The organism is Bartonella sp. AU18XJBT, from assembly GCF_028618595.1.
GTDB lineage: Bacteria > Pseudomonadota > Alphaproteobacteria > Rhizobiales > Rhizobiaceae > Bartonella.
Map to the genome: position 1 here is coordinate 57,672 of NZ_JAQITE010000004.1, position 57,671 is coordinate 115,342.

General features: G+C 38.9%; 46 protein-coding genes and 1 other RNA gene (1 of these 47 only partly in view). 31 read left to right on the top strand and 16 right to left on the bottom strand.

Features of this window, described 5'->3' with window-relative positions; translation table 11 throughout:
- The 19 genes from rsmH to ligA all read left to right on the top strand — a co-directional run.
- Nucleotides 1-994: the 3' portion of a 16S rRNA (cytosine(1402)-N(4))-methyltransferase RsmH gene (rsmH, locus tag PVV60_RS02440; protein WP_273722875.1), read on the top strand. The gene continues 5 nt to the left of window position 1, outside the view; only the last 994 of its 999 coding nucleotides appear in the window; the start codon falls outside the window, past its left edge; it ends in the stop codon at nt 992-994.
- A complete protein-coding gene (locus tag PVV60_RS02445) occupies nt 991-1,395 on the top strand; it encodes a hypothetical protein (RefSeq protein ID WP_273722876.1) in 405 nt (134 codons plus the stop codon). Before rsmH ends, PVV60_RS02445 begins: the two co-directional genes overlap by 4 nt.
- Nucleotides 1,395-3,137 carry a penicillin-binding protein 2 gene (locus PVV60_RS02450; RefSeq protein ID WP_273722878.1) on the top strand — a complete coding sequence of 581 codons (1,743 nt, stop codon included), beginning with the start codon at nt 1,395-1,397 and terminating at the stop codon, nt 3,135-3,137. Before PVV60_RS02445 ends, PVV60_RS02450 begins: the two co-directional genes overlap by 1 nt.
- Before the next feature lie 23 nt (nt 3,138-3,160).
- Nucleotides 3,161-4,612, top strand: coding sequence for a UDP-N-acetylmuramoyl-L-alanyl-D-glutamate--2,6-diaminopimelate ligase (locus tag PVV60_RS02455; RefSeq protein WP_273722880.1), 1,452 nt, complete (start codon nt 3,161-3,163; stop codon nt 4,610-4,612).
- Complete coding sequence (murF, locus tag PVV60_RS02460; RefSeq protein ID WP_273722882.1) at nt 4,609-6,030, top strand: UDP-N-acetylmuramoyl-tripeptide--D-alanyl-D-alanine ligase; 1,422 nt, start codon at nt 4,609-4,611, stop codon at nt 6,028-6,030. Before PVV60_RS02455 ends, murF begins: the two co-directional genes overlap by 4 nt.
- Nucleotides 6,031-6,051: 21 nt before the next feature.
- The gene (gene mraY / locus PVV60_RS02465) at nt 6,052-7,122 is read left to right on the top strand and encodes a phospho-N-acetylmuramoyl-pentapeptide-transferase (protein ID WP_273722883.1); all 1,071 of its coding nucleotides are present in this window, start codon (nt 6,052-6,054) and stop codon (nt 7,120-7,122) included.
- A gap of 4 nt (nt 7,123-7,126) precedes the next feature.
- A complete protein-coding gene (gene murD / locus PVV60_RS02470; RefSeq protein ID WP_273722885.1) occupies nt 7,127-8,521 on the top strand; it encodes a UDP-N-acetylmuramoyl-L-alanine--D-glutamate ligase in 1,395 nt (464 codons plus the stop codon).
- 143 nt (nt 8,522-8,664) lie between these two features.
- Entirely contained in the window at nt 8,665-9,819 is a 1,155-nt protein-coding gene (locus PVV60_RS02475; protein ID WP_273722887.1) for an FtsW/RodA/SpoVE family cell cycle protein, read from the top strand.
- Entirely contained in the window at nt 9,812-10,948 is a 1,137-nt protein-coding gene (locus PVV60_RS02480; protein ID WP_273722889.1) for a UDP-N-acetylglucosamine--N-acetylmuramyl-(pentapeptide) pyrophosphoryl-undecaprenol N-acetylglucosamine transferase, read from the top strand. The genes PVV60_RS02475 and PVV60_RS02480 overlap by 8 nt, the downstream gene beginning before the upstream one ends.
- Nucleotides 10,932-12,359 (top strand): UDP-N-acetylmuramate--L-alanine ligase, encoded by a 1,428-nt coding sequence (murC, locus tag PVV60_RS02485; RefSeq protein ID WP_273722891.1) that lies wholly within the window; start codon nt 10,932-10,934, stop codon nt 12,357-12,359. The genes PVV60_RS02480 and murC overlap by 17 nt, the downstream gene beginning before the upstream one ends.
- Nucleotides 12,337-13,314 carry a UDP-N-acetylmuramate dehydrogenase gene (murB, locus tag PVV60_RS02490; protein ID WP_273722892.1) on the top strand — a complete coding sequence of 326 codons (978 nt, stop codon included), beginning with the start codon at nt 12,337-12,339 and terminating at the stop codon, nt 13,312-13,314. Before murC ends, murB begins: the two co-directional genes overlap by 23 nt.
- Before the next feature lie 239 nt (nt 13,315-13,553).
- A complete protein-coding gene (locus PVV60_RS02495) occupies nt 13,554-14,474 on the top strand; it encodes a D-alanine--D-alanine ligase (RefSeq protein WP_273722894.1) in 921 nt (306 codons plus the stop codon).
- Nucleotides 14,462-15,373, top strand: a complete 912-nt coding sequence (locus PVV60_RS02500) for a cell division protein FtsQ/DivIB (protein ID WP_273722896.1) — start codon at nt 14,462-14,464, stop codon at nt 15,371-15,373. Before PVV60_RS02495 ends, PVV60_RS02500 begins: the two co-directional genes overlap by 13 nt.
- Nucleotides 15,370-16,671 carry a cell division protein FtsA gene (ftsA, locus tag PVV60_RS02505; protein ID WP_273722898.1) on the top strand — a complete coding sequence of 434 codons (1,302 nt, stop codon included), beginning with the start codon at nt 15,370-15,372 and terminating at the stop codon, nt 16,669-16,671. The genes PVV60_RS02500 and ftsA overlap by 4 nt, the downstream gene beginning before the upstream one ends.
- A 63-nt stretch (nt 16,672-16,734) precedes the next feature.
- Complete coding sequence (gene ftsZ / locus PVV60_RS02510; RefSeq protein WP_273722900.1) at nt 16,735-18,507, top strand: cell division protein FtsZ; 1,773 nt, start codon at nt 16,735-16,737, stop codon at nt 18,505-18,507.
- Nucleotides 18,508-18,720: 213 nt separating this feature from the next.
- The gene (gene lpxC, locus PVV60_RS02515; protein WP_273722901.1) at nt 18,721-19,605 is read left to right on the top strand and encodes a UDP-3-O-acyl-N-acetylglucosamine deacetylase; all 885 of its coding nucleotides are present in this window, start codon (nt 18,721-18,723) and stop codon (nt 19,603-19,605) included.
- A 158-nt stretch (nt 19,606-19,763) separates the two neighbouring features.
- Nucleotides 19,764-20,657 carry an outer membrane protein assembly factor BamD gene (locus PVV60_RS02520; protein WP_273722902.1) on the top strand — a complete coding sequence of 298 codons (894 nt, stop codon included), beginning with the start codon at nt 19,764-19,766 and terminating at the stop codon, nt 20,655-20,657.
- Between the two features lie 6 nt (nt 20,658-20,663).
- A complete protein-coding gene (gene recN, locus PVV60_RS02525) occupies nt 20,664-22,325 on the top strand; it encodes a DNA repair protein RecN (RefSeq protein WP_273722904.1) in 1,662 nt (553 codons plus the stop codon).
- 110 nt (nt 22,326-22,435) lie between these two features.
- Nucleotides 22,436-24,595, top strand: coding sequence for an NAD-dependent DNA ligase LigA (ligA, locus tag PVV60_RS02530; RefSeq protein ID WP_273722906.1), 2,160 nt, complete (start codon nt 22,436-22,438; stop codon nt 24,593-24,595).
- Between the two features lie 606 nt (nt 24,596-25,201).
- Here the strand turns inward: ligA and PVV60_RS02535 are convergent.
- Genes PVV60_RS02535 through PVV60_RS02545 form a run of 3 tightly spaced genes read right to left on the bottom strand, consistent with a single transcriptional unit; the run spans nt 25,202 to nt 28,534 of the window.
- On the bottom strand, nt 25,202-27,028 hold the full coding sequence (locus tag PVV60_RS02535) for an aminopeptidase P family protein (RefSeq protein WP_273722909.1): 1,827 nt from the start codon (nt 27,026-27,028) through the stop codon (nt 25,202-25,204).
- A gap of 27 nt (nt 27,029-27,055) precedes the next feature.
- Nucleotides 27,056-27,925, bottom strand: a complete 870-nt coding sequence (locus PVV60_RS02540) for a 50S ribosomal protein L11 methyltransferase (RefSeq protein ID WP_273722910.1) — start codon at nt 27,923-27,925, stop codon at nt 27,056-27,058.
- Between the two features lie 27 nt (nt 27,926-27,952).
- Entirely contained in the window at nt 27,953-28,534 is a 582-nt protein-coding gene (locus PVV60_RS02545; protein ID WP_273722911.1) for an SCO family protein, read from the bottom strand.
- A 136-nt stretch (nt 28,535-28,670) separates the two neighbouring features.
- Here PVV60_RS02545 and PVV60_RS02550 point away from each other — a divergent pair, with 136 nt between their 5' ends.
- The gene (locus PVV60_RS02550) at nt 28,671-29,300 is read left to right on the top strand and encodes a DapH/DapD/GlmU-related protein (protein WP_273722912.1); all 630 of its coding nucleotides are present in this window, start codon (nt 28,671-28,673) and stop codon (nt 29,298-29,300) included.
- A 56-nt stretch (nt 29,301-29,356) separates the two neighbouring features.
- Here PVV60_RS02550 and PVV60_RS02555 read toward each other — a convergent pair whose 3' ends face one another.
- The 5 genes from PVV60_RS02555 to ssrA all read right to left on the bottom strand — a co-directional run bounded on the left by PVV60_RS02555 (nt 29,357) and on the right by ssrA (nt 33,356).
- On the bottom strand, nt 29,357-31,696 hold the full coding sequence (locus PVV60_RS02555; RefSeq protein ID WP_273722913.1) for an ATP-dependent helicase: 2,340 nt from the start codon (nt 31,694-31,696) through the stop codon (nt 29,357-29,359).
- Between the two features lie 122 nt (nt 31,697-31,818).
- Nucleotides 31,819-32,070 carry a ribbon-helix-helix domain-containing protein gene (locus PVV60_RS02560; protein ID WP_273722914.1) on the bottom strand — a complete coding sequence of 84 codons (252 nt, stop codon included), beginning with the start codon at nt 32,068-32,070 and terminating at the stop codon, nt 31,819-31,821.
- 10 nt (nt 32,071-32,080) lie between these two features.
- The gene (locus PVV60_RS02565) at nt 32,081-32,263 is read right to left on the bottom strand and encodes a DUF4169 family protein (RefSeq protein WP_273722915.1); all 183 of its coding nucleotides are present in this window, start codon (nt 32,261-32,263) and stop codon (nt 32,081-32,083) included.
- Between the two features lie 8 nt (nt 32,264-32,271).
- Complete coding sequence (locus PVV60_RS02570) at nt 32,272-32,817, bottom strand: SspB family protein (protein ID WP_273722917.1); 546 nt, start codon at nt 32,815-32,817, stop codon at nt 32,272-32,274.
- 182 nt (nt 32,818-32,999) lie between these two features.
- Nucleotides 33,000-33,356: a transfer-messenger RNA gene (gene ssrA, locus PVV60_RS02575) on the bottom strand.
- A gap of 97 nt (nt 33,357-33,453) precedes the next feature.
- Here ssrA and PVV60_RS02580 point away from each other — a divergent pair.
- Nucleotides 33,454-33,759 (top strand): DUF2853 family protein, encoded by a 306-nt coding sequence (locus PVV60_RS02580; protein WP_273722918.1) that lies wholly within the window; start codon nt 33,454-33,456, stop codon nt 33,757-33,759.
- Nucleotides 33,760-33,828: 69 nt separating this feature from the next.
- On the opposite strand, the gene PVV60_RS02585 is transcribed toward PVV60_RS02580, so the two are convergent.
- The gene (locus tag PVV60_RS02585; protein WP_273722920.1) at nt 33,829-35,136 is read right to left on the bottom strand and encodes an MFS transporter; all 1,308 of its coding nucleotides are present in this window, start codon (nt 35,134-35,136) and stop codon (nt 33,829-33,831) included.
- A gap of 951 nt (nt 35,137-36,087) precedes the next feature.
- Complete coding sequence (locus PVV60_RS02590) at nt 36,088-37,395, bottom strand: MFS family transporter (RefSeq protein WP_273722922.1); 1,308 nt, start codon at nt 37,393-37,395, stop codon at nt 36,088-36,090.
- 213 nt (nt 37,396-37,608) lie between these two features.
- On the opposite strand from PVV60_RS02590, the gene PVV60_RS02595 reads away from it, so the two are divergent.
- The 7 genes from PVV60_RS02595 (at nt 37,609) to PVV60_RS02625 (ending at nt 46,526) form a co-directional block, all read left to right on the top strand.
- Nucleotides 37,609-38,403: a thymidylate synthase gene (locus tag PVV60_RS02595; protein WP_273722957.1), complete on the top strand. Its 795-nt coding sequence runs from the start codon at nt 37,609-37,611 to the stop codon at nt 38,401-38,403.
- Nucleotides 38,400-38,909, top strand: a complete 510-nt coding sequence (locus PVV60_RS02600) for a dihydrofolate reductase (protein WP_273722924.1) — start codon at nt 38,400-38,402, stop codon at nt 38,907-38,909. Before PVV60_RS02595 ends, PVV60_RS02600 begins: the two co-directional genes overlap by 4 nt.
- A gap of 119 nt (nt 38,910-39,028) precedes the next feature.
- Complete coding sequence (gene hflK / locus PVV60_RS02605; RefSeq protein WP_273722925.1) at nt 39,029-40,168, top strand: FtsH protease activity modulator HflK; 1,140 nt, start codon at nt 39,029-39,031, stop codon at nt 40,166-40,168.
- A gap of 2 nt (nt 40,169-40,170) precedes the next feature.
- Nucleotides 40,171-41,109, top strand: a complete 939-nt coding sequence (hflC, locus tag PVV60_RS02610) for a protease modulator HflC (protein WP_273722926.1) — start codon at nt 40,171-40,173, stop codon at nt 41,107-41,109.
- Nucleotides 41,110-41,260: 151 nt separating this feature from the next.
- Nucleotides 41,261-42,784, top strand: coding sequence for a Do family serine endopeptidase (locus PVV60_RS02615; RefSeq protein ID WP_273722927.1), 1,524 nt, complete (start codon nt 41,261-41,263; stop codon nt 42,782-42,784).
- A gap of 796 nt (nt 42,785-43,580) precedes the next feature.
- Nucleotides 43,581-44,453, top strand: coding sequence for a tRNA (adenosine(37)-N6)-dimethylallyltransferase MiaA (miaA, locus tag PVV60_RS02620; protein WP_273722928.1), 873 nt, complete (start codon nt 43,581-43,583; stop codon nt 44,451-44,453).
- Between the two features lie 270 nt (nt 44,454-44,723).
- On the top strand, nt 44,724-46,526 hold the full coding sequence (locus tag PVV60_RS02625; RefSeq protein ID WP_273722929.1) for an acetolactate synthase 3 large subunit: 1,803 nt from the start codon (nt 44,724-44,726) through the stop codon (nt 46,524-46,526).
- 684 nt (nt 46,527-47,210) lie between these two features.
- Here the strand turns inward: PVV60_RS02625 and PVV60_RS10825 are convergent.
- The 5 genes from PVV60_RS10825 to PVV60_RS02650 form a co-directional block, all read right to left on the bottom strand.
- On the bottom strand, nt 47,211-47,483 hold the full coding sequence (locus PVV60_RS10825) for a TauD/TfdA family dioxygenase (RefSeq protein WP_273722930.1): 273 nt from the start codon (nt 47,481-47,483) through the stop codon (nt 47,211-47,213).
- Nucleotides 47,431-48,144: a hypothetical protein gene (locus tag PVV60_RS02635; RefSeq protein WP_273722932.1), complete on the bottom strand. Its 714-nt coding sequence runs from the start codon at nt 48,142-48,144 to the stop codon at nt 47,431-47,433. Before PVV60_RS02635 ends, PVV60_RS10825 begins: the two co-directional genes overlap by 53 nt.
- Nucleotides 48,145-48,732: 588 nt before the next feature.
- Nucleotides 48,733-48,972 (bottom strand): hypothetical protein, encoded by a 240-nt coding sequence (locus tag PVV60_RS02640; RefSeq protein ID WP_273722933.1) that lies wholly within the window; start codon nt 48,970-48,972, stop codon nt 48,733-48,735.
- A gap of 104 nt (nt 48,973-49,076) precedes the next feature.
- Nucleotides 49,077-49,391, bottom strand: coding sequence for an MFS transporter (locus PVV60_RS02645; protein WP_273722935.1), 315 nt, complete (start codon nt 49,389-49,391; stop codon nt 49,077-49,079).
- Nucleotides 49,392-49,662: 271 nt separating this feature from the next.
- Nucleotides 49,663-50,589, bottom strand: coding sequence for a D-2-hydroxyacid dehydrogenase family protein (locus tag PVV60_RS02650; protein WP_273722937.1), 927 nt, complete (start codon nt 50,587-50,589; stop codon nt 49,663-49,665).
- Nucleotides 50,590-51,629: 1,040 nt separating this feature from the next.
- On the opposite strand from PVV60_RS02650, the gene PVV60_RS02655 reads away from it, so the two are divergent.
- The 3 genes from PVV60_RS02655 to ilvC all read left to right on the top strand — a co-directional run bounded on the left by PVV60_RS02655 (nt 51,630) and on the right by ilvC (nt 55,836).
- Entirely contained in the window at nt 51,630-52,751 is a 1,122-nt protein-coding gene (locus PVV60_RS02655; protein WP_273722939.1) for an ATP-dependent RecD-like DNA helicase, read from the top strand.
- An 83-nt stretch (nt 52,752-52,834) separates the two neighbouring features.
- Entirely contained in the window at nt 52,835-53,569 is a 735-nt protein-coding gene (locus PVV60_RS02660) for a pyridoxine 5'-phosphate synthase (RefSeq protein ID WP_273722940.1), read from the top strand.
- Between the two features lie 1,247 nt (nt 53,570-54,816).
- Nucleotides 54,817-55,836: a ketol-acid reductoisomerase gene (gene ilvC, locus PVV60_RS02665; protein WP_273722942.1), complete on the top strand. Its 1,020-nt coding sequence runs from the start codon at nt 54,817-54,819 to the stop codon at nt 55,834-55,836.
- A gap of 106 nt (nt 55,837-55,942) precedes the next feature.
- Here the strand turns inward: ilvC and PVV60_RS02670 are convergent, their stop codons facing one another.
- Nucleotides 55,943-57,334, bottom strand: coding sequence for an amino acid permease (locus tag PVV60_RS02670; RefSeq protein WP_273722943.1), 1,392 nt, complete (start codon nt 57,332-57,334; stop codon nt 55,943-55,945).
- Nucleotides 57,335-57,671 lie beyond the last annotated feature (337 nt).

Genomic DNA, 57,671 nt, shown 5'->3' on the forward strand with positions numbered 1-57,671 from the left:
AAAGCAGGATCAAAGAGCTGAACGCCATATTCCAGTGTTGTTGCAGCCAGTTTTGGCTGGGCTTATGCCATTGGTTGGAGCAAAAGTGATTGATGGCACCTTTGGTGCTGGTGGTTACACGTGCGCTTTGTTAAAGGCAGGGGCACAGGTGATCGCTCTTGATCGTGATCCTCATGCTATTAGTGCGGGACAATCGCTTGTTGAAGAATTTTTTCCACGACTTCGTTTGGTGCAAATGGAATTTTCACAGTTGGATCGCGTTGTTGAAGAGAAGGTAGACGCTGTTATTTTGGATATAGGCGTCTCTTCAATGCAGCTTGATGAAGCTGAAAGGGGATTTTCTTTTCAAAAAGATGGTCCATTGGACATGCGAATGGCTCAGACTGGTTTTACAGCCAGCGATGTTGTAAATCATTTAAAAGCAAGGGATTTAGCACGTATTTTTAAGATATTAGGAGAAGAGCGTTATGCGGGGCGAATTGCACGGATGATTGAAAAGCGTCGTGTTATTCAGCCTTTTTTGCGTACAGGTGATTTGGCGTATGCTATTGAAGCGTTGATAGGACGTAAGCCGGGAGATCGCATTCATCCTGCAACACGTGTATTTCAGGCTCTTCGCATTTATGTTAATGATGAAATTGGTGAATTGGCACGTGGCTTATTTGCTGCTGAACGCGTTTTAAAAGCTGGGGGGCGTTTGGGCGTTGTCAGTTTTCATTCTCTTGAAGATCGTATGGTCAAAAGATTTTTTTCGGCTCGTTCAGGAGAATGTATGAGATCACGCTATCTGCCTGAAATAAAGGCTGCTCCAGCAACATTTTTTCCTTTGTTTAAAGGGGGGATTACGGCAACTAAAGAGGAGTTACAGAAAAATCCTCGTTCACGTTCTGCAAGGTTGCGTATTGGTGTACGCACTGAAGCAGAGGCTCTTGCAGCGGATATGAAATTATTTGGTTTAGCAGAGATTGCCAGTTTTGAAGGCAGCAAGAAATGACAGTTTTTCGTACATTTGATATGATTTTAGTGTTGATTATGATTTGTATGGCAGGTCTTACTTATAAAGTAAAATATGATGTTCAAAAACGAATGAACCAAGTTCGTCATCTTGAGCATGAAATTGCTGCAGCAAAAAATACGGTAAGTTTGCTTCGTGCTGAGTGGGCTGTGATGATAAGGCCTTCACGCATGCAAAAACTTGCGAAACGTTATCAAAAAGAACTTGGGTTAGAAGTTATACAGCCGCGTCAAGTCGTGGAGTTTAAAGACATTCCGGTACGGGTACATGATCAAATTGAAGAAGTGATTAAACAAAATATCTTGGAAGATAATCAGGATATTTTGACAGATAATCGGGCTTCTCAGATCAATGGTGTTGTCCAAAAAGGCGCGCAGTAATGAAATCGACTTTTTTATTCTCACAGAAGAAAAAGCGCTTAAAGAATTCGTTGAATAATCAGAATGTTTCTGTTCGTCGTCCCTATTCTAGTCGTCCACGTTTGCTTTTTTCGTTGTTTTGCTTTTTAATTTTATATGGCATCATGGGAGCTTGCCTTATCTCTTATGGGTTGGAAGGTGGACAGATTGAAGAAGCAAAAGGTCCAGGAGTTCTTCAATTAATGGCACGGCCTGATATCGTTGATCGTAATGGTCGTTTATTGGCGACAGATATTAAAACTTATTCACTTTTTGCTGAGCCACGACGTATTATTGATGTGGATGAAACAATTGAATTGCTCTCAACAGTTTTGCCTGATCTTAATTGGCAGGAAACCTATAAGCGCTTAAAAAGGAAATCTGGTTTTTCTTGGATACAGCGTGGGTTAACACCAATGCAGAAGACGCAAATTATGGCTCTTGGTATACCAGGGATTGGTTTTCGGACTGAAATTCGTCGTTTTTATCCTGATGGATCTGTAACTTCCCATATTCTCGGTATGGTGAATGTTGATAATCAGGGCATTGCAGGTATGGAAAAATATATTGATGATGCGGGGTTGAGTGCTTTGCGTGCCGCTGGTCTTGCCATGGAAGAATCATTAAAACAAGTTCAGCTTTCGATTGATGTGCGTGTTCAGGCAATTGTTCATGATGAACTTATTCAGGCTATGAAGCGTTATAGGGCAATTGCTGCAGGAGCTGTTATTTTAAATATACATACGGGGGAAGTTTTGGCTTTGGCATCACTACCAGATTTTGATCCTGGAAATCCTATTGAAGCTTTAAAAAGTGATCGTCTCAATAGGATGACGGCAGGAGCTTTTGAAATGGGATCGATCATTAAAAGTTTTACAACCGCCATGGCTCTTGATTCCAATATTTTTCATTTAAACAGTATTATTGATGCTTCAAAGCCAATAAAAGCAAGTAGTGGGTATACCATTCATGATTTTCACGGAAAAAATCGACCCTTAACGTTATGGGAGGTTTTTATTTATTCTTCCAATATTGGTTCTGCTAAGGAAGCATTGGCCATAGGAATTGACGGACATCGTAATTTTTTGAAACGACTTGGTTTACTTGATCGAATGACAACGGAATTACCTGAAGTTGCACATCCTATTGTGCCACCTCATTGGAAAGATATTCATTCTATGACGATCTCTTTTGGGCATGGTATGGCAACAACGCCCTTGCAAACAGCTGTCGGGGCTGCTGCTTTAGTAAATGGTGGTTGGTTGATTGAACCTACGTTTTTAAAACGTACAAAAGAACAGGCTGTGCAACATGCAAAACAAGTTTTACAGGCCAAAACGAGTCAAAATATGCGTTATCTTTATAAGTTAAACAGTGATATTGGTTCGGGGCGTAATGCAAAAGTAGAAGGTTATCGCGTTGGTGGCAAAACAGGAACAGCCGAAAAAGTTGAAAATGGAAAATATTCTAAAACAAAAAATTTCAATAGTTTTCTTGCTGCTTTTCCTATTGAGAATCCTTCCTATGTTGTTTTAACAATTATTGATGAACCAAAGCCTGAAGAGGGACAGCGTTCAGCAACAGCCGCAATGAATGCTGGACCAATGCTTGCTAATATTGTTCGTCGCACAGCTAGTTTTCTTGGTGTAAAACCCGATTTTAAAAAAGAATATGAGCCTCTTTTAAGTAAAAAGAGCAATTCAAGTTTCGTTAAACAACAGTAAAATAAATACAAAGGTGCATCGTTATGTTGTTTGGAACAGTTTTTACAGAATGTCTTGAAGATCAGAATCTTTCTTCAATGGAAATAACAGGAATCAGTGCAGATTCTCGACAAGTCTTACCAGGCTATGTTTTTGTCGCTGTTCAAGGAAAAAAAAGTGATGGAAGAAACTATATAGATGATGCGATAAAGCGTGGCGCACGAGCAATTGTTACAGATTGTCATGCTGTTCTTGAGGATTTATCTGTTCCCATTTTACGTGTTTCTAATGTTCGTCATAGTTTAGCGTTGGCAGCTGCACGTTTTTACGGTTCTCAGCCTGACACGGTCGTTGCTGTTACTGGTACAAGTGGTAAAACATCTGTTGTCTCTTTTATTCGGCAAATTTGGACCCATGTTGGATTTTGTGCTGCGAGTATAGGAACGGTTGGTGTTGTTTCTCCTAAACGGAATATTTATGGTTCTCTCACAACACCTGATGCGGTCGTCTTGCATCGTCTTCTTTGTGAAATTTCTCATGAAGGTGTGACTCATGCAGCTCTTGAAGCTTCTTCGCATGGGCTTGATCAAGGGCGACTTGATGGAGTCCGTTTAACGGCTGGTGCCTTTACCAATTTAGGGCGAGATCACATGGATTATCATACGGGGGTAGAGGATTATTTGCAGGCTAAAATGAGGTTGTTTGATACACTTTTGCCTGTATCTGCTCCTGCGTTGATTTTTGCTGATGATGTCTATTCACAAAAGGTTATTGATATTGTTACACAAGCGCACCGCCGTGTCTTGACAATTGGTCGTAAGGGGCAATTTATCACGATTAATCGTGTCGAACATCAACGCTCAAAACAGTGTATTGAGTGTCGTGTGGAAAATAATATTTATACATTTAATTTGCCTTTAGCTGGAGATTTTCAGGTAGCCAATGCGCTTATGGCAGCGGGGTTAGCAATTGCAACGGGTGTTGCACCTCGTAAGGTTTTTTCTGCGGTTGAAACTTTGCAGGGGGCACCTGGGCGGTTGGAATTGGTTGGAAAGACAGAAAATAATGCGCCTGTTTATATTGATTATGCCCATAAACCAGAAGCTTTGGAGCAGGTTTTGCTTTCTGTTCGTCCCTTTACGCAAGGGCGTTTGATCGTTGTTTTTGGTTGTGGAGGTGATCGTGATCAAGGAAAAAGACCTTTGATGGGAAAAATTGCGGCGGATAAAGCGGATATTGTTATTGTAACGGATGATAATCCCCGCACAGAAGTGCCAGAAAAAATACGCAAGGATATTTTACAGGCAGTGCCAACAGCAATAGAGATAGCAGATCGTGGTGAGGCTATTTCTTACGCGGTGGAGCTTTTGAAAGCTGGTGATACACTCATCATTGCTGGAAAAGGTCATGAGGATGGCCAAATTATAGGGCAGACAACTTATCCTTTTTCAGATCGTCTGAAAGCGATAGAAGCTCTAGAGGACCGAAAGAAATGACAGCTTTATGGGGTAAGCAAGCACTTGTTGCTGCAATTAATGGTGTTGTAATGGGAAGCATGCCAGAAACTTTTTCTGGGGTTTCCATTGATAGCCGTACTCTTGTGGAAGGTGATATTTTTTTCTGCATTAAGGGGCATCATCTTGACGGTCATGATTTTGCTGCGCAAGCTTATGAACGAGGTGCAGGCGTTCTTATCGTTTCAGAACACCGTTTGAGGGATATGAAAAAGATATCGGCTCCACTTATTGTTGTTCCTGATGTTTTGCAAGCCCTAGAAAAACTTGCACAAGCGGCACGCAAACGTTCAAGAGCTAAGATTATCGCGATAACGGGATCGGTGGGAAAAACAACGACAAAAGAAGCTTTGAAACAAGTACTTGCAACGGCTGGGAACGTTCATGCGAATCTCGCTTCTTTAAACAATTGCTGGGGGGTTCCACTCACTTTAGCACGGATGCCTATGGAGAGTAATTATGGTATCTTTGAAATTGGCATGAATCATAGAGATGAAATTCGCCCTCTGGTCAAACTGGTTTGTCCGCATGTTGCTCTTATTACGCATATTTGTGCAGGACATATGGGTTTTTTCAAAAATCTTGAAGAAATAGCAACGGCAAAAGCTGAAATTTTTGAAGGATTAGATGAGAAAGGCATTGCCATTTTAAATGCGGATAGTGATTTTTTTTCTTATCTCGTTCAAAAAGCAAAGAAATGCGGTGTAAAGGAAATTCTAAGCTTTGGTGAGACTGAAAATGCTGATTATCAAGCGCGAGAGATACGTCTCCTAACAGATCGTTCTTCTATGATTGTACATATTAGAGGGCGGGATATGGAGGTTCAAATTGGTGCTCCCGGACGCCATATTGTGCAAAATTGTTTAGGGGTTATTGCTGCTTGTGATGCTATGGGGGTTGAGTTAGAGCCTGTTTTTCTTTCTTTTCGCCATTTTTCTTCTCAAAAGGGGAGAGGTGTTCGTTATCGACTGTCTTTATCAAATGGGGGTGAATTTTATCTCATTGATGAAAGCTATAATGCAAATCCTGCTTCTATGCTTGCTGCGCTTGAGCTTCTTGCTACAGGACCAGTTGGGAAAGAGGGGCGGCGAATTGCTATTTTAGGGGATATGCTAGAGTTAGGGGAGTATAGTGAAAAGCTTCATCGTGATTTAATAAAACCAATACGTCTTTCCGGTGCTAATCCGGTTTTTCTATTTGGTGAGGCGATGAAATCTTTAGTCAGTGATTTGTCTGCTGGTGTTAGGGTTTATTATGCTGAAAATATTGAGAAAATTTTGGCGCTTCTTTTAGCTGAAATTTCTTCTGGGGATCTGCTTATGGTTAAATCATCCAATAGCCTTTGTTCATCAAATATTGTGACTGCTTTGCTTGATCACTATAAAGCGGTTTCTTCATAGTTTTAAGAGGTTTTTTGTACCATGATGCTGTTTTTTTCTTCGTTTAGTGATTGGCTTCCAGGTGTGAATGTATTTCGTTATATTACTTTTCGCACGATAGCGGCTATGCTTACTTCGGGGCTTATCGTCTTTTTATTTGGACCTAGCATCATTGCTTCTCTTAAATTGCGGCAGGGTAAGGGGCAACCGATTCGTGCTGATGGTCCTCAAACACATTTTAAAAAGGCTGGAACACCTACAATGGGTGGATTGATGATTTTAACTGGCATTGTAGTATCGGCATTTTTGTGGTGTAATTTATTGAATATTTATTTTTGGGTATCGCTATTGGTTATGCTTTCTTTTGGGGCAATTGGATTTTATGACGATTATCTTAAGGTCACAAAACAAACAGACAAAGGATTTTCTGGGAAAGCACGGTTAAGCTTGGAGTTTTGTGTTGCCGCAATTGCTGCTTTTGTCATCCTGAAAATTGGCTCATCTGGATTTGCTTTGCCTTTTTTGAAAGATTATCTTATCAATTTAGGCTGGTTTTTTATTCCTTTTTCTGCTTTTGTCATTGTCGCGACTGGTAATGCGGTTAATTTAACGGATGGACTTGATGGGCTTGCTATTGTTCCTGTGATGGTTGCAGCCTTATCTTTTGCTCTGATTGCTTATCTTTCTGGTAATATGAATTTTGCTGATTACCTCCAAATCCATTATGTATCGGGAACAGGTGAATTGGCTGTTTTATTAGGAGCTGTTGTTGGGGCAGGGCTTGGTTTTTTATGGTTTAATGCACCACCTGCAGCTATTTTTATGGGAGATACTGGTTCATTGGCTCTTGGAGGACTCTTAGGGACTGTTGCGGTTGCTACGAAGCACGAAATTGTTTTGGTTCTTATTGGTGGGCTTTTTGTTGTGGAAGCTTTTTCGGTCGTTATTCAGGTTGGTTATTTCAAATTAACAAGAAAACGCGTGTTTCTTATGGCACCGATACATCATCATTTTGAGAAAAAAGGCTGGACTGAAAGCCAAGTTGTGATACGCTTTTGGATTATTTCAATTGTTCTCGCTCTTATTGGTCTTTCAACACTTAAATTGCGGTGAGATTTTGATTTCTGTTGCGTGTTATAAAGGACAAAAAGTTGCTCTATTTGGATTAGGGAAGTCTGGGTTAGCAACGGCACAAGCATTGATGCGTGGCGGTGCAGAAGTGGTGGCGTGGGATGATAGTCCTTCAAGCGTGCAAATGGCTTTTCGGCACAATGTTCCAACGCGAGATCTGCGTTATGAAGATTGGTCAGAATTTGTTGCATTGATTTTAGCTCCTGGAGTTCCTTTAAATTATCCTCATCCCCATTGGGTTGTTGAAAAAGCACGAAAAAAAAATATAGAAATTATCGGTGATATTGAATTATTTGTTCGTGCGCGCCATCATTTTTTACAGCATTATGGTTTTTGTGACAAAGATGTTCCTTTCATTGCGATTACGGGAACAAATGGGAAGTCAACCACAACGTCTTTGCTTGCGCATTTGTTGGAAAAAATGGGCTATGATGTACAGATGGGGGGGAATATCGGAAAGGCAATATTGACGCTTAAGCCATTTGTTAAAAAACGTATTTATGTGATTGAATGTTCATCATTTCAAATTGATCTTACTCCCTCTCTTCAGCCGACTATTGGACTTTTATTGAATTTAACACCTGATCACATTGATCGACATGGAAATTTTGCCTGTTATGTGCAAACCAAAAGGCATCTGATTGCTCAAGCTTCTCAGGCTTTTATTTCAGTTGATGATGCAGCTTGTCAGGTTTTATATCAACAGTTACTTCATGAGGAGAAGAAGATTGGGGCAATTTCCAAGGATCATTTTGTTGAAAATGGTTTTTATGCAGATGGGACCAAGCTCTTTTCTGTTTGTCAAGGACAGCGTCATATGCTTGCAGATCTGGCGTCTATGACTGCTTTGCGCGGACGTCATAATGCGCAAAATGTCCTTATGGCATTAGCAACGTTGCAGGCTTTAAAAATAACCGATCCCTCTATGAACAAGCATTTAGCAAATTATAAAGGGCTGGATCATCGTATGCAGCAGGTGCGCAAAATGGGGGCGGTTTTGTTTATCAATGACAGCAAGGCGACGAATGCAGATGCAACAGCGCCTGCACTTTGCGCCTTTAATGATATTTTTTGGATTGTTGGGGGACAGGCAAAAAAGGGAGGAATAGAGCCTCTTAGAGAATTTTTTCCTAAAATTCGTAAAGCCTATTTGATTGGAAGCTCAGCGGAAGAATTTGCGCGTATCATTGGTTCTGCTTTTCCCTTTTCTATGAGCTTAACTTTGGAAAAAGCGGTGCGTGAAGCAGCTTTTGATGCAATGCATTGCAAGGCAAAAGAGGTGGTGGTTCTTTTGTCACCTGCTTGTGCAAGTTATGACCAATTTAAAAATTATGAAATGCGAGGCGAAGCATTTGTCTCTTTTGTGATGCAGTTACAATAAAAAAGCATCAGTTATAAAAAAATATTTTTGCGTTAAGACTCCAGAATCTTTTTTTGTGTAATTTAGTTTTTAAAGTGTTTGCTAAACAGGCTGGGGAACCATATCACTTTGAGACAATTTATAAAATGGATAAGGTGTATATCATGGTGACGCGTGCAGATAGAGATCCAATTGCTAATTGGTGGTGGACGATTGATCGCTCTATCTTTGCAGCTTGTTTAATTTTAATGGGAATTGGCATTATGCTTTCTTTTGCTGCCAGCCCCACTATTGCAAAAAAAATCGGAATTGCTGATAGTTTTTATTTTGTTCGATGGCATATCATTTTTAGCATTTCAGCATTTTTTACGATGGTTACCATTTCTTTTTTTTCGCTTTCTAATATTCGTCGTTTATGTACTCTTTTTCTCATTGTAACGCTTGCTCTTATGGTTGCAACCTTATTTTGGGGTCCAGAATTAAAGGGAGCACGGAGGTGGATTCAGCTATTTGGTTTTTCTGTACAGGCTTCAGAGTTTATGAAGCCAGCTTTCGTGGTTATGTCCGCTTGGCTTTTTTCGGAACAGATACGTAGGAGAGGAATTCTAGGTTATTCTTTAGCGATTATACTTTATGCCATTTGTTGTGTGCTTCTGGTTTTGCAGCCTGATATTGGACAAACAGTTTTAATAAGTGCAATATGGGGAGGGCTGTTTTTTATTGCTGGTGTACCTCTTACTATTATTTTTCTTTTTCTCATTTTAGGCGTTGTAGGAATTATTTTAGCTTATCTTTTTCTGCATCATGTGCGAGAGCGTATTGATGGTTTTTTGACAGGTGAAGGAGATACTTTTCAAGTGGATGTAGGACGTGAGGCTATTTTAAATGGTGGTTGGTTTGGGCAAGGGCCGGGCGAGGGAACAGTAAAGCGTATCATTCCTGATAGCCATACAGATTTTGTATTTTCCGTTGCTGCTGAAGAATATGGTATTATTCTTTGTTTATTCATTATGATGTTGTTTGGCTTTATCGTTATGCGTTCATTGTATATAGCCATGAATACACGTGATTCCTTTATACGTCTTGGTATTACTGGCATAGCAATGATGATTGGCTTTCAATCAGCGATTAATATGGCCGTTAATCTTCACTTAATTCCTCCAAAAGGCATGACATTGCCTTTTATTTCTTATGGTGGTTCTTCGATGGTGGCGATTGCGTTTTCAATGGGCATTTTGCTCAGTTTAACACGTCGTTGGCCAGAAGCACGTCTTTCAGCTTTTTCTTCCTCTTCTGTCTTGGATACCCCTTATGAATGATAAAAAAGTTATTGTTTTGGTGGCTGGTGGTACAGGTGGACATCTTTTTCCTGCTGAAGCCCTTTCTGTTGAATTAAGGCAGCGTGGATATGATGTTCATTTAATAACAGATGAAAGAGCACGCCCTTTTGTTAGGTGCTTTGATGAAGAGCATACTCATATTGTTTCATCGGCGACATTTGTGCGACGCCATCCTTTTGCTCTGATAAAGACATTTTGGTTTTTGCTAAGGGGTATGGGGCAATCGTTGGCACTGTTTTATAAATTACGTCCTGTTCTTGTTGGAGGATTTGGGGGATATCCGAGCTTTCCTCCTCTTTTTATTGCGGCCTTAACGAGGCGTGTAACATTTATTCATGAACAAAATGCTGTTATGGGGCGTGCCAATCGGGCGTTGGCAATTTTTGTGCGTGCAATCGCTGGTGGTTTGTTGTCGCCAAATGGTGCTTATACTCATAAAATACTTTTGACGGGGAATCCTGTCCGTGAGGCTGTGTTGAAGGCTGCCAAAATTCCTTATCATCCCTCAACTGGTGAAAAGCCATTTCATTTTTTGATTTTTGGAGGTAGCCAAGGGGCTTCTGCTTTTTCACATATTGTTCCAGAAGCTATTGCTTTATTCGATGATAAGAACCGTAAACGTTTACGAATTGTGCAGCAAGTCCGAGGTGAAGCAGCAGGGTTGATCAAAATCTATCGTGATATGGGGGTACAAGCAGAGGTAGCTCCTTTTTTTGATGATATGGCTGAACGTATGGCACATGCCCATTTTATTTTGTCGCGCGCTGGGGCTTCATCCGTTTGTGAGATAGCGGTGATTGGTAGACCTGCTTTGCTTGTTCCCTATCCCCATGCTTTAGATCATGATCAGGCTGCCAATGCAGCTTTACTTGCTCGTGTAGGTGGTGCGCAAATTGTATTAGAGAAAGATTTAAATGCACAAAAGCTTTCTTCTCTTTTAATGCACGCTTGTTGTGCGCCCCATTTATTGGAAAAACAAGCGCTTGCTGCAAAAAAAGTTGGGCAACCTCGTGCAACCCGTTGCCTTGCTGATATGGCTGAATCCTTAATTGCAGGGCGATTGTTGTCAGATATAAAAGAGGAGCTTTTAAATGAAAATGCCACTTGATATAGGCGTTATCCATTTTATCGGAATCGGGGGGATCGGTATGAGTGGAATTGCGGAGGTTTTTTATAATCTTGGCTATAAAGTTCAAGGGTCAGATCAAGTTGAGAGTGCAAATGTTGAACGTTTGCGGAGAAAAGGAATTAGCGTTCATATAGGTCATTGTGCTGAAAATTTAGGGAATGCAGAGGTTGTTGTTTTTTCTACTGCCGTTAAAAAAACAAACCCTGAGTATATTGCTGCAAAGGAAAGACATTTGCCGCTTGTTAGACGTGCAGAAATGCTGGCGGAATTGATGCGGTTTCGGCGTGCAATTGCGGTGGGTGGTACACATGGTAAAACAACGACCACATCAATGGTTGCAGCCCTTCTTGATGCTGGTCATTTTGATCCAGTGGTGATTAATGGTGGTATTATTAATGCTTATGGTACGAATTCTCGTACAGGAGATGGCGATTGGATGATTGTTGAAGCTGATGAAAGTGATGGTACATTTTTAAAGCTGCCTGCTGATATTGCTGTTATTACTAATATTGATGCTGAGCATTTGGATCATTATGGAAGTTTTGATGCTGTGCGTGAGGCTTTTCGGCAATTCGTAGAAAATGTTCCTTTTTATGGTTTTGCTGTTTTGTGCCTTGATCATCCAGAGGTTCAGTCATTGGCGGGTCGGATTGATGATCGTTGGGTGATCACTTATGGTGCAAATCCACAAGCGGATGTTCGTTTTTTTAATCTTTCGATGGATGGTCAAAAAACGCATTTTGATGTTCTTATTCGCTCACGCAAAACAGGAAGAAAGATTGAGTTAAACAATTTGCTTTTGCCTATGGCAGGACAGCATAATGTTGCTAATGCAACGGCGGCGATTGCTATTGCGCATGAACTTGGCATTTCAAATGAAGCTATAAAAAGGGGCTTAGCAGAATTTGGCGGAGTAAAACGGCGTTTTACGCGAACAGGAAGTTGGCGGGGTATTGAAATATTTGATGATTATGGACATCATCCTGTTGAAATAAAGGCTGTTTTGCGTGCAGCACGTGAGAGTGCAAAAGGGCGTGTTATTGCCATTGCACAACCCCATCGGTATTCACGTTTGTATCATTTATTTGATGATTTTGTAGCTTGTTTTAATGATGCAGATACAGTGTTGATTACGCCCGTTTATGCGGCCGGTGAAGAGCCTATTGTAGGATTTGGTTCTCAAGAATTGGTAGAGCATATTAAAATGGCGGGTCATCGTGATGTGCGCTTGATACATGGTCTGGAAGATGTCGTGTCTCTTGTCTCAAAATTTGCTCAGGCAGAGGACTATGTTGTTTTTCTTGGTGCTGGCAATATCACACAATGGGCTTGTGCGTTGCCTCATCAGTTAGCGGTATTGGATGGTCATGATAAATTTTCAGCACATTGATGGTGAGGCGCTATTGGCGCAATTGCAACCGCTATTGGGTGGCGTGAGAGGCAAAATTACACCTAATGTTGAGATGCGTAAGGTAACGTGGTTTCGCACGGGCGGGTTGGCAGAGCTTTTTTATCAGCCTGTTGATGAAGAAGATTTGGCTCTCTTTCTTCAAAATTTGCCTGAATTTGTTCCTGTGACAATTGTCGGTATCGGTTCTAATCTTCTGGTGCGTGATGGGGGCGTTCCTGGTGTTGTGATTCGTCTTTCGCCAAAAAATTTTGGGCAAGTGCAGCAAGTTTCTCCAAAAGGCTTTTTAGTTGGTGCTGGTACGGCGGATAAACATTTAGCTGCTGCCGCTTTAGAAGCTGAGATTGCAGGTTTTCATTTTTATCATGGTATTCCTGGAGGCCTTGGAGGAGCTCTCAAAATGAACGCGGGTGCGAATGGTGTTGAAACTGCAGCGCGTGTTGTCGAGGTCTATGCGCTGGATCGTAAAGGACAACGTCATATCTTGAGTTTGAAAGATATGCATTATTCCTATCGCCATTGTGATATTCCTAAAGATTTTATCTTTACGGCCGCTTTATTGGAAGGTGAACTCGGTAATAAAGATAATATTCGTGCTGCTATGGATGAAGTTTCCCTCCACAGAGAAACAGTGCAACCTATTCGTGAAAAGACAGGGGGATCAACTTTTAAAAATCCTGAGAATGGATCTGCGTGGCGCGTGATTGATGAAGCAGGGTGTCGTGGTTTACGAATTGGTGGTGCTCAAATGAGTGAAATGCACTGTAATTTTATGATTAATACAGGGCAAGCAACAGGATATGATCTTGAAGTATTGGGAGAAACAGTGCGTGCGCGTGTTTTTGCAAATTCAGCCCATCTTTTACAATGGGAAATAGAGCGTATCGGTCAATTTGAGCGTGGTCGAAGTGTTCCTCCTTTTGATCCATTTGATTGATTTATTATTCACTAAAAAAGTGCAAATAAAAAATTGAGTCATTTCAAAGAGATAATAAAAAATTTCTATTAAGAATCAATAAATTAACAAAGAATCTCTTGCATCAGGCTTTTGAGTCTGATTCATTATGAAAAATGCTAGGTTATTGATTCGCAAGAATAAACTTTGTTTTTTTCTGTATGTGGTGCTGATGTGTTCTATATAGACTACATATAGTATACAAAAGAGGGTGATTTATTATGAAAGATAAACATATAGCTGTGTTAATGGGAGGTTTTTCTTCTGAACGGTCTGTAAGTTTATCTTCAGGGGCGGCTTGTGCTGATGTTTTAGAGGTTCAGGGGTATCGCGTGAGCCGCGTGGATGTTGACGCTCATATTGCTTCTGTTCTTGAAAAGTTGCAGCCCGATATTGTCTTCAATGCATTGCATGGTCCATTTGGTGAAGATGGCCGGATTCAGGGGATTCTTGAATATTTAAAAATTCCTTATACCCATTCTGGCGTGATGGCATCTGCTTTGGCAATGGATAAGGGGCGTGCAAAAATTATCGTTTCAAATGTTGGGGTTTGTGTTGCTCCTTCTTGTATCATGAGCCGTTTTGCTTTGGGACAAACGCATCCTATGGAGCCTCCTTATGTAATTAAACCTGTGTGTGAAGGATCAAGTTTTGGTGTTGTCATTGTCCAGGGGAATGAAGCTGCACCGCCGCATAATATTGGGGGAGATGAGTGGGGATATGCCGATGAGGTGATGATTGAAAAGTATATTCCTGGTCGTGAATTAACTTGTGCTGTTTTGGGGAATGAAGTGCTGGATGTGTGTGAAATTCTTCCCGATAAACACTTTTCATTCTATGATTATGACTCAAAATATAAAACGGGTGGTTCTCTTCACATTTGTCCTGCACAACTTTCACTAAATATTTACCAAAGTGTGCAAAGAATGTCTTTAGCAGCCCATCAGGCGATAGGGTGTCGAGGTGTTAGCCGTTCTGATTTTCGTTTTGATGAAAAAACGGGAGAATTGGTTTGGCTTGAAATTAATACGCAACCCGGTATGACATCGACGTCTCTTCTTCCTGATATTGCAAAAGCGAGCGGCCGTACTTACGGCGATATTGTTCAATGGATGGTGGAGGACGCATCATGTATGCGTTGAATGTTAATAAAACAAATGTTCCGATGGGGGTGCTTTCAGTGCCGGCTTTGCCACGTCTTTATCGTCGTTTTCTTCAGTTTATGTTTGAGTTTGTTTTTGTCAATATTCATATTCCGCGCCATTTCGGCTCTTTTGCTGTTGTATGGTTTTTCTTTGTTACGGCTTTTTATGGACTTTCATCAAGTGGTCAGATGGCTGTGATCGTAAACACGATCATATCGGATAGTAGTTTTGTGGTCACTCATGTCGATATAAGCGGTAATAAGCGTTTGGCAAAGCAGGATATTTTAAAAATTTTAAAACTTGATGTTGCGCCTTCTATATTCACTTTTGATGTTGAAAGAGCACGTTCTCTTTTGGAAAAACAGGCTTGGGTTCAATCAGCAAATGTTCAGAAAATTTATCCCAATAGAATGCGTATTTCCATCGTGGAACGTGAACCCTATGCCATTTGGCAACATGATAGCATAATGGATATTATTGATAATACAGGTCGTGTTATTGTGCCCTTTAAAGGAGAAATTGCTCGGGATTTGCCTTTTGTGGTTGGGCAGGGTGCGCAAAATGCTGCTAAAGGATTTATTCAAGCGCTGTCAGTCTATCCAGAAATATATGGTCGTATTCGTGCTTTTGTGCGGGTAGGTGATCGACGTTGGGATCTTGTTTTGGATAATGGAATGCGCGTTATGTTGCCTGAAAATGGTGCCCTTGAAAGGCTTTCCTCTCTTGTTTCCTCTGGTACAATGCAAGATTTTTTATCGCGCGATATTCTCAGTGTTGATTTACGTCTTGCTGATCGAATTACTGTTTCTCTATCAGATGAAACGTTGGAGCGTTATCATGCTACTGTAGCAGAAGAAGAACGTACTTTGAAGGCACGAAAGGCAGGAAACCCATGATGTTGCTTAGATCACATCATCGGGGGGGGCGTAAGACACGTTTTTTAACGGTTCTTGATGTCGGCTCAAGTAAGATTGTTTGTCTTATTGCTTGTTTGCGTCCTTTGAAGCATGCGCACTATTTACATGGTCGGACACATTCTATGGAGATTCTAGGCTTTGGAGTGCAGCGTTCACGCGGTATTAAATCCGGTGTTGTCATGGATATGTTTGCAGCAGAACAATCAATAAGATTGGCTGTTGATGCGGCAGAAAAAATGGCGGGTTTGGTGGTGGATTCAGTGATTGTGAATTTTTCCTCAAGTCGATTACAAAGTACTTTGATTAATGGAAAGGTCCATTTGAATGGTCGTGAAGTCACCAAGCGTGATATGCGTATGGCCTTTTCAGATGTTTCGCGTAAAGCTTTTGATGCTGAACGTCATGTTATGCACTCAGTTCCAGTTTCTTATGTATTGGATGGAGATAAAGGAATTTCTGATCCTATTGGCATGGCAGGGGAAATATTTGGTGTCGACGTGCATGTGGTAACAGCAGAAACAGCTTCTTTGCGTAATTTAGAAACTTGTATTAATCGTGCACATTTGAGTGTTGAAGCAATGGTTGCTACTCCCTTTGCAAGTGGTCTTGCTGTCTTGATGAATGATGAGGCGCATTTAGGGGCTGCATGTATCGATTTTGGTGGTGGGACAACAACATTTTCAGTGTTTTTTGAGGGAAAATTTATTCATGCAGATGCTCTTGCTGTTGGGGGGCATCATGTCACTCTTGATGTTGCGCGCGGATTTTCTATGTCTTTAATAGAGGCGGAACGTTTAAAAGTTGTTTATGGTTCAGCACTTTTAACAAGTGCTGATGAGCGACAAATGATTAATGTAGCAGAAATTGGGAGTGAACAGCGTGAAACTCAATATCCTCGCGCGGTTCTTGGGCGTATCATTCGTGCGCGTGTTGAAGAAATTTTAGAAATGGTTCGTGATTGTTTAAATCGTTCTGGTTTTGGTCACATCATTGGTAAACGTGTTATTTTGACTGGGGGAGCAAGCCAGTTAACAGGATTGCCAGAAATGGCACGTACTATATTAGGAAGAAATGTTCGTATCGGGCGGCCTTTAGGTATTTCGAGGCTTCCTTCTCTTGCAAAAGGGGCGGCGTTTACATCTGCTGTTGGGTTGTTAATTTATCCGCAATTGGTGGGTTTTGAAGAAAAAACAATGCAGGTGGCAGGAAATCATTTATCGATGGGCACGCGTGGGTATTTTCAGCGTGTTGGTCAGTGGTTGCGTGAGAGTTTTTAGTTAAGTCTAGTTGGATAAATTTCATCGCTTTGGCTTGCGGTGTCTTATGAGAAGGAAAAGAAAATGACGATTAATCTGCATCGGCCAGATATCGCGGAATTGAAGCCACGCATTACCGTTTTTGGTGTTGGAGGTGGTGGCGGGAATGCCGTGAATAATATGATAAATGCTGGTCTTCAGGGAGTTGATTTTGTTGTTGCAAATACGGATGCACAGGCTTTGGCTATGTCAAAGGCTGAACGTGTTATCCAACTTGGGGCAGCTGTGACAGAGGGTTTGGGTGCTGGTGCTTTACCGGAAGTTGGACAAGCGGCGGCAGAGGAATGTATTGATGAAATTATTGATCATCTTGCAGACTCTCATATGGTTTTCATTACTGCTGGTATGGGGGGAGGAACTGGAACAGGGGCTGCTCCTGTTGTTGCTCGCGCAGCGCGTGAAAAAGGTATTTTGACTGTTGGTGTTGTGACCAAGCCTTTTCAGTTTGAAGGTGCACGTCGTATGAAAACGGCAGAGGCTGGTATTGAAGAATTACAAAAGTCTGTCGATACATTGATTGTTATTCCCAATCAAAATCTTTTCCGTATTGCAAATGATAAGACAACGTTTGCTGATGCTTTTGCTATGGCTGACCAAGTGCTTTATTCTGGTGTTGCTTCCATTACGGATTTGATGATTAAAGAGGGTTTGATTAACCTTGATTTTGCTGATGTTCGTTCTGTTATGCACGAAATGGGTCGAGCTATGATGGGAACGGGTGAGGCATCTGGTGATGGGCGTGCTTTGGCTGCGGCTGAAGCTGCTATTGCAAACCCATTGTTGGATGATACCTCTATGCGTGGGGCGCGTGGTTTACTGATTTCTATTACGGGTGGTCGTGATATGACTCTCTTTGAGGTTGATGAAGCTGCTAATCGTATTCGTGAAGAAGTGGATGCTGATGCGAATGTGATCTTTGGTGCTATTGATGATGAGTCATTGGAAGGCGTTATTCGTGTTTCTGTGGTTGCCACCGGTATTGATCGTGAAGTTAGTGATGTGGTGCAGTCCTCTCATCCTCAGATTCAAAGGCCTGCTTCTCCAATACGTAAGAGCGATCCTGGAACGTCACACAGTTCTTTTCATGTTCAGTCATCGCCCCTGCGTTCTGAGTCAATGGTAGAAGTGATCGAATCACTTGAAATAGAGAAGGGCAAATCAACCGGAGAACAGTTCCGTCCCAAAAGTCAAATTTTTGCACATCCTGCAGAAGCAATGACGACACGAAGTGCAACGAATGCTGTTGCGTATGGTTCAAATGCTGTTCAGGAACAGAGATCAAATGTGCCCCGTATGCAAGTAAGCCGCGGTTTTCAACAGGCTATGACGGCTTCCGTGAGTATGGAAGCAACAGCGCATGTTCTTGATGAGATGACAGGGGTTGTGAAGCAAAAAGAAAAGCCAGTGCAACCAAAACAAATGCAACAGATGCAAGCGCGGGCTCCAATGCGTATGCCTGAGTTAAAGGATTTTCCTCCTGTTGCTCATGGGCAAAGTCACAGAACATCTGTGACTGATCAAGGTCCTCGTAATCTTTGGCAGCGTTTGAAACAGAGTTTGACGCATCGTGAAGAAGCAGAGCCAGAAGCGAGGTTGGAGCCTGCTGTTAGATCGTCTCAGCAGCAAGAGTCTCATGTCTACAATAAAAATTCTCAAGCGCTTTCTCAAGATGCTTCTGTTTATGTTCCACGTCGTTCTGGTGAGCTGCACCCTCAGGTACCACAAGATCAGCGTACTTTTATAAGTGAAGAAGATCAGTTGGAAATACCAGCGTTTTTACGTCGTCAGGCAAATTAATTGATGAAAAACGAGGCAAAGTAAGCAATTTTATTACCTCTTTGATGCTCAGTCAAAAATTATGCAGTAAAATATATTGCTGTTTTTGGGATAAAATACTTTGTTTTTAAAAAACCGCTTATAATAAGCGGTTTTTTTTATTATTTACTATGAATATTTTTTATAGTTTTATAAATTTTGTTAAAAGATGTAAACGCAATGCAATAAAATAATATGATGAATTTGATGCCAAAATATCAGTCTACTCTTAAAAAAGCAGTAACATTTAAGGGGATTGGCGTTCACAGTGGCTGTTTGTCAGTGGTAAAGGTTTGTCCAGCGGATGTTGGCTGTGGTATTGTTTTTAAGCGTTGTGGATTAGGCGGAACAGAGAAAATATTTCAAGCCCATGCATCGCAAACAGGAGAAACTGAATTATCAACGGTACTTGGAGATGGAGATGTAAGGGTTGAAACAATTGAACATTTGATGGCAGCAATTGCTGCTTATAATTTGGATAATCTTGTTATTGAAGTGTCACATAATGAGATTCCTATTTTGGATGGTTCAGCGTGGCTATATTGCCAAGCTTTTGAGGATGTTGGCATTGTACAGCAAAATGCGTTGCGTTCTTATTTCATTATAAAAAAGCCATTGCGGGTTGAAGGAGCTCATGGTTTTGCAGAGCTTTTGCCATTCGATGGACGTCGTTTTGATATAACGATCTCTTTTCCTTCTTCTGCTATTGGTAAGCAACATTTCAGTTTTGATCTTACCACACGAGGGTTTAGAGATGATTTGTCACGTGCGCGCACTTTTGGTTTTATCAAAGACGTGGAAAAATTAAGGCTTTCTGGAAAGGCGAGAGGCGCTTCTTTGGAAAATTCCCTTGTTATCGACCTTAATGATAAAATTTTAAATCCCGATGGTCCTTATTGGGAGAATGAATGTGTTCGGCATAAGATGCTTGATGCGATTGGTGATACTGCTTTGCTTGGGGCGCCTTTTATTGGATTATTTCGTTCTTATTGTAGTGGACATAGAATTAATGCGCAATTGGTGAAAGCTGTTTTGGCAGACGAATCATATTACGAAAAAAACTTTTTAGAGGAAGAGTAAAAAAATTGACAAGATTTTTTTATCGTTTATTTGATTTTTAAGGGGATGATTGACCTAAACTGCTAAATTGGTTATGTGGATTTTAAAGTGATATGGTATAAAAGCTTTGATAAATTGTTTTTGCTACAAGGTGATATTCTGTGGAGGCCGGAAAAACTATGAAAAAATCTCATGTGTGCATTGGAAATATGACATATAGAAAATCTAACATTGTACGCAAGATATTGGGGGTGGTGCTTTTGGGAAGCACCTGTATGTTGGCGGGATGCCTCTTTAAAGAGAAAAATACCCTTGATCCATCTGCTTATATTTTAAAAATAGAGCCACCAGATGTTTTATATAATCAGGCGCTTGCTAGCCTTGAGAGTGGGAAGCTTGGGGATGCATCGAAGAAGTTTCTGAAGATTGAAAAGCAGTATGCTTATACTGACTGGGGGCGTAAGTCTTTGGTCATGGGTGCTTTTACTAATTATCGACTTGGAAAGTATGATGATTCAATTAGTATGGCTCAACGCTATATTACTCTTTACCCAGGGTCTACTGACTCGGCTTATGCGTATTATATTATTGGTCTTTCTTCTTTCCGTCGGATTCCTGATGTTACGCGTGATCAACGTGATACGAAACGTGCTATTGCTGCTATGCAGCTCCTTATAGAGCGTTATCCTAATTCTGAATATGTTAAGGATGCTAAGGATAAGATACGTTTTGGGCGCGAACAGCTGGCTGGCAAAGAAATGCAGATTGGCCGTTATTATGAAGAGGGGCGGCGCTACCTTGCGGCAAGCAGACGGTTTCGTACCGTGGTTGAAGAGTATTCTGATACAAATCAAATTGAGGAAGCACTTTTCCGCTTGACTGAGGTTAATCTTGCTCTCGGCTTAACGGCGGAAGCACAGACGGCAGCAGCTATTTTAGGACGTAATTATCCCAAAAGTGAGTGGTATAAATTTTCTTATAATCTCTTGCAGAAGAATAAAATATCGCCACGCGAGCATAAATCTTCTTGGATCTCAAATGCTTTAGGTGGTGATAAGAAGAGGGTACGTTGATTTTCTATGCTAGTACAGCTTTCGATTCATAATATTGTTTTGATCGAAACGCTCGATATTCATTTTACGGCGGGGTTGACGGTTTTAACTGGAGAAACAGGTGCGGGGAAGTCTATTCTCCTTGATGCTTTATCACTTGCTCTAGGGGGGCGGGGTGATGCTTCGCTTGTGCGTCATGGTGCGGACCGTGGGCAGGTCACAGCTGTTTTTGATGTGTCTGTTTCACATCCTGCACGTCAACTTATTCGTGAGAATGGTCTTGATGATGAGGGTGATATTATTTTACGACGTGTGCAATCAAGCGATGGACGTAGCCGTGTTTTTATCAATGATCAGGTGTCTAGTGTTGCATTGATGCGGAGTGTTGGCCGTTTGCTGGTTGAAATCCATGGACAACATGATGATCGTGCGCTTGTTGATGTTGCTACACATCGCCAGTTATTAGATGCCTTTGGTGGTCTTGAGGATGAAGTGGGAAATTTGCGTCAGTGTTATCACACATGGCGTGAATTTGAAGAACGGTTGCAACGGCAGCGTCTTAAAGTAGAGAGCGCCGTACGTGAGGTTGATTATCTTCGTGCGTGTGTAGAAGAGCTTGAAAAGCTTGATTTTAAAGTTGGTGAAGAGGATGCTCTTTCTCTTCGCCGTGCCGATATGCTTAAATTAGAAAAAATAGCGACGGATATTAAAGAAGCGGATAATCTTTTAACGGGTCAAAAATCACCAATCCCAGTGCTTTCTAATTTGGTGAGGCGTTTGGAGCGAAAAATTCCTGAGGCACAAGAGCTTATTGCACCAGTGGTGAAATCTATTGATGAGGCATTGCATGCACTTGCAACAGCACAAGAAGGTATTGAGACGGCAATACGAGCATTAGATTTTGAACCTGATGAATTGGAAAGGATAGAAGAGCGTCTTTTTTCTCTTCGGGGTTTTGCTCGTAAATATCAAGTTTCTGCGGATGAATTGGTACAGTTACGTGATAAAATGGATGCTGAACTCGCTGCTTTTGAAGAGGCTCAGACTGTATTGACACGTTTTGAAGATGAGGCAAGACAAGCACAAAAAGAGTATGATACATTAGCGCAAGCGTTGTCAATAAAACGTCAAGAGGTGGCAAAGAACTTGTCTGAAAGCGTGATGACTGAGTTACCAGCACTGAAATTAGAGAGGGCTGAATTTATTGTTGAAATGCAAAGTGATATAGAAAAGCGGAGTGCAGAGGGATGTGATCGTATTGAATATTGGGTGCGAACAAATCCTGGAACACGTGCTGGACCAATGCTTAGTGTGGCTTCTGGCGGTGAATTGTCACGTTTTTTGTTGGCATTAAAAGTTGTTTTGTCTGATCGAGGATCAGCACCGACGTTGATCTTTGATGAAATTGATACAGGCGTTGGGGGTGCTGTTGCAGCGGCTATTGGGCAACGGTTGAAACGCTTATCAGAACATGTTCAGGTTTTCGCTATTACGCATGCTCCACAGGTCGCATCGAAAGCGCGTGGTCATTTTCTTATTTCAAAAATTGAAAGTCATGATAAAGGACGCTTTGTTACGGCTATTCATAAAATGGAAGAGCATGAGCGTGCAGAAGAAATTGCTCGTATGTTGGCAGGAGAACAGATTACTGAAGAAGCGCGTGCAGCGGCTCAAAAGCTTTTAGCATAAAGGTAATTCGTCAACGATAAAAATACTGGAAAGCTTGTATTTATTGAGATTCACTTTATGAGGAGACGTGGAGATCCTTAGGGCAGTGCTTGTAATTTGGAATAGATTTTATGAACAAAGATGCAGATAAAAATCTCACAGCTGTTGAAGCAGAAAGTGAATTAGAGTGGTTGGCAAAAGAGATTGCACGTCATGATGTGCTTTATAATCGTGATGATCAGCCTGAAATTTCTGATGCAGAATATGATGCTTTGCGCCGCCGTAATGCAGAAATAGAAGCTCTTTTTCCAGAGCTTATTCGTGTTGATTCTCCTTCACATAAAATTGGGGCACCAATTTCTGAAAAGTTTGAAAAATCTGTTCATGCACAGCCTATGCTTTCACTTGATAATGCGTTTAGCTCTGAAGATGTTACTGAATTTGTTGAGCGTATTCGTCGTTTTTTACGGCTTCCAGAAACGCAAGTGTTAGAAATAACAGCGGAGCCAAAAATTGATGGTTTATCTTTGTCTTTGCGTTACGAAAAGGGGCGGCTTGTGGGGGCGGCAACGCGTGGGGATGGAACTGTCGGTGAAAATGTGACGGCAAATGCCCGAACAATTGCTGATATTCCACAAGTTTTGCAAGGTGATTTTCCTGATATCATTGAGGTGCGTGGTGAAGTTTATATGGGGCGGGAGGATTTCCAAGCACTGAATATCAGCCAACAAGAGAAGGGCAAGTTAACCTTTGCCAATCCTCGAAATGCGGCGGCTGGTTCACTCCGTCAGCTTGATTCACGGATATCTGCTAGCAGAAAACTTCAATTTTTTGCTTATGCTTGTGGTGAGGTGAGTGAAATATTGGCAGAAAGTCAAATGGAGATGATGAAAAAGCTAAAAGAATATGGCTTTGTTATCAATCCATTAACAAAAGTCTTTCAGACAGTAAAAGAAATTATTTCTTATTATCACGATATCGAAGAATGCCGTCATTCTTTAAGCTATGATATTGATGGCATTGTTTATAAGGTTAATGATTTGATGCTCCAAAAGCGCTTGGGGTTTGTTTCTCGTTCGCCGCGTTGGGCAATCGCGCATAAATTTCCAGCAGAAAAAGCGATAGCGCTTTTGAAAGATATTGACATTCAAGTTGGTCGCACGGGAGCTTTGACACCTGTTGCACGTCTTACGCCTATTAATGTTGGTGGAGTGGTGGTGACCAATGCTAGTTTGCATAATGAGGATTATATTAAGGGAATTGGTCATAAAGGAGAGCCTATTCGTGAAGGACGTGACATCCGTGTAGGCGATAGCGTGATTGTACAACGTGCTGGTGATGTGATCCCTCAAGTTATTGATGTTATTATTGAAAAACGCCCGAAAGATGCTGCTGGCTTTATTTTTCCTCATTTGTGTCCAGCTTGTGGGAGTCATGCTGTTCGTGAAGTGGGAGAAGCCGTGCGTCGCTGTACAGGGGGCCTTATTTGTCCTGCACAGGCGATTGAGCGTATTCGTCATTTTGTTTCACGCAATGCTTTTGATATTGAGGGCTTGGGTAAAAAACAGGTAGAGTTTTTTTTCTATGCTCAAGATGAAGCGCTTTGTATTCATACACCCGCTGATATTTTTACTTTAGAACGTCGCCAAGAAAAATCTTTGATACGTTTAGAAAATATAGAAGGTTTTGGTAGTGTTTCAGTGCGGAAACTGTATGATGCCATTAATGCACGTCGCGAAATTCCTTTAAGCCGTTTTTTGTTTGCATTGGGGATTCGTCATGTTGGAGAGGTGAATGCACGCCGTCTTGCGCGTACTTATAAAAATTATACAGCTTTTGAAACTGCGGCTATGGGAGCACTTATGCCATGTGATAAGGAAAATGAAAAAGGCAATGAAGCTTGGATGGAGCTTACCAATATCGAAGGAATTGGACCACAGGTAGGGAGCGCAATTGTTGATTTTTATCAAGAAGCGCATAATCGTGAGGTTTTGTCTGTTTTACTTGAAGAAGTAACTCCTCTTGATGAGGAGCCTATCACGACAGCTTCTTCCCCAATAGCGGAGAAGACAATTGTTTTTACAGGAACTTTGGCGCATATGTCACGCGATGAAGCAAAAGCATTAGCAGAGCGATTAGGGGCCAAAACATCTGGTTCACTTTCTAAAAAAACAGATCTTCTTGTTGCAGGACCTGGAGCGGGTTCCAAATTGGCTAAAGCTGAAGAATTAGGTGTTGAGGTTATCGATGAAGAGGCTTGGCTACAGTTGATTGAGAAACATAATGTTTAGAGGGCGTTTTCTAGGAGATGCGTATACTGTTTGTATGATTATCTCTCTTACATTTTTGGGGGTGGAATCAAAAAGGGGGATATTAGGGGCTGTTTTTTTTGCAAAAATAGAGCGCTATATACTTTTATATTTATTAATTTATTGGAAAAACTTTGAAATTAAATATTAAACTTAAACTACTATGATGAAGAATATACAAGGTTATTATTAGTAAAAGATATACGTTATCACTGTGAAGCAAGGTAAAAATTATAAATAAATATGCAAAATTTTTGAATCTATACGGCGTAATAAGCTGGTTATAATAGGTGCTTTAGAAATGCGACGCGGAGGATTACAAAATATAATGAAAATTTCTATATAGTGGAATAAGGTTATAACTCATGTGAAGATGGGGTGGAGGATAGTTGATAAGCGTTATCTTTTACAAGTGTATCCCGTCCTGTTTCAGTTTGGGAAGAGCTTTTGTTGTATCGGTAAAAAACTTGAAGTATTTTATAGAAGCATTTTTTGTGTTTGTTGATGGTAAATACACATTTCTCTCTTTAAAAGAGAAGGGTGTGGTGTTTTTGTAAGAAGCGTTGGAAGATATTTGTGTTTCTTCATTTAAAGGGGCATTGTTGCCTCTTTTGCCCATTTTTTATCTTCTTCATTTAAGTAAGGTGCATTCATCTGATAAACGCGCGCATGGTAATCATTGAGCCATTGTCGTTCTTCTTGTGTCAAAAGCTCTGGAAGAATGAGTTTTTGATCAATAGGGCAAAGTGTAAGCGTTTCAAACGAAAGCATTTCTATATCTCCGCCATCAATTTTTTGTGCTGGCTTTACCATTATCAAATTTTCAAGACGGATACCAAAAGCACCTTCGCGATAATATCCTGGTTCGTTTGAAAGAATCATACCGGAGATGAGTTCTTGGCATCCTTTGCGAGAAATATTTTGTGGCCCTTCATGAACAGAAAGATAAGACCCAACACCATGACCGGTACCATGAGCATAATCAAAACCAGCTTTCCATAAGGCGATGCGTGCTAGACTATCAATGTCTTGTCCACGTGTGCCTTTTGGAAATTGTGCGGTTGAAAGAGCAATCATGCCTTTGAGAACAAGAGTAAAACAGCGCTTTTCTTCCTCTCCAATATTTCCAATTGCTATTGTACGTGTCACATCTGTGGTGCCATCACGATATTGTCCACCTGAATCAACAAGATAAAGTTCACCAGCATTGAGTTGTTTACTTGTTTGTGTCGTTACACGATAATGAATAATGGCACCATTTGCACCTGCTGCCGAAATTGTATCAAAAGAAAGATCTTTAAGTTCTTCTCCCATTTTTTTTGCTGTGTTTATGCGAAATTCTTCTAATTTTTGAGCAGCAGAAATTTCACTTATTGACCCTGGTATTTGTTTATCTAACCAAGAAAAAAAACGGGTTAAGGCAACACCATCGCGTAGATGTGCTTTGCGTGCGCCATTGAGTTCTGTGTCATTTTTAATGGCACGTGGTAGAGCAGCAGGATCGGTAAGTGTGATGAAAGAGCTATTGTTTTCTTCAATAACAGTTCGTAATTTTTCGCATGTTAGCTGTGGATCTAAGGCAAACACTGTCCCTTTTTGAACATACTCTTTGATCTTTGGAATAAGCTGTTCTGGTTCATATAATTTTGCATAACGTTCCAGATATTGTTTCTGTTCTACACTAAGTTTTTTGCTACTAATGAATAAGGCTGGTGTTTCGTTAAGTGGAATGAGAGCAAAACACAAGATAAAAGGTGTATTGGAAACATCACTGCCCCGTATATTGAATATCCATGCAATAGAGGAGGGATCTGTAAAAATAAAGGCATTTGCATGAGTTTTCTGTATATCTTTGTAAATCAAAGCGAGTTTTTCATCTGTATCGCACCCAGCATATTTGAGAGGGTGAATTGATAAGGCAGACTGTGGAAATGGTGGCTGATCATGCCAGAGCTGATCAATGGGATTATGTTGAACGGCTACAAGTTTTCCACCGGATTCTATCTCTAAAGATTTTTTCAACGTTGCTGTAGCGGCAATCGTGTGGAGCCATGGATCAAAGCCAATAGAAAGTTTTTGACCATTTTTTTCAAGCCATTGTGAGGGAGGGCAAGTTATGAGATCTTCATAATCAAAAATATCAGGATCAGTTTGTTGGCGAACTTGGAGCTTATATCGCCCATCTGTAAATATAATGGCTTTGTTTTTTAAAATCAGTGCAATCCCAGCTGATCCAGTAAAGCCGGTTAGCCAGCTAAGGCGTTGAGCATGAGGAGGGACATACTCTCCTTGGTGTTCATCGCACCGCGGAACAAGAAAACCATCGAGTCCAAGACGATCTAGTTCTTTACGAAGAGAGGCAATGCGCTTTAGAGCATAAGCAGGATTTGTTGTCGCCTCAAAAGATTGATACATAACGACGTCCTTTTATTTTATTTTATTTTATTTCAGATGTATCGTAACCCATCCTTGCCGGTGGTATGTTTCGATATGTTTTAGCCCTTGTTTTACATAAGCCTTTAAAACATCTGAATGTTGTTCTTCAAGAATTCCAGAGAGTATAAGTGATCCCCCTTTTTGAAGTGCTTTTACCACTTCTTGTGCAAGCTCGATAAGAGGATTGGCGAGGATATTGGCAACAATGAGATCAAAAGGGGCTCGTGATGCAATTGCATCATGGGCAAAATCTGTTGCTGTAATAGCTGTAACATATTCCTTGACACCATTGAATTCGATATTGTGTTGTGCCACTTGAACAGCAATTGGGTCAATATCGGATGCAAGCACAGTAATTGGTTGGAGCATTGCTATGCCAATGGCTAGTACACCGCTCCCAGTACCAAGATCAAGGGCATTTTTTGGATTTTCGTGTTTCATGACTTTTGCAATCATTTCTAAACAACCGGCTGTTGTTCCATGATGTCCGGTGCCAAAAGCTTGATTAGCTTCAATTTCAATAGGAAGAACATTGGCTGGAATATCGCTTCTATTATGACTTCCATGAAGGAAAAAAGGACCGGCTTGCACAGGTTTTAGTCCTTCTAGGCTTTTTTGTACCCAATCAATGTTGGGTAAAACTTCCATATTAATTTTATCAAAATCTATAGAAAGGATTTGAGCAAAACGTTTCGAAATATGCTCGTAGTTTTCTTGGTCTACATAGAGTGAAAGTTCATATACAGCATTTTGTTCATCTATCTCTGTAAGAGCAAGAGGATAGCCTTCTTCGTCAAAGGCTGTGTCTATAAGGGTATAGAACCGTTCTGCTTCATTTTTAGAAGCAGTATAATAGAGGCGAATTTGTTGTGACATGCTGTTCTTTCTTTTGATCGGCTTTTTTTAGTTTAAGATGAGTTTTTTTAACCGTTCAATGGCGATTTCATCTTTTAATTCGCTATCGCTTTCTTTCTTGTCATAACGGATAACGCCAGCTAATTTTCCACCTTTTTTAAGTAAAAAAATTGCGGCTGTATGGTTATATGTATAGTTTCCATCTGTTCCAGGGACTTTTTCAGCAACGATGTTAAAGGAATTGACCATTTTGTGAACTTTATCAGGATCCCCACTGATACCAATGATTTTATTATTAAAATTACTGAGATATTCATGGAGTACTTCTGGTGTATCCCGTTCGGGGTCAACAGTAACAAACCATATACCTAATTTATCGGTATTGGATCCAAGGGCTGTAAGCCACCGATCAAGATTCATCAGTGTGGTAGGGCAGATTTCAGGACACATAGTAAAGCCGAAAAAAATTATTGAAGGCTTGCTTCGAATATCAGCCTCAGTAATATTTTTTCCATTAGAATCAGTAAGTGTAAAATTATCACCTAAAGGCTTATTTGTCAGCGCATCATAAATAAAAATACCTGTAAGGAATATGATTGTCAGCCCCAAGATGCGTATTACATTTTTCATAGTTTGACTCTCTTAGATAGATCAGGAAATTTTAACATTGGCAGGTTTGTTTTGCAATCTCTGTTTCATGGTTGATTTTATTGGCTTGATTGGTATGTCTTTCTATATCTATTGATGAAACATTGGTGAAAGATGCATGAATATTGAGAATGATCTTCGGTTTCATGAAAGTGAGCCTCGTATCCATACGACAGCACGGCTGCATGGTTGTAAATTAGGACGCTATGTGGAAATTAATGAGCGGGTGATTTTACGGGATGTAACCGTTGGAGATTTTTCTTATTTAAAACGTAATAGTGAGGCTATTTATAGCGATATTGGGCGTTTTTGTTCTATTGCATCTCATGTACGGATGAATGCGTTGGAGCATCCCATGGAGCGTGTTTCAACGCATAAAATAACCTATCGTCCAAACGAATATTTTCGTTATATGGCACTTGATCGTTCTTTTCGTGAAAGGCGTTGTGCAAAACGCGTTATTATTGGGCATGATGTGTGGATTGGATATGGTGCGGTTATTATGCCTGGGGTGACAGTTGGACATGGAGCAATTATTGGTGCTAACGCTGTTCTAACGAAAGATGTTATGCCTTATGCGGTTGTCGCTGGTGTTCCTGCTAAACGCTTGCGGATGCGTTTTCCCAATCATGTCATAGAATGCCTTTTGGAGATGGCTTGGTGGGATTGGCCACTTGATAAAATTTACGACGCATTGCCTGATATGCAAAATTTACCCATTGAAGTCTTTATTCGCAAATGGAAATGATAGTCAAAATAAAACAAAATGGTCTCTTGAAAAAACGGATCGTGGTTTGCTTTTAGTTAAGCTTTGTTTACAAAATTATCCAGTACACGCTTTTCTCCGGCTTTTTCAAACATTATTGTCAATTTATGATCGTCTATTGCGGTAATATGACCATAACCAAATTTTATGTGAAAAATCCGATCATTGATAGAAAAATTTGATGATTCATGAGAGATTGATTGAGCGATAATTTTCCCTTCAATCGTCTTGTTTTTTTGTGCACGCTTTTGTCTTGGTGTTGTATAGTCATTATAAAAGAAATCATGATATTGAAAAGAAGATTTTCCATAACCGCCATAAGATGTTTCCGTTTCTGCAACTTCTATATGTTCTGCTGGTAATTCATCTAGGAAACGGGAGGGAAGAGTAGATTGCCAAAGTCCATGAATTCTTCGATTAGATACAAACCATATATGCAGGTTTTTTTTTGCTCTTGTGAGTCCAACATAAGCAAGACGCCGTTCTTCTTCTAATCCCGAACGTCCACCTTCATCTAATGAGCGCTGGTGGGGAAAAAGTCCTTCTTCCCAACCTGGAAGAAAAACTGTTTCAAATTCAAGGCCTTTGGCTGAATGAAGTGTCATGATGTTGACTGCATCGGTATTTTCATTGTTTTCAGCGTCCATAACCAGTGCAACGTGTTCCAAAAAACTTTGAAGATTTTCAAATTGTTCCATGGAACGGATCATTTCTTTAAGATTTTCTAGTCGTGTAGGAGCCTCTGGTGAGCGATCTTCTAACCACATGGTTGTGTAACCAGAATCATCAAGGATAATCTCGGCAAGTTCTCTATGAGGAGTGTCTTGAAGCATATTTTGCCAGCGGCGGAATTTTTCAATAAGGCTTCGTAACGCACTGCGTGCCTTAGGCTTTAATTCATCTGTTTCAATGATGTTAGCGGCAGCAGAAAAGAGAGGAACAGCACGTGCACGCGCACTCTCATAAAGAATGCGCAGGGTTGCATCTCCTATGCCGCGTTTTGGTGTATTAATAACACGCTCAAAAGCTAAATCATCAGCAGGTTGGACAACAACGCGTAAATAAGCCATAGCATCACGTATTTCCATTCGTTCATAAAAACGAGGACCACCAATGACACGGTAGTTAAGACCAAGCGTTACAAAGCGATCTTCAAATTCACGCATTTGAAATGATGCACGTACTAATATAGCCATATGATTTAATGCATGACCGGTTTGTTGTGCGCGTTCGATTTCTTCTCCGATCGCTCGTGCTTCTTCTGCCGAATCCCATGCTGAATGAATTTTTACCTTTTCTTCCTCACTCTTTATTTGAGCAGAAAAAAGAACTTTTCCCAGTCTTTCTTCATTATGAGCAATGAGATGGGAGGCGGTTTTAAGAATATGGGATGTTGAGCGATAATTGCGTTCTAGACGAACAATTTTAGCAGAAGGAAAATCTTTTTCAAAACGTAATATGTTCTCGACTTTGGCACCACGCCATCCATAAATGGATTGATCATCATCGCCAACACAACAAAGATTAACATGTTGACCTTGAGGATGTTGTGCCAAAAGGCGAAGCCAAAGATATTGTGCTGTATTTGTATCTTGATATTCATCTACAAGAATATAACGAAATTGAGAATGATATTCGCGAAGAATATCTGGATTATGTTGGAAGATAGAAATAGAATGAAGAAGAAGATCGCCAAAATCACAAGCATTAAGATCTTTTAATCGATTTTGATAACTGTGATAAAGTTCGCGTCCCATGCCGTTGCCAAAGGAATGAGCATCACTTTTTGAGATATGTGTTGGTGAAAGTCCTTGATTTTTCCAAGAATCAATCATCATGGCAAGGTTTCGTGCGGGCCAACGCTTATCGTCTAGTCCCTCAGCTTGAATAAGCTGTTTTAAAAGTCGAAGAACATCATCGCGATCAAGAATTGTAAAGTTTCTTTTTAAACCAACAAGTTCTGCGTGACGGCGTAAAATTTTAGCACCAGTGGAATGAAAAGTTCCAAGCCAAGGCATACCTTCAACAACTCCTCCAATAAGTTCACCAATACGCATTTTCATTTCACGTGCTGCTTTGTTGGTGAAAGTGACAGCAAGTATTTGCTGAGGAGAGGCAAGCCCAGAGCATACAATGTGAGAAATACGGGTTGTTAGAACGCGCGTTTTTCCTGTACCAGCGCCTGCAAGAACTAAAAGAGTCCCCTCAGTATTCATAACAGCTTGTTGCTGTTCTGGATTGAGTTGTTCTAAATAATCTGTGTTATATGATTTTTGTTCTTGTAGAGTATGGGAGAAAGAACCAGAGCTCTTCTTATCATGGTCTGGAGGGGTATCTTCTTCAAAGAAAGGTATGTTGTGATCAGAAAAATTACTCATTATATCTCTTTTGTAGTCCTTTTTTTATTGAAGTTCTAGATTAAAAAAAACTTCTCTTAAAAAAGTCACAACAGCTTCAGTTGAATAAACAGAAAGAGAACGTAAAAAAATAAGCACAAACATTAAAGGCGTTGAGTGAGAACGCTTTGAAGGGCATAAACGCGTAACGAAGCCGAAAGATTGACTTGTTGTGGTCTTTTGCTATCAATATCAGTGATAATAAAGGCTAAAGACTGTCCTTTTTTGCGGGCTATATCTTTTAGAATATCTAAAAATGGCGGTTCTAAAGAGACGCTTGTTGTGTGTCCATCAACGCGAACAGATATCTTTCGTGGAATGACTTTTGACCAATCGATAGAATTATTTTCGTGCATTTTTCTACCTTTATTCATCATTTTGTAAACGATTTTGATCAAGAAATTTTTGCGTTTTTAAAGACTTTTGTTGCTCAAAATTTTTTTCAGTTTTTGTTCGTCCAAAACGATAACGATTTTGCTCAGCACAAAGAGATTTTTCTGTACGTTTTTTTTGTTTTCGAAACTGGCGAAGGTTAATCAATTCAGTCATGAGAAAAATTATTTTTTTCGAAAGGAATCTAAAGAGACAACATCAGCACTTTGTTTGGCATCGTTATTTGAAGATTCTTTATTTGTACTGAGATTTTGTTCTTTTGTAAGCGTATTTTCTTTTTTTTGTGTGTTTGATAAGCTAATGGGCGTAGTTGAGGTATTTTCTGAATTTTCACTTTCTCCAGAGGTAAGATTTGAGGGTAGATCAAATGCTGCTTCAAATGCTGCTACAGGATCATAAAAGACTTGAATGGAAGTAAAAGGAATCACAAGCTTTTCGGTTATTTCCCTGAAGGAGAGGGTTACTTCGAAAGCTGTTTCTGAAACACTGAGATCTCTAAACTGATGTTGTAAGACGATTGTCATTTGCTCGGGATAGCGATTTTTTAGCCGAGAAGAAATTTTAACGTCTGGGACATTTGTCAAAAAAGTTATAAAAAAATGATGATTTCCCGGAAGACCTGCTTTGCTAACTTCCGATAAAACTTTACGGATAACTCCACGAAGCGCATCCTGAACGAGAATATCGTAACGGATTTGATCTTTAACCATCGAAGTTTATTCCTTTTATTTCACGTAGCAGAATGGGGTGTATTGATATTGTGTGATAGAATATATTTTAAAATTAACAGTGTTTTGTCTACGATGCACCTCAATAAATCGAAAAAATACGAAAATCTATGGTAAATAATGTCTGATAATGTCTGAAAGATCAATCAATAACATTTAAAAAAAGTGAAGGCTTCTGTTGCCAGGTGCCTCCGAACCCCGCTTAAACCTGCGACGGTTTAAGACTTAGTTTGAAACATTCACACTGCATCAAGCAGCGAGACGTGCTTCCGCATAGTTGTCATTTGCAACTACTCATTTAGCCCGATAACGGTGGTACAATGCCGAGTAAAAGAGCGATCTTTACACCCTTGTCGATCCTATTTCGCCCCCACCAAAATATAATGTTGGTTTCTTATATTTTGGTGGAGGCGCCGGGTACCGCCCCCGGGTCCAATAGGTTTATTTCACCGTCCATTTATTACCATAGCTGGTAAACCAGCCTTCTAAATATAGATGAAGAACGGTCTTTAGAAAAGGGGGGGTTGTTAATATTTTTAATCCTCTAATTATTTATGGAGCTATATGATGCGGCTGTAAAGTATAGTCCGCTCATTTTTGGAGAGGAGATGATGCAAAATGACAAATAATTTAGCAGATATTAAACTATATGATTTAAATCCCGATGAAGCAGCAGTAGAACGACTTAGCCGTCGTTTAGCTTTGGTGATGAACAAGCAGGATGCGGCGCTTGTTGCTACATCGGATCCAAAAGAGTTAGAACGTGTTGAAAAATGGGTTCAAGATGTTTTAGAAGCTGATGAGAAGAGTGCAAAAATGGCTGTTTCAAAAGTGGCTGAGATGATGTCTGGAGAGCGTAGAAAAAGTCGTATGACTTTTTATTATCTGGTTGCTAAGCAGCTTAATGCACTTCATAAAATTTAAACAATATTAAATTTGTGATAATGATAAAAAAAAGCCCAATTTCTTGGGCTTTTTCGTTGATAAAAAGGTTTAATGTTTTTCATCCTCTTGGAGGTATCCCCCTTTACGCATACTCGGGACAAAGAGAAGAGCAATGAATGCCATGATCATCACAACGGTTATATAAAAATAAAAGAGTGATTCATGACCGTACTTTTTTAATCCAAGTGCAACGTATTCAGCAGAACCACCAAATAAGGCGTTACCAATGGCATGAGAGATGCTAACGCCTAATGCGCGTATTGAAGAGGGAAACATTGCTGATTTTACGACACCAGAGATGGATGTATACATGCTCATAATGAACAGCAAGCCAATAATGACGGATAAGGCAACCCATATACTATGCGTATTACCGATTATCCAGAGTCCAGGAAATGTAAAGATGGCAGAGAGTATACTCCAAATGATAAGTAAAGTTTTTGTGCCAATTTTATCGGCTATGATACCCGCTATGGGTTGGAATAGGATGAAAATAAAGAGTACAGCCGTCATAATCGTTGTTGCGGTCTGTTTATCAAAGCCGGTGGTTGTGATCAGATATTTTTGCATATAAGTCGTAAAGGTGTAAAATGTGAGTGATCCTCCTGATGCAAAGCATGCAATTACGACAACGGCTTTTGTATGCTTGGTGAGAAGTTCCTTAAGACTGCCAGAGTGTTTGTGAGAGCGGCTTTCTTTCGTGGTTGTTTCGTGGAGAGAACGACGTAGATAAATTGCAATCACTGCCCCGAATCCACCAATTACAAAAGGAATGCGCCATCCCCATGCTTTTAACTGATCTTCAGAGAGATAAGATGCTAGAATAAATATAATGAAGCTGGCAAGAAGTTGACCTGTAATAAGGGTGGCAGATTGGAAAGAAGCAAAAAGCCCACGATGTTTTTTGAGGGCAACTTCGCTCATATAAGTGGCTGCTGTACCATATTCACCCCCCGCTGAAAGTCCTTGCATCATCCGAGCTAAGAGTAAAAGGATTGCTGATGTTATTCCTAAGGTTTCATAGGTGGGAAGTATGGCGATGAAAAAAGAGCCACCACACATCATAAAAATGGATATAAGCATCGAGCGTTTACGTCCATAACGATCGGCGACAAATCCTAAAAACCAAGCTCCAATAGGGCGCATAAGAAAGCCAATAAAAAAGACACCCGCGGTTTTTAACAGTGGAGTAATTGTGTCACCACCGGAGGGAAAGAATTGTGATGCAAAATAAACCGATGCAAAGGAGTAAGCATAAAAGTCGTACCATTCTACCAGATTTCCTGATGCGCTGGATATGATAGCAAAAACACGTTTCTTTGTATCATGTGGATCTAAAATTGTTTGGTTATTCATGAAGTATTCCCCTTTTAGATCTATAACTTTTCTTCTCTTTAAAGCTATTTACGATGTGCGTTATAAAAACGCCATTGTATCATGATAATTTTTTAGGGGAACATCATTGTAAAGATTTTTTCTAGAGCTATCAATGCTGTTTTGGGTTCATGGTGTTGTTATATTGCGTAAATCATACGCTTTTGACTATCTTTAAGAAAGTATTGTTTTTTGTTTGATTGTGAATTATTTGCATATTATGAAGATATGATACTCTTTAGTTTATATGCTTGATGTTGTTTTGTAAAATGGTGTGATTGACTATTACATGCGAGGTTGGCGTGTGCGTAAAAATGCTTTTTATGAACGATTTTAAGTAGCAAGGAAGAATGGAATATTAAGAGCTCGTCAATAGTATAATGATAGCGACTTGCACTTTTATTAAGTGTAAAGAGGGTGTGCACATATTTATACTTTACGGGGCTTTTACGTTATGTCATTCGCGGGTGCCGTTGTGAAATGGAGTTGAGTGCATTGAAAAATGTTTCTCAAAAAAGCGTGCGAATTCATAATATAATGGTGTTTTCTATTTTTCATGAAAGGCTTTGTGTTGCATGAGGGTTCCATTAAAAACGTATTAAACAAAAGCATGAGGCAACGTATAATCTTTATTATTGATAAAATTTCTTAAAATATGATCACGTTTTTTCAACTTTGAGTGGAAATGGGAATATTAAAATAAATCAAACGTTTTTTATCTTCAGTGAACTAAATTCAGCAAAAGAAATATTTATTACATCATAATATGAAGCCATTTATTTTTATAAGCGGCATATGCAGGGGAGAAAATTTCTTCTTTAGAGTGTTTGAAGGGATAAAAAATTGTGAGCTTTAAATTTCCATAAGGCAGATATAAAAAAGCCCAGAGTATTGGGCTTTTTTGTTAAAATCCTTTTTTGTTAATATCAAAGGTTAATGAATATCGTCTCCTTGTAAATACCCTTTTTTGCGAGCATCTGGCATTAAGAAAATTGCGATGAAGGCAACGATCATCATGCCGGCTATGTAAAAATGGAATATGGATTCATGTCCATGTTTTTTAAATTCGAGAGCTACAGTTTCAGCAGAGCCGCCGAAAATTGCATTGGCAATAGCATAAGAGAGTCCAACCCCCATGGCGCGTACTGAAGCAGGAAACATTTCTGCTTTTACGATACCTGAGACAGATGTATAAAAACTCAAAATACACAGCATTCCAATAATGATTAAGAGCGCAGTCCAAGTGTCATGGGTGCTACCAATGATTCTGAGCCCTGGAACGATAAAGATGATGGAGAGGGTGCTCCAAATAAGCAGTGAAGTTTTAGTGCCAATTTTATCTGCGAGAGAGCCAAAGAGAGGCTGGAGTAACATAAAAACAAACAGTGCAGCAGTCATTATTGTATTGGCAGTGGGTTTATCAAATCCGCTCGTCGTGATCAAATATTTTTGCATATAAGTTGTGCTGGTATAAAATATGAGCGATCCTCCAGCTGTAAAACCGATCACTAAAAGGAACGCTTTTCCGTGCTTGCCTAGAAGCTCTTTAAGACTACCAGTGTGTTTTTGAGAGCGGCTCTCTTTTGTGGTTGTTTCATGCAGAGAACGACGCAGATAAATTGCAACTATTGCGCCACATCCACCAATCACAAAAGGAATACGCCATCCCCATGCCTTTAACTGATCTTCTGTGAGATAGAAGGCGAGAATAAACATAACCAGACTTGCAAGAAGCTGACCGCCAATAAGCGTAGCATATTGAAAAGAGCTAAAAAATCCACGGCGGTTTTTGAGGGCGATTTCGCTCATATAAGTTGCTGTTGTGCCATATTCACCGCCAACGGACAGTCCTTGGATCATACGAAGCAAAACGAGTAAAACGGCTGCTGTTGTTCCAATGGTTTCATAGGTAGGAAGGAGAGCAATAAGAAAAGAGCCGCCACACATCATAAAAACAGAAATAAGTAAAGAGCGTTTACGTCCATAACGATCAGCAATAAAACCAAAAAGCCAACCACCAATTGGACGCATAAGAAAGCCGATAAAAAAGACAATAGAAGATTTTAAAAGTTCGGTAACAACATCTCCATCAGAAGGAAAAAACTGCGAGGCAAAATAAATAGATGTAAAAGAGTAAACATAAAAATCATACCATTCCACCAAATTACCTGATGCGCTTGATATGATAGAAAGAACACGTTTTCTTGTATCATGCGGTGCTAAAGATTCTTGTTTTTCCATAGTCGATCCCTTTATTTTATGTTCATCCATCTTTGTTCATTTATGTCATTTTTTTAGAAGCTGTCTATAGTATTTTATCTTTTGCATCAAAAATTTAGTCAGATCATGATAATTTCTTGTGCAAGATGCTTTCGGAAAAAGATTTGAATTATGTTTGTACGGATTTTACAGTTTTTATTTTCTATAATGAGAAGAATCGGACATAATAACCCTATGAAGTCATATCTTGCTCTTTTATCTCATGTTTTAAATCAGGGTATTGATCGGACAGATCGAACGGGTGTTGGAACGCGATCTATCTTTGGGTATCAGATGCGCTTTGATTTACAAGCAGGATTTCCATTGTTGACAACAAAGAAACTACACTTACGTTCAATTATTTATGAGCTTTTGTGGTTTCTTAAAGGCGATACAAATATCGCATGGTTGAAAGAGCATGGTGTATCGATTTGGGACGAATGGGCTGATGAAAAGGGAAATCTTGGTCCTGTTTATGGTTATCAGTGGCGTTCTTGGCCTGCTCCTGATGGACGCCATATTGATCAAATTAACAATCTTTTAACGATGATTAAGGAAACGCCAGATTCTCGTCGCTTGATTGTATCAGCTTGGAATCCTGCATTAATAGAGGAAATGGCTTTGCCTCCGTGTCATTGTCTTTTTCAATTTTACATTGCGGAGGGTAAATTATCTTGTCAACTCTATCAGCGTTCGGCGGATATTTTCTTAGGTGTTCCATTCAATATTGCATCCTACGCATTGCTAACGATGATGATTGCGCAAGTAAGCGGTCTTAAAGTAGGCGATTTTATTCATACTCTGGGAGATGCCCATCTTTATTCTAATCATTTTGAACAGGCAAAATATCAATTGTCTCGTATACCAAATGCTTTGCCTTGTATGCGCATAAATCCAGCGGTAACAGATCTTTTTTCTTTTCAATTTGAGGATTTTGAGTTGCTTAATTATGAAGCACAACCCCATATTAAAGCGCCGGTAGCAATATGACGATTTCCATTTGTTTAATTGCTGCTGTTGCAGAAAATGGTGTTATCGGTCGTGAAGGTGCAATGCCTTGGCATTTGTCGACAGATTTGCAACGCTTTAAAGCTTTGACGTTGGGTAAGCCCATTATTATGGGGCGAAAAACTTGGAATTCTCTTGGGCGTCCGTTACCAGGGCGTACAAATATCGTCATTACGCGTGATTGCACCTTTTGTGCTGGGGGGGCTGTTGTTGCTCACTCTTTATCGCAAGCTTGTTCTCTTGCAACAAGCGTTGCTTCTCAAAATGATGTAGAGGAAATTTTTATTATTGGTGGTGGTGCAATTTTTCAACAAGGGTTGCATATGGCTGATAAAATATTTTTTACAGAAGTTTTAGCTTCTATAGAAGGTGATAGTTTTTTTCCTGTTTTTGATAAAGAAAAGTGGACTATTGTGCAAACACAAGATATTCCAAAAGGGGATAAAGATAGTCATCCGACACGTTTTGTTATTTATGAGCGGAAATAATTTTTTGTAATATGAAGTGGAAGGGTTTATCAGTTGTATTGTAATGAGGTAAGAGACACCCTATAAGATCAAGCAAATGGTTGGTGTTCGAGTAGTGGTAATTAGTTAAAGAGGTGATAATGCCCTGGACAAATCAAAATGGTGGTGGCCCGTGGAATGGCAATAAAAACAGTGGTGACAAAAAGAAACCAGCTAAGAATCTCTTTGGTTCTGGTGGCAATAATGGTGGTGATAATAGTCCCAATCTTGATGATATTTTGCGCAAAGGGCAGGATCAGTTTAAACAATTTGGAAGAAGTAGTCTTTCTGTTTTATTCCTTCTGCTTATTGCGTTTTTTTGGCTATATCAGTCACTTTATATTGTTCAGCAAAATGAACAAGCGGTGGAGTTGCGCTTTGGTATCCCTAAAGAAGGCATTATTGGTGATGGGTTGCATTTTCATTTTTGGCCAATTGAGACCTATATGAAAGTACCTTTAACGGAAAAAACAATCGCGATTGGTGGGAAACCCGGTCAGGCGCAACAAAGTGATGGCTTAATGCTTTCAAGTGATCAGAATATCGTTAATGTTAATTTTTCCGTTTACTATCGCATTTCATACCCTAGTCAGTTTTTATTCAATGTGAATGATCAAGAAGGAACAGTTCGCCAAGTTGCTGAGAGTGCAATGCGTGAAGTCATTGGTTCGCGGCCGGTTGATGATGTCTTACGTGATAAAAAGGAAGAAGTTGCTAATGACGTTAGAAAGATTATTCAGTTGACTGTAGATAAATATCAACTTGGTGTTGAAATAAGCCGTGTGTCTATCAGTGAAGCTGCTCCTCCAACAAAGGTTGCTGCTGCATTTAATTCTGTTCAGCAGGCAGAGCAGGAACGTGGAAGAATGATTGAAGAGGGAAATCGTGTGCGTTTTACGAAAATTGGTTTAGCAAATGGTGAAGCTTCACGCACACGAGAAATCGCAAAAGGTGAAAAGGCACAAATGGTCGAAGAGGCAACAGGGCGTGCGGAGCGTTTTCAGGCGATAGCTCGTGAGGCTGCGATTTCACCAGAAGCTGCTCGCTACCGTCTCTATATGGAAACGATGGGGCGTATTCTTTCTTCACCAAATAAGTTAGTTTTTGATCAGGCAAATTCTCCAGCGGTGCCCTATTTACCTTTGAACGAATTGTTGCGTAGCAATTCATCAGAAAAATTGAAGGCAACATCAGCGCGTCCTGCATCGCTTTCAAATTCTCGCATTTCTGGAGGATATTAATTATGCAGCAATCTCGTTTTTTGTTTGTTTTTGGTGCTATAGTATTTGTTTTGATGATTTTGTGGATGTCCGTTTTTATCGTCTATCCTCGTCAACAAGTAGCGATTAAGCGTTTTGGACAAATTGTTCAGGTAGAATCTAATCCTGGAATCTATTTTAAGGCACCCTTTATAGATAAGATCATCATTGTTGATAATCGGTTGTTGCGTTACGATGTTCCTACACAATCTGTACAGGTTCGTGGTGGTGCGTATTATGAGGTGGATGCGTTCTTTATTTACCGTATTACAGATCCTAAGTTGTTTTTACAGCGCATTGCTTCTGGGCGTCCACAAATTGCGGCACGTGAAAACCTTGCACCACGGTTTATTGACGCTTTGCGTGCTGTTTATGGCAAGCGAGAATTTAAAGCAGCCTTATCGGATGAACGAGGTGCGATGATGGCTGAAGTACAGAAGCAGTTTTCTGTAGATGCAGGTTCGTTGGGTATTACCATTGTTGATGTGCGTATTCGTAAAACCGATTTGACGGATGCTGTTTCAGAAGATGTTTATCGGCAAATGGCAGCTGAACGTGAAGCTGCTGCGGAAAATATCCGTGCTCGTGGTCAGCAGGAGCGAGATCGTATTGTGGCAGAAGCTAATCGTGAATATGAAGAAATCGTAGCAGCTGCAAAGCGTGATGCTGAAATTACCCGTGGTGAAGGTCAGGCTGAAAGTATTCGTCTTTTATTGAATGCGAGGGAGGCTAATCCATCTTTTTACGATTTTTGGTTGTCGATGGAACAATACAAGAATTTAGAGCGTACTCCGATGGTGATTTCACCAAATGAGGATTTCTTTTTCTATTTTCGTAATCCGCCGCAGGCAAATAAAGCATTCTTACCGACAATGAATACTGGTCTCAGTAAAACGAATCCAAAATCGGAAGAGAATAGATAAAATAATGGATTGCAGATATGAAATTTTGCATGAACAGAAAGATCTGTGACCATTTTCTTTTATGGTAAAAGTGGTAGAGAGTATTGGGCTGTGCTGGTTTTACATAGATAAATTTAGTGGGGCTCTTTGCAGCTTTGGTTAAAGGCATGTCATGGATAGAAGTGTCGTGAGTAAAAATACGTTTTTAAAGTTTTTTATCACAAGATTTGTTTTTTGTGTGACTTTGTTTCTATCAGGATCAGTGAGTTTGTCTTGGGGCGCAGAGACAAGCAAGGCATTGCTTTCTATTCCTGATTTAGCTTCTGAGCTTTTGGAAACAGTTGTGAATATTTCCACGGCACAGACTGTTGAAGGAACAGAACAGGATGAAAACACCTCTGTACCCGTTATCCCAAAAGATTCATTGTTGGAGGAATATTTTAGTGATTTTTTCACACCCAAAGATGGTCAAAAAGATAGTCAATTTCAAAAGGTGCGCTCTTTAGGGTCTGGTTTTGTGATTGATGCGCAAAAAGGGATTATTGTTACAAATTATCATGTTATTGTTGATGCTGATGATATTGAAGTTAATTTTACGGATGGTACAAAACTAAAGGCAAAGCTTCTTGGAAAGGATAGCAAAACTGATTTGGCGTTGCTTCAAGTCGATGCAGGACGTAAAAAATTAAAAGCTGTGCGTTTTGGTGACTCAGAAAAAGCACGTATTGGTGACTGGGTTATGGCTATTGGTAATCCTTATGGTTTTGGTGGAAGTGTGACGGTGGGTATTATTTCTGCACGTAACCGTGATCTTAATGCTGGTCCCTATGATAATTTTATTCAAACAGATGCAGCAATTAATCGGGGCAATTCTGGTGGTCCGTTATTCGATAGAAATGGTGAAGTCATTGGCATTAATACAGCAATTGTTTCACCTTCTGGAGGATCTATCGGTATTGGATTTGCTATTCCATCGGATATGGCCCTTTCTGTTATTAATCAATTGCGTGATTTTGGAGAAATAAGGCGTGGTTGGTTGGCTATTCGTATTCAGCCGGTAACAGAGGATATTGCAAAAAGTTTAAAATTGGACAATGCTGTAGGAGCATTGGTGGCTGGTAAAATAGAACAGACGGAAGAAAATAATGTAGATAATAGCCAGTTACAAACTGGAGATGTTATTCTTTCCTTTGGTAATTCCAAAATTAAGCATGCTCGTGATTTGCCGCGTTTAGTTGCAGAAAGTTCAGAAGGAAAAGTGGTGGATGTTACTGTTTTGCGGAATGGTCAAGAAGAAACAGTAAAAGTTAAGCTTGGACGTTTGATTGAAACAGATCCAAATGAAGATATAGAAGAAGTTGATGATAAAAAAGACAATGATCTGTCGAAAAACGTGACGATGCAATTTATGGGAATGACGTTATCTGAACTGACAGAGGATTTGCGTCATCGTTATTCAATTTCAGATAAACTTCGAGGACTAGTGGTGACATCTGTTGCACAAAATAGCGCAGCAGATAAAAAGCGTATTCGCGTTGGTGAAGTGATTGTTGATATCAATCAGAGTGCTGTCACAACAATTGATGAGGCTAAAAAACGTATTCATAAATTACGTGAAGCTGGACGCAAAAATGCTCTATTTATTGTAGCGCGTCCAGATGGAGAGTTGCGGTTCGTAACGCTCCTAATGGATTGATCCTTAAAAAATTAAATTTTTGTTTTTTATCAGCCTTAGTATATGGGATATTTTGTGGCTCAGCCATGTGGTGTCCCATATTTCTCAAGCTCATTTAACGATAGAGAGCATGGGGTGTGCAATATCAAATCCATTGGAAATCATTATATCTTTATGCTGAATATAAAGTATAAATTGGTGCCATCATAGTATTTTTCAGTTCTCAATATTGCAACAGCTTAGGCATTTGAAATTCTGCATGAGAGATCTATGTTTTGTGTTTAAGTCAATTATTATTATAAATAATGTTTTATCTAGTGAGACTTTTAGCACTTTGTGATTGTATCTTGTGTGCTATAGAGCACGTTTTTTCACTTCACTTTAGTTTGCAAAAAAAGTACTCCTAGAGAAAAATCATATTAGACTAAATTAGTTATATATATTTATACTTTTCTTGGTGATGGATGAAAAAATAGTTATAAAAGAGAAAGAGCGTGAAAAAGACAAATTCTGAATCTCCTATTGTAAATCAGAATAATATGCTGTTTTTATAGGAAACAATAAAGCTGTTTGATTGTATAGTTTAAGCTCAGTATTATTTTCATAAATGATGACAAAGAATATGTTTGTTTTTAATGGACTAACGGACAGAATGATCATGGCTGTAGTTTATTATTGAACTAGGATAGCAAAAATGCTTGGAAATTCCTTTGGTGTTGTTATTAAGTCCATTTTTTCTTTTTTATAGGTTTCATAGGGGGCGTTTGGGGGTGTCAGCATGTTGCAATAAGTTATTGATAGGGAGAAATTGCTATTCATGAAGCAGAGAACAGTTACATTAATAGCGGGACCAACGGCAAGTGGGAAGTCAGAACTTGCCTTGCAAATGGCTCAAGAAAAAAATGCTCTCATTATTAATACTGATTCAATGCAGGTTTATGATGTTTTAAATATTTTAACGGCACGGCCGAGGGAGGATGATACTGCGATTGTTCCACATTATCTTTATGGTCATGTGAGTCCTACTTTGAATTATTCAGTAGGGCAATGGTTGTGTGATGTCGAGAAGCTATTGGCTACTTTTTCTTTAAGATCCGTTATTTTTGTTGGTGGAACAGGACTTTATTTTCGTGCTCTTTTAGAAGGGATTTCTGAAATCCCTCATGTTCCAGATGTTGTGCGGCAGAAGTGGCGTTTGCTGCTTGATAAAGAGGGCGTTGCAAGTCTTTATCGCCAATTGTTGCAGATTGATGCTGTTATTGCTGAAAAAATTTCTTCGCACGATAGACAGCGTATTGTCCGTGCTTTGGAAGTTTATGATGCAACCGGTAAGACGCTCAGTTGGTGGCAGAAACAAAAAACAACACCTCTCATTGCGCCGAATTTGACCGAAAAAATTCTTCTCATGCCACCACGTCCTCTGCTTTATGAACGTATTCATAAACGCTTGGATTCTATGATTGAAAGAGGAGCTTTAGAAGAAGTGATGATCATGAAGAATCTTAAGCTTTCCCCTTCATTACCAGCAATGAAGGCTATTGGTATACCTGAATTTATGGCTTATTTGGATGGATATAGAAGCTTTGAGAATGCTCTTGAAGCGGTGAAAGTACAAACGAGGAGATATGCAAAAAGACAAATAACATGGTTTCGTAATCAATTTGATGAAGAATGGATACTTACTTTTTGATAAAAGAACTAGAGCTTTGCAAAAAAACTTTCGAAAGATAAAAGATAATTCGTGAAAAAGAAATTTTTTAGAAAATATAATTTTTTATTGACGAATGGTATCAATGGAATTAGAAATCTTTCTACAAGGAATTTTTTATATATTTTATACGTTGGAATAATGGGGGGTAATCATACAGTATGTGTTGTGTAATGGGCTCCTTTGGGGTCTTTTTTTATGGGCTCCGTTAGGGGCTTTTTTATTGTCCTATAAAGTAGGTGAGTGGGAAAAATGAGAAATGATCCAAGAAAGCAAGAGAGTGCAGATGGAAAAATAATGTCGGGAGCTGAAATAGTGGTTCAGGCTCTTATAGATCAAGGGGTTAAACATATTTTTGGTTACCCTGGTGGGGCTGTTTTGCCTATTTTTGATGTGCTCTATCATCAAAATATACTCCGGCATATTTTGGTGCGCCATGAACAAGCCGCAGGGCATGCGGCTGAAGGCTATGCACGCAGCACAGGGAAGGTAGGGGTTATGCTTGTGACTTCTGGTCCAGGGGCAACGAATGCTGTGACACCTTTGCAGGATGCACTTATGGATTCTAGACCTCTTGTTTGTTTTTCTGGGCAGGTGTCAACAACGGTGATTGGAACAAATGCTTTTCAAGAGGCTGATACAGTTGGAATTACAAAGCCTTGTACGAAGCATAATTGGCTAGTTAAAAATGTCAATGATCTTGCGGCTATTATTCATGAAGCTTTTTCTCTTGCTCAATCAGGTCGTCCTGGTCCGGTTTTGATTGATATTCCTAAGGATGTTCAATTTGCTTCAGGAATTTATAGAGCACCTCAAGTTCAGGAGTCTTTACATTCTTTTCTACTGTTGAAAGAGAATAATAGTGAGGCTATTGAATCGGCTGTTTCTCTTTTAGTTGAGGCAAAACGTCCTATTATTTATTCTGGTGGAGGTGTAATTTCATCGGGGATGGAAGCTATACAGCTTTTACGTAATTTGGTTCAGTTGGGAGATTTCCCCATTACTTCTACCTTAATGGGTCTTGGGGCTTATCCTGCTTCTGGTAAAAATTGGCTTGGAATGCTTGGGATGCATGGAACCTATGAGGCTAATATGGCTATGCATGATTGTGATGTCATGTTAGCTGTTGGAGCACGATTTGATGATCGTATCACAGGGCGATTGGATGCATTTGCACCTCATGCGCGTATTATTCATATTGATATTGATCCTTCTTCCATCAATAAAATTGTAAAAGCAGAAGTTTCACTTATTGGCGATGTGGCTCATGTTTTGGCAGATATAATGCAACATTTGTATAGGCATCAATCAAAGTTTGATAAAGAAAGTCGCAAAGCGTGGTGGACACAGATTAACCGTTGGAAAGCTCGTAATTCATTGGCATATATGAAAAAAAAAGATGTTATCATGCCACAATATGCTCTTGAACGGCTGTATGCTCTTACCAAAGATGCGAACGCTTATATCACAACGGATGTCGGACAGCATCAGATGTGGGCAGCACAATATTATCATTTTGATGAACCAAAACATTGGATGACTTCTGGTGGGTTAGGAACGATGGGGTATGGTCTTCCTGCGGCTATCGGTGCTCAAATAGCACACCCTGATGCGCTTGTTGTGTGTATTTCTGGTGATGCTTCAATTCAGATGAATATTCAAGAACTTGCAACGGCAATTCAGCATGACACACCTGTAAAAATTTTCATTTTAAATAATCAGTATATGGGGATGGTTCGCCAGTGGCAGCAATTGCTGCATGGTAATCGTCTTTCTCATTCTTATACGGAATCTATGCCTGATTTTGTGAAATTGGCACAAGCTTATGGAGCCGTGGGAATTCATTGTTCAAAACCCGATGAACTTGATGATAAAATTCAGCAGATGATTGACTGTGATAAGCCTGTTCTTTTTGATTGTCGTGTTTATCATTTAGAAAACTGTTTTCCTATGATCCCATCGGGATGCGCCCATAATGAGATGTTATTACCCGATGAGGCAAGCGAGGAAGCTATTGCAAATGCTGTTTCCTCCGAGGGAAAGATTCTTGTATAAAATGAATATGTTAAAAAAATAGTGAAGGATGGTGATGATGAAGTCTTTGGAGTCTTCATCTCTGTCTCTTCTTTGTGGAGAGTTCCTATTATCCTTAGAGCTCATTTTATGATTTTCATTCTTTGTTTAAAGACATGGGGCTTTGTTTAAAGACATGGCGTGTATTATTATTTGTTCTTCTAAAAAATGTTATAAGTTGTGTGCCCAACTATGTTTGAATTTATTTGTACGCGATGTTTGTTTTTTTTAATTCATATGTTCGCATTAATAGCTATTTCGTTGCATTTTTTAGATAATACATTGAATTATCTGTTATAAATTAATTATGTTGTCTCATATATGAAAGATTCCATCGTGCAAGAAAAAAAGTCACTGTGCTTGAAGGGTGCAACCATGCAAACCGTTATACTTGTGAAAACAATAGAAGAGTTTGTCACTATGTTTCGGTTTCGCATTATGAAATTACTCCAAATCGCTCTTTCAAGGGCTTAATAGGAAAAGCCCCCTAGCGGCTTGAAAGGAAGGGCAAAAATAACAAAGATCAAATGCAGCCATAGAAAATCAATGGGCTACTATAGCTTATAGTTAGGTAGTAACCTCACCTGATTATGCGGGAGAAATCTATACATATGAGATATGTCGTCAATAATATATAATACTCAACATCATATCATGATCAAGACATTAACATTGAAAGTCAAAGACTCTTTCTTTTATTTGTTCTACATATCTATGATTCCATAAATCTGCAGACACAAATACTCTTTGAATCCACCGCATTGGGTTTTCATAACGATCAAATGATCCAGAAAATTTATCTCTAGAGTGTAGAGCCATTCTGTTATCAATGTATAATAACCTTTTTGGTTGTACATCAATTCCAAAAGATACAGCCTTAATAGCTTCATAAAAATGATCTAAAGCGTCCTTGGCTTTTTTTGACTGTGGTTCTAACATGCCCGGATAAAAAACAGCGCTGATATCTGGAATTCACTGTTCCCTTGAACGAGGAGCACTTTACTTGTAGGGGGGGGCCATTTTTTCTCCACCTATAGGGAACATTAATTATATATAAATTATCCCTTAAACTACCCAAATCCTCTTCACTTAAAAGTTTTAAAGCTAGACGTGCATCAGATATTCTCGTTAACGGGCCATCGACATCATTGCGAACACCAGTTAAAAGTATCCCTTTAGGAGATAAATTTAAACCTTTTATAAATTTTAGTGCAGCATTTTCTATATGAAAATCTAACTCAACTTCAGATCCTAATCCTGTATAATCCTTTTTATTATCCTCTAAAGGAACTAGGTTATTTACTATATGTTCGCCTTCAAACTTAATTGAATATGGCTCTCCGATTAATAAAGAAAACATCATAATTAAATTTTCGCTTATATAACCGCTTTTACAAGACGCATCTAAATTATAAGGATTAGGTGACGTATTAATTTTTCTATCAATAGGAAGGTTTTCAAAGACTAAATATGGTCTAGGGGTAATAGACATCTTTTGATTCATAAGAATTGCCAAGATTCTATGGGGTAGTAGCGAAAATGCTATTTTTTTTAGCTCAACTGAATATTCAATACCACCCGTATGGATCATAAATAACATGGTCTAAAGCCTCCCAAAGGTTGTCTCTTTCGCCATTGCTCAACTCAAAAGTATTTTCATTTATCATTATAATTTCTTTCCCAATTATATTTCCCTACTTTTTTATTAAAAAAGTGAAAAAAAATAATTAAAATCAGCCATGTTAGTAAATAAGTGTCTGTAAAATCTTGGATTAATCCAAATAATGGTGGCGCAGTAATAATTGCGATTTGATTTACAGATATTACTAACCCCAGAGAAAAGCCAACGCTTTCTTTCGGCTTAAGAGTCTACAATATAAGCAACCCAAGGGCCATACCATCCTAATCCAAAAAAAACTAACCAAGAAAATAAAATAGTTAAATAAATTATGGATCCACACATGCCAAAAATTAATATTAAAAATCCAAAAACGACTGCAATCATGCAAAACAAGACAGGAAAAAATCATCCTGTTTTACAATGATCACTCCACGCTGCTAAAATAATTCTTCCTAAGGCACCAGAAGCCTGTGAAACAAAAAACAAATAAGCACTTTTTCTAGAGGCAGGTGATAGATTCTATAAAAATAAATCGTTATAAAAATGGTTAAAACATATTGAGAACGATCACAAGTGAAACGCCTGAAAAATAATATTCTTCATATGCGGCGCAGCCAACATCGCAAGACGAGACCTTACATTTGCATAGAACGAAACTTTTGCTTTGCTTTTGGGAACGATAGCGACAACTTTTGCTGGTGCGTGATAAAAAATAATAAATATACATTCCCCTAAAAAAGAAACTATGGCACCGACCAAAAACGCACCTTGTATGCCATAGACAAGCGTACTAGCAGGAAGAACCATCCCAGCTAATGCTCCACCTAATGGTAGTCCCGCCTACCTTATTCCCATTGCAAATCCGCGCTGCGATGGTGGAACCATGAAGAAATAGATTTAGCGCCACTGGGTTAAGCAGAACTATAAAATCCCTCTACAATGAGCAAACAAACCAAAAGGGAAATATAGTTATCTGCGATTGCTCCCAACAAAAGAGCGACAGAAACGCCGAGTGCGCCAACGCCAACAATATAGCGCTCGTTAAACTTGTCTAGTAATTCGCTAGCTATAAGTAAGCCAATAATAGGTAGGAATTGCGCTGCTGAAGACAGCAAACCTATTTGAGAGTCACTCAGCAAGAAATCCTTCTTAAAAAATTCAGCTAAAGGACCAATCCCTTGAACAAAGAAGCAGGCTGATGCTTGAGCGATAGTGGCAACAAGCAATACAATCTATCGATAATAATTTTTTTCTATAAATTGATGATTGCTCACTCAGCCCCCTACAATGAAAGTGCTCTTGTAGCCTTTTTTAATAATGCTTGCAACAATAAATGAGGTATTTTATGCGGATGACATAAAAATCTGTCAATATGATTGGTATTAATATACAAGTTAAGGAATATGCTTCATTTAAGGAAATAAGCTATTATGTGTCGTGCAAATTTGATACGCTAGCGATATAAGATAAATTTTACAAACATTGGCTCAGCCGGCATTAAGCGCTCTTCATAAAAGACGCTATATTTTGGCAAGCTTTTTTCATATAATTCTCAAAGCTTTCTTTAGTCACATAGCCCAGATGCGGTGTGCAAAGAACTCTCTCTGATTGCAATAATTTGCTCTCATATACTGGCTCGCTGTCATAAACATCCAGTGCAAAGTAAGTTGAATTTTCCAAACTTAATATTTTTTCTATCGCTCCGTTTTCAATCAAAGCTGAACGCGCTGTGTTGACAAAAAGAGCATGAGGTTTCATGCGCAATAGATCATCTAATTGAATGATTTCTCTGGTTTTATCACTTAAACGTAAATGTACGGATATAATGTCAGGACGTGTAAAAAATTCATCTTTTGAATGCGTAAAATGATAACCTAAATTTTTTGCTTCTTGCGTTGAACGCTCGCTCCCATAAACCAAAATGGACATGCCAAAAGCTTGAGCATATTGAGCAACCATTTTACCAATACGCCCAAACCCGAATATTCCAAGAGTAGCCCCCTTCATTTGGTTGCCAAATGTTGTTTGCCATCGTCCTTTTTTCATATCAGACACAGATTTACAGAGTTTTCTACGCGCAGACATCATTAAGAGCCAGGCAAATTCAGCAGCAGAAGTTGGATCTCCACCACCATCTAATATTTCAATTCCTAAGTCTCTACAAGCTTCTATGTCAATATGTGAACCTATAGGGCCTGTTTGGCAGATTAATTTTAAATTTGGCAGTTTCAGGAGAAGATTTCTATCAACTATAGTCCGTTCTCTAATTAAGATAAGGATATCTATCTCTTTGAGCTTATCTTCTAAATCACATTCTTGAGCTAAATTATTTATAACCAGCACTTCATGCGATTTCATTAATTTTTTAATAGACTGTAATGTTAGGGTGGCTTTTTGATAGTCATCTGGAATTAATATTTTCAATTTAAGCCTCCCGTTTCATTCATCAATATTTGAGCCATTATTTCATTTCTAAAACAACCAAAAAGCAATCTTACTGCTGATATTTTGACATAACGCTAAGCCTATTAACAAATTATACCTCTTGATTTCATTGTTATTTCTAGCAATAAGAATGGTATTAATCAGTTCGTTTTTATAAACTTTAACACATTGCGACAAAAAGAAAAAGTTTGATTCAGTAGATGGAAAATTGCGCTTTTCTCATATTCTAGAGGACGGATTTGAAGTGCTATGCTGGACTGAAATCCATGTTCCAGTTTCTTATAATAAACTACCAAGAAGGCCATACTTACGAATCATATTTTATTGTCGAAACAGAAAAAGCTCCATATTTGTGCGAGAGAAAGCGTGCTTCATATAAGTGTGGTGTCTCTCTATTATTCGTTAAGATATAACTTATTTGTAGCATAAAGAGTAAATTTATTAAAATCATGATAAGAGGGAGATAGGAGCTTTATAGGTGTATCATCATAGGATTAAGTCGTTTTGTTGAGAGCTATTTCTATTTCTGCCAAAAGGTTTTGATATATTTAATTATTATTTCGTAATAGTGGATGTACTTTATTTTTATGTGCAAGAAAGCTGATTGATTGTGTAAAATATTATTCATAAAACTACATTATTCTTATCCTGTTAAGGACATTTTTTCTAGCGAGAGTTTTGCAATTGCAATGCTCTTTTTCTCATTCTAAATTTTGGTTAGAAAAAGCGTATATAGGTGTTATTTTAAATTTAAGATATGCATATTCCATTGTTGGTGATACTGTTGTAAAAGATGATATTTTATCTGATAAGTATAAGGTGTTACAAAGAAGATCGATGTATAGATAAAATTTAGATTGTTACAATATCTTGAAAAAGCAATGGGTAAATAATTGATAATTGTGCTACGAAAGTTGTTAGGTGGGCATGTGTCAGCAATTCTTAATAAAAAAGTTTTTCTTGATAGTCGTTTTTTTCAAAATATTGCTCTTTTTATGCAAATCGTATGTTGGTAAGTTATGCAGTTTTCACCGGAACAGGATAGTGCATTGAAGGCTGTTGCCGCGTGGTTGAAGGAAGGGCGTTCTCCGCTTTTCCGTCTCTTTGGCTATGCGGGGACAGGAAAGACAACACTTGCCCGTCATTTTGCTGAAACAGTTGATGGTTCTGTTCAGTTTGCTGCGTTTACGGGCAAAGCAGCGAAGGTTTTACGTTCTAAAGGTGCAAGCAATGCTTGTACGATTCATTCGTTGATTTATTGTCCACGTGGAGAAGAAGAAGTTTCCGATGAAATAACAGGAAAGAAGTCTATTGCTCCAACATTTACATTAAATCGAAGAAGTGCGGCTGTACAAGCTAAACTCATTATTGTCGATGAATGTTCAATGGTAGATGAAAAATTGGCGCGTGATTTAATGAGCTTTCGGACGCCAATTCTTGTTCTGGGTGATCCAGGTCAATTGCCTCCTATATCAGGTGGAGGATTTTTTTCCAATGGAGAACCAGATTTTCTTCTTTCAGAAATTCATCGGCAAGCGCGAGATAATCCGATTATACGTCTTGCTATGGATGTGCGTGAAGGACGCGATATCGTTTATGGTGACTATGGAGAAGCGCGCGTTGTTACACGTAAAGAGGTCAATCAACAATTGGTTTTAGATGCTGATCAGGTATTGGTAGGGGTTAATCGTACGCGCTACCTTTATAATCAGCGTTTGCGTGTGTTAAAAGGATTTACAGCAGATTATCCACAAGCAGGAGACAAGCTGGTGTGTTTGCGAAATGATCCTACGAAAGGTTTGTTGAATGGCTCTTTATGGAAGGTGATGACTTCACAGAAGGAGACCGTTAAACCAAGCATTAATCTTCTTGTGAAACCAGAAGAAAGTGAGCGTGGGGTCGCAAAGATTAAACTGTTAAAAGCAGCATTTGAAAATCCTGATCAAGAAATTTCATGGCAATTAAAAAAGCGATATGATGATTTTGATTATGGGTATGCATTAACAGTTCATAAAGCGCAAGGTTCCCAATGGAATAACGTCGTTTTGTTTGATGAAAGTTTTGCATTTCGTGATATGTATGCGCGCTGGCTTTATACGGGAATTACGCGTGCAGCAGAACGTTTAATGATTGTTCGATAGAAAAAATATGTATATCATCTAAGTTTCAGATGGAAAATGCCTTTTTTCTATCTTGTTACACACTATAAAAAATGGAAATGGGCATGGCGGTAAAACTTTCGGTTAATCTTAATGCTGTTGCTGTTTTGCGTAATCGACGTAATCTTCCGTGGCCAAGTATCACGAATATTGGGCATATAGCGCTTGCTGCTGGAGCAGCAGGTTTGACGGTTCATCCACGCCCTGATGAAAGGCATATTCGTTTTGCGGATTTGCCAGATATATACTCTTTAATCAAGAACAATTTTCCTACAGCTGAGTTTAATATTGAAGGTTATCCCAGTGATCAATTTTTGGATATAGCAGAAAAGTATGCAGATCAGATTACCCTTGTTCCGGATGATCCAGATCAGTCAACGTCTGATCATGGTTGGAATTTTGCTCATGATGCAGAGTTTTTAACACCTATTATTCAGCATTTGAAAAAAAGAAAGATTCGTGTATCACTTTTTGCTAATCCTACTAGCGATGGTCTTGATATTGCTAAAGCAATAGGGGCTGATCGTGTGGAATTTTATACTGGGCCTTACGGTGGTGCATTTCAGGACAAAACAACACAAATTCAAGAGCTCAATAAACTTGTTTTAGCGGCAAAAAAAGCCAAAGAGGTGCAATTAGGTATCAATGCAGGTCATGATCTGACACTTATGAATCTTCCTGCTCTTGTCAAAAATATTCCTTGGCTTGATGAAGTTTCTATTGGCCATGGGCTCATTGCTGATGCATTAGAGTATGGAATGTATGAGACTGTTCAGCGTTTTATCCGGTTATTATCGTAATCTTTTTCTCTCTATAAAATTGCAAGAGAAGTTTTTATAAAGCTTTGCCAGTTTATCTTAAAAAAATAATATATGTTTAAATAAATAGCACTATTAGCATGCATTATAACATGTTATTATTGCTCTGTTTATTGGTCGCTTTCTATCTTTTGTTTTTAAGTGTATGCGATGCTTTTTACTTGTACCAGTCTATTATGAGGAAGTTTTAAAATCTTGCTACTATAATTTCTTTGAAGGGAGAAAAAATAGGGTTTTGAAAGTATTTTCCTTATAAAGGAGTGCGTAGGATTTTAATGGATCAATACACAAATTTTCTTGATGTTTGAGCTTATTTTACGGGTTATCTGTGAATAGTATAATGTAAAATCTTCATGGATGATATGAAATCTATTGCTATCATCTTTTTATTTGCTCATTTAATGTTGTGGCAGCTTTTGCAATGAGATAATTTATAAGAAATATTTTTATCTATGTGCAATGCTGATTTTGTCATATAAGGTTTTTGATGATTTCATCATGAACAGATTTAAAGTCAGAAAATGCTTTTTATGAATAGGTTTAATGCAATAAGAGCTGTGAAATAGAATGATGATATCGAATTTTAGCTTTATGAAGTAAAGAGAGTAGTGTGCAATAAACCTTAGACTATTATAGGGGATTTTTGAAAAGGGCTCGAGCACATGAAAAGTTTTTTATAAGGTGCCATAAATGAATAATATAATGGCAGTATAGGGGTATTCTTTTTCGCGTGAGAAGCGTGGATACTAAAGAACGTAAAAAGTAAAAACGTCCTCTCTATTATTCTAAAGATATTGTTGTATATGCTTTTGAAATTTGTATTAAAACAATACTTATTATTTTGTAATTTTTCTTGCTATCCGTATTGATTTGGTTCATGTTAAAAATTGTATGTTCTATCTTAATTTTTAGAATATAGCGTTTTGTTGTAAGATAGAAGAGTAAAAAATTAGCAGATATATTTTCTTTAGAAATCTTGTTTTGTGTAATTATTGTTTTTGTAGAATAGCAGTTGAAGTTTATTTGGGGATCTGTATATGTTTTTGGAATGTTTGGGGACTACAGTTTTTTCTATGCAATATGTAAACTTTAAAAATTATTCAATTGCTGTGTTCTTATAAGCGGTGTTTTTTGCCTTTATAAGTGTGTGATGCCCTGAAAATAATGTTTCTTATTTAATAAAAATAATCTGAAATCCAGTTTAAATAGAAAAAGAAGGAAGTTTTTTTATGCGTGTTTATTATGATCGTGATGCGGATGTTAATCTCATTAAAGAGAAAAAAGTAGCCATTGTTGGTTATGGTTCTCAAGGGCGTGCGCACGCTTTAAATTTGAAAGATTCCGGTGTTAAAAATGTGCAAATAGCTTTGCGTTCAGGGTCGGAAACAGTTAAGAAGGCTATGGCCGATGGTTTTGAAGTGGTGAGTGTTGCGGAAGCTGCAAAATGGGCAGATCTCATCATGATGGCAACACCAGATGAATTGCAAGCTGATATTTATAAAGAGCATATTCATGATCATTTACGTGGTGGGGCAGTGATTGCTTTTGCGCATGGTTTGAGCATTCATTTCGGCTTGATTGAACCTAAAAAAACAGTTGATGTTGTGATGATTGCTCCTAAAGGTCCAGGTCATACAGTGCGCAATGAATACCAACGTGGTCGTGGTGTTCCTTGCTTAATAGCGGTGGCACAAGATGCTTCAGGACATGCACATAATGTAGCGTTATCTTATGCATGTGGACTTGGTGGTGGACGTGCTGGGGTGATTGAAACAACATTTAAAGAAGAGTGCGAAACTGATCTTTTTGGTGAACAAGCGGTTCTCTGTGGAGGTCTTGTTGAACTGATTCGAGCAGGTTATGAAACATTAACACAAGCAGGTTATGCACCGGAAATGGCTTATTTTGAGTGTTTACATGAAGTTAAACTGATTGTTGATCTCATGTATGAAGGGGGCATTGCAAATATGAATTATTCGATTTCTAATACAGCTGAATGGGGCGAATATATGTCTGGTCCGCGTGTAATCACGGATGAAACAAGAGCAGAAATGAAGCGTATTTTGAAGGATATTCAGACGGGTAAATTTACGTCAAATTGGATTCAAGAATATAAAGCTGGTGCTGCTCATTTTAAAAGTATGCGGCGTTTAAATGATAATCATCCTATTGAGGAAGTTGGCAAAAAACTTCGTTCTATGATGCCTTGGATAAAATCTAATGCTTTGGTTGATAAAGAGCGTAATTAAAGCTTCTAATTTGTCAATAGCTTTTATAATTTTATAGATAAATATCAAAAAAGGGTAACTTTAGTTACCCTTTTTTATATGTTTTTTGCAACATAAGCTTTATTTTTTAATTTTTTGCATAATTCTTTCTTCCAAAAAGAAAGTATACAATTCCTAAAAATATAAACCATGCTGGGGTGTATTTTAAAGCTATGGCAGTATCAGCTTCTAATGACAATAAATAAATAATGAATGCAAAGAAAAAGAGAAGCGCCCAACACATAACAACACCTCCTGGCATTTTATAAGGAGAGACAGTATGCTGGAGAGGACGATTACGACGATAGACGATATAGCTGATCAAAATGATAGACCATACAAATATAAACAAAATTGCGGCAATCGTCGTAACAATTGTAAAAGCAGCTATGAGGGTTTGAGATAACGATACAACTGCATAACCAAATAAGATGCATAAACATGAAAAGAATAATGCGTTGGCTGGAACGTTGTTACGAGAAAGTTTTCCTAAAAACTTAGGAGCACCTTTTTGTGTTGCTAGTCCATATATCATACGGCTGGTAGAAAAAATTCCACTATTTGCTGAAGATGCGGCAGCTGTGAGGACAACAAAGTTCATTAAACCTGCAGCAGTTGGAATACCAATAAGTGCATACATTGTTACAAATGGGCTTTTTTCTGGATTGATTTGATTCCACGGCGTCACAGACATAATCACAAGAAGAGAGAATATATAAAAGAATACAATGCGGATTGGTATTGAATTAACAGCCTGTGGTAAAGCTTTTTGAGGCTCTTTTACTTCAGCAGCAGCTGTTCCAGCGAGTTCAATGCCAACAAAAGCAAAAATAACAATTTGAAATCCAGCAAAAAAGCCTGTAATTCCTCGCGGAAAAATATTTCCACCATTCCATATATGGCTAAGAGAAGCAACCGTACCGTTTGGAGAGATAAAACCGGTAAAGATCATATAAAATCCTACAACAATTAAGACTAGAATTGCTACGATTTTGATAAAACCAAACCAAAACTCAAGTTCACCAAATAGTTTTACGGCGACGAGGTTAAGAATTAAAAAGGACATAAGACCAATTATAACAGGGATCCACGAATTGAGTTCGGGCCACCAAAAGTGTGTATAAGTGACAATAGCAATAATTTCAGCGGTTCCGGTGACAATCCAACACAACCAATATGTCCAGCCGATAAAGAAGCCGGCACACGGTCCTAGAAGATCGGTTGAGAAGTCAATAAAAGATCGATATTGTGTATTAGAAAGCAATAATTCTCCCATAGCACGCATGACAAAGTATAGAGCACAACCAATAATTGCATAAACGAGTAGAATTGAGGGTCCTGCGACGCTGATTGTTTTTCCTGATCCCATGAAGAGACCGGTTCCAATAGCTCCACCAAGGGCTATAAGTTGTATATGTCGGTTATGTAGTCCACGTTGCAATTTCTTCTTAGTTTTTTTTTCTAAATTTTGTTTGTTCATTTTTGGGAAGTCCCCCTCAGTTATTTTTAAATAAAAATTATTCTAAAAAAGGTAATCCCTTTATCGAAACACGCTATGGTTAAGGAGTAAAGGAATTTTTTTCTATGACTATATGTGAATAAAGCAAAAACATTATGAATTAATAGAATAATTATTTTATAAATAAGAAACAAAATATAAATTATATTATATTTTTTTAATTTTTCATGTTTTGTACATATATAATATGTTATATATTATTTATAATATATAACATTATTTATATAAATATAAAAATTTATATTTGTATATATTTGATTATAATATTTTTTATATAAATATTTTTATATTTATAATC

Excerpts from the sequence above, each read along its gene's own strand:
- PVV60_RS02520 (WP_273722902.1), top strand. The coding sequence starts at position 19,764 with ATGAAAAAATCTCATGTGTGCATTGGAAATATGACATATAGAAAATCT.
- lpxC (WP_273722901.1), top strand. The coding sequence starts at position 18,721 with ATGATGAATTTGATGCCAAAATATCAGTCTACTCTTAAAAAAGCAGTA.
- PVV60_RS02545 (WP_273722911.1), bottom strand. The coding sequence starts at position 28,534 with ATGAAAAATGTAATACGCATCTTGGGGCTGACAATCATATTCCTTACA.
- PVV60_RS02450 (WP_273722878.1), top strand. The coding sequence starts at position 1,395 with ATGAAATCGACTTTTTTATTCTCACAGAAGAAAAAGCGCTTAAAGAAT.
- PVV60_RS02445 (WP_273722876.1), top strand. The coding sequence starts at position 991 with ATGACAGTTTTTCGTACATTTGATATGATTTTAGTGTTGATTATGATT.
- PVV60_RS02595 (WP_273722957.1), top strand. The coding sequence starts at position 37,609 with ATGAAGTCATATCTTGCTCTTTTATCTCATGTTTTAAATCAGGGTATT.
- PVV60_RS02640 (WP_273722933.1), bottom strand. The coding sequence starts at position 48,972 with ATGGTTCTTCCTGCTAGTACGCTTGTCTATGGCATACAAGGTGCGTTT.
- murF (WP_273722882.1), top strand. The coding sequence starts at position 4,609 with ATGACAGCTTTATGGGGTAAGCAAGCACTTGTTGCTGCAATTAATGGT.
- ligA (WP_273722906.1), top strand. The coding sequence starts at position 22,436 with ATGAACAAAGATGCAGATAAAAATCTCACAGCTGTTGAAGCAGAAAGT.
- PVV60_RS02535 (WP_273722909.1), bottom strand. The coding sequence starts at position 27,028 with ATGTATCAATCTTTTGAGGCGACAACAAATCCTGCTTATGCTCTAAAG.
- ilvC (WP_273722942.1), top strand. The coding sequence starts at position 54,817 with ATGCGTGTTTATTATGATCGTGATGCGGATGTTAATCTCATTAAAGAG.
- PVV60_RS02625 (WP_273722929.1), top strand. The coding sequence starts at position 44,724 with ATGAGAAATGATCCAAGAAAGCAAGAGAGTGCAGATGGAAAAATAATG.
- PVV60_RS02500 (WP_273722896.1), top strand. The coding sequence starts at position 14,462 with ATGTATGCGTTGAATGTTAATAAAACAAATGTTCCGATGGGGGTGCTT.
- PVV60_RS02580 (WP_273722918.1), top strand. The coding sequence starts at position 33,454 with ATGACAAATAATTTAGCAGATATTAAACTATATGATTTAAATCCCGAT.
- PVV60_RS02560 (WP_273722914.1), bottom strand. The coding sequence starts at position 32,070 with ATGCACGAAAATAATTCTATCGATTGGTCAAAAGTCATTCCACGAAAG.
- PVV60_RS02480 (WP_273722889.1), top strand. The coding sequence starts at position 9,812 with ATGAATGATAAAAAAGTTATTGTTTTGGTGGCTGGTGGTACAGGTGGA.
- hflK (WP_273722925.1), top strand. The coding sequence starts at position 39,029 with ATGCCCTGGACAAATCAAAATGGTGGTGGCCCGTGGAATGGCAATAAA.
- PVV60_RS02615 (WP_273722927.1), top strand. The coding sequence starts at position 41,261 with ATGGATAGAAGTGTCGTGAGTAAAAATACGTTTTTAAAGTTTTTTATC.
- PVV60_RS02655 (WP_273722939.1), top strand. The coding sequence starts at position 51,630 with ATGCAGTTTTCACCGGAACAGGATAGTGCATTGAAGGCTGTTGCCGCG.
- PVV60_RS02635 (WP_273722932.1), bottom strand. The coding sequence starts at position 48,144 with ATGTTATTTATGATCCATACGGGTGGTATTGAATATTCAGTTGAGCTA.
- PVV60_RS02550 (WP_273722912.1), top strand. The coding sequence starts at position 28,671 with ATGAATATTGAGAATGATCTTCGGTTTCATGAAAGTGAGCCTCGTATC.
- PVV60_RS02590 (WP_273722922.1), bottom strand. The coding sequence starts at position 37,395 with ATGGAAAAACAAGAATCTTTAGCACCGCATGATACAAGAAAACGTGTT.
- PVV60_RS02540 (WP_273722910.1), bottom strand. The coding sequence starts at position 27,925 with ATGTCACAACAAATTCGCCTCTATTATACTGCTTCTAAAAATGAAGCA.
- mraY (WP_273722883.1), top strand. The coding sequence starts at position 6,052 with ATGATGCTGTTTTTTTCTTCGTTTAGTGATTGGCTTCCAGGTGTGAAT.
- PVV60_RS02455 (WP_273722880.1), top strand. The coding sequence starts at position 3,161 with ATGTTGTTTGGAACAGTTTTTACAGAATGTCTTGAAGATCAGAATCTT.
- ftsA (WP_273722898.1), top strand. The coding sequence starts at position 15,370 with ATGATGTTGCTTAGATCACATCATCGGGGGGGGCGTAAGACACGTTTT.
- PVV60_RS02600 (WP_273722924.1), top strand. The coding sequence starts at position 38,400 with ATGACGATTTCCATTTGTTTAATTGCTGCTGTTGCAGAAAATGGTGTT.
- murC (WP_273722891.1), top strand. The coding sequence starts at position 10,932 with ATGAAAATGCCACTTGATATAGGCGTTATCCATTTTATCGGAATCGGG.
- ftsZ (WP_273722900.1), top strand. The coding sequence starts at position 16,735 with ATGACGATTAATCTGCATCGGCCAGATATCGCGGAATTGAAGCCACGC.
- PVV60_RS02475 (WP_273722887.1), top strand. The coding sequence starts at position 8,665 with ATGGTGACGCGTGCAGATAGAGATCCAATTGCTAATTGGTGGTGGACG.
- PVV60_RS02585 (WP_273722920.1), bottom strand. The coding sequence starts at position 35,136 with ATGAATAACCAAACAATTTTAGATCCACATGATACAAAGAAACGTGTT.
- recN (WP_273722904.1), top strand. The coding sequence starts at position 20,664 with ATGCTAGTACAGCTTTCGATTCATAATATTGTTTTGATCGAAACGCTC.
- PVV60_RS02660 (WP_273722940.1), top strand. The coding sequence starts at position 52,835 with ATGGCGGTAAAACTTTCGGTTAATCTTAATGCTGTTGCTGTTTTGCGT.
- PVV60_RS02670 (WP_273722943.1), bottom strand. The coding sequence starts at position 57,334 with ATGAACAAACAAAATTTAGAAAAAAAAACTAAGAAGAAATTGCAACGT.
- PVV60_RS02555 (WP_273722913.1), bottom strand. The coding sequence starts at position 31,696 with ATGAGTAATTTTTCTGATCACAACATACCTTTCTTTGAAGAAGATACC.
- PVV60_RS02495 (WP_273722894.1), top strand. The coding sequence starts at position 13,554 with ATGAAAGATAAACATATAGCTGTGTTAATGGGAGGTTTTTCTTCTGAA.
- PVV60_RS02570 (WP_273722917.1), bottom strand. The coding sequence starts at position 32,817 with ATGGTTAAAGATCAAATCCGTTACGATATTCTCGTTCAGGATGCGCTT.
- PVV60_RS02565 (WP_273722915.1), bottom strand. The coding sequence starts at position 32,263 with ATGACTGAATTGATTAACCTTCGCCAGTTTCGAAAACAAAAAAAACGT.
- PVV60_RS10825 (WP_273722930.1), bottom strand. The coding sequence starts at position 47,483 with ATGTTAGAACCACAGTCAAAAAAAGCCAAGGACGCTTTAGATCATTTT.
- miaA (WP_273722928.1), top strand. The coding sequence starts at position 43,581 with ATGAAGCAGAGAACAGTTACATTAATAGCGGGACCAACGGCAAGTGGG.
- murB (WP_273722892.1), top strand. The coding sequence starts at position 12,337 with ATGATAAATTTTCAGCACATTGATGGTGAGGCGCTATTGGCGCAATTG.
- hflC (WP_273722926.1), top strand. The coding sequence starts at position 40,171 with ATGCAGCAATCTCGTTTTTTGTTTGTTTTTGGTGCTATAGTATTTGTT.